Annotated in this window: 67 protein-coding genes (2 of these 67 only partly in view); 10 read left to right on the forward strand and 57 right to left on the reverse strand. The window is 73.0% G+C overall.

Features of this window, described 5'->3' with window-relative positions; translation table 11 throughout:
- The 11 genes from ptsP to N0B34_RS02405 form a co-directional block, all read right to left on the reverse strand.
- Positions 1-805, reverse strand: the beginning of a protein-coding gene (gene ptsP, locus N0B34_RS02355; protein WP_263729619.1) for a phosphoenolpyruvate--protein phosphotransferase. The gene continues 911 nt to the left of window position 1, outside the view; the window shows 805 of its 1,716 coding nt (coding positions 1-805); it begins with the start codon at positions 803-805; the stop codon falls past the left edge of the window.
- Complete coding sequence (locus N0B34_RS02360; protein ID WP_263729620.1) at positions 802-1,083, reverse strand: HPr family phosphocarrier protein; 282 nt, start codon at positions 1,081-1,083, stop codon at positions 802-804. The genes ptsP and N0B34_RS02360 overlap by 4 nt, the downstream gene beginning before the upstream one ends.
- A gap of 60 nt (positions 1,084-1,143) precedes the next feature.
- Positions 1,144-2,694: a PTS fructose transporter subunit IIC gene (locus N0B34_RS02365; RefSeq protein WP_263729621.1), complete on the reverse strand. Its 1,551-nt coding sequence runs from the start codon at positions 2,692-2,694 to the stop codon at positions 1,144-1,146.
- Positions 2,691-3,146: a PTS sugar transporter subunit IIA gene (locus tag N0B34_RS02370; protein WP_263729622.1), complete on the reverse strand. Its 456-nt coding sequence runs from the start codon at positions 3,144-3,146 to the stop codon at positions 2,691-2,693. Before N0B34_RS02370 ends, N0B34_RS02365 begins: the two co-directional genes overlap by 4 nt.
- Position 3,147: 1 nt before the next feature.
- Positions 3,148-4,095 carry a 1-phosphofructokinase gene (gene pfkB / locus N0B34_RS02375; protein ID WP_263729624.1) on the reverse strand — a complete coding sequence of 316 codons (948 nt, stop codon included), beginning with the start codon at positions 4,093-4,095 and terminating at the stop codon, positions 3,148-3,150.
- Positions 4,092-4,853, reverse strand: coding sequence for a DeoR/GlpR family DNA-binding transcription regulator (locus N0B34_RS02380; RefSeq protein WP_263729625.1), 762 nt, complete (start codon positions 4,851-4,853; stop codon positions 4,092-4,094). The genes pfkB and N0B34_RS02380 overlap by 4 nt, the downstream gene beginning before the upstream one ends.
- Positions 4,854-5,353: 500 nt before the next feature.
- Complete coding sequence (locus tag N0B34_RS02385; RefSeq protein WP_263729627.1) at positions 5,354-5,794, reverse strand: PTS sugar transporter subunit IIA; 441 nt, start codon at positions 5,792-5,794, stop codon at positions 5,354-5,356.
- A complete protein-coding gene (locus N0B34_RS02390) occupies positions 5,791-7,386 on the reverse strand; it encodes a PTS mannitol transporter subunit IICB (protein ID WP_263729628.1) in 1,596 nt (531 codons plus the stop codon). Before N0B34_RS02390 ends, N0B34_RS02385 begins: the two co-directional genes overlap by 4 nt.
- 155 nt (positions 7,387-7,541) lie before the next feature.
- Positions 7,542-8,582, reverse strand: a complete 1,041-nt coding sequence (locus N0B34_RS02395; RefSeq protein ID WP_263729630.1) for a zinc-dependent dehydrogenase — start codon at positions 8,580-8,582, stop codon at positions 7,542-7,544.
- 61 nt (positions 8,583-8,643) lie between these two features.
- Complete coding sequence (locus N0B34_RS02400) at positions 8,644-9,405, reverse strand: DeoR/GlpR family DNA-binding transcription regulator (RefSeq protein WP_263729631.1); 762 nt, start codon at positions 9,403-9,405, stop codon at positions 8,644-8,646.
- Positions 9,406-9,733: 328 nt separating this feature from the next.
- Positions 9,734-10,855: a GuaB3 family IMP dehydrogenase-related protein gene (locus N0B34_RS02405; RefSeq protein WP_263729632.1), complete on the reverse strand. Its 1,122-nt coding sequence runs from the start codon at positions 10,853-10,855 to the stop codon at positions 9,734-9,736.
- A gap of 109 nt (positions 10,856-10,964) precedes the next feature.
- Between N0B34_RS02405 and N0B34_RS02410 the strand changes: the two genes are divergently transcribed.
- The gene (locus N0B34_RS02410; RefSeq protein WP_263729633.1) at positions 10,965-11,690 is read left to right on the forward strand and encodes an exonuclease domain-containing protein; all 726 of its coding nucleotides are present in this window, start codon (positions 10,965-10,967) and stop codon (positions 11,688-11,690) included.
- Between the two features lie 113 nt (positions 11,691-11,803).
- Here the strand turns inward: N0B34_RS02410 and guaB are convergent, their stop codons facing one another.
- The 3 genes from guaB to N0B34_RS02425 all read right to left on the reverse strand — a co-directional run bounded on the left by guaB (position 11,804) and on the right by N0B34_RS02425 (position 15,233).
- Entirely contained in the window at positions 11,804-13,315 is a 1,512-nt protein-coding gene (guaB, locus tag N0B34_RS02415; RefSeq protein WP_263729634.1) for an IMP dehydrogenase, read from the reverse strand.
- 89 nt (positions 13,316-13,404) lie between these two features.
- Positions 13,405-14,097, reverse strand: a complete 693-nt coding sequence (locus N0B34_RS02420) for a response regulator transcription factor (RefSeq protein ID WP_263729635.1) — start codon at positions 14,095-14,097, stop codon at positions 13,405-13,407.
- A 176-nt stretch (positions 14,098-14,273) separates the two neighbouring features.
- Positions 14,274-15,233: a MerR family transcriptional regulator gene (locus N0B34_RS02425; protein WP_263729636.1), complete on the reverse strand. Its 960-nt coding sequence runs from the start codon at positions 15,231-15,233 to the stop codon at positions 14,274-14,276.
- Positions 15,234-15,508: 275 nt separating this feature from the next.
- On the opposite strand from N0B34_RS02425, the gene N0B34_RS02430 reads away from it, so the two are divergent.
- Positions 15,509-15,805 carry a WhiB family transcriptional regulator gene (locus tag N0B34_RS02430; protein WP_263729638.1) on the forward strand — a complete coding sequence of 99 codons (297 nt, stop codon included), beginning with the start codon at positions 15,509-15,511 and terminating at the stop codon, positions 15,803-15,805.
- A gap of 89 nt (positions 15,806-15,894) precedes the next feature.
- Here N0B34_RS02430 and groES read toward each other — a convergent pair whose 3' ends face one another.
- Positions 15,895-16,188: a co-chaperone GroES gene (gene groES, locus N0B34_RS02435; RefSeq protein WP_263729639.1), complete on the reverse strand. Its 294-nt coding sequence runs from the start codon at positions 16,186-16,188 to the stop codon at positions 15,895-15,897.
- Positions 16,189-16,394: 206 nt separating this feature from the next.
- On the opposite strand from groES, the gene N0B34_RS02440 reads away from it, so the two are divergent.
- A complete protein-coding gene (locus N0B34_RS02440) occupies positions 16,395-17,651 on the forward strand; it encodes a class I SAM-dependent methyltransferase (protein ID WP_263729641.1) in 1,257 nt (418 codons plus the stop codon).
- Complete coding sequence (locus N0B34_RS02445) at positions 17,651-18,799, forward strand: glutamate--cysteine ligase (protein ID WP_263729642.1); 1,149 nt, start codon at positions 17,651-17,653, stop codon at positions 18,797-18,799. Before N0B34_RS02440 ends, N0B34_RS02445 begins: the two co-directional genes overlap by 1 nt.
- Before the next feature lie 49 nt (positions 18,800-18,848).
- On the opposite strand, the gene tsaD is transcribed toward N0B34_RS02445, so the two are convergent.
- Entirely contained in the window at positions 18,849-19,904 is a 1,056-nt protein-coding gene (tsaD, locus tag N0B34_RS02450) for a tRNA (adenosine(37)-N6)-threonylcarbamoyltransferase complex transferase subunit TsaD (RefSeq protein ID WP_412175685.1), read from the reverse strand.
- Positions 19,905-20,001: 97 nt separating this feature from the next.
- Here tsaD and N0B34_RS02455 point away from each other — a divergent pair, with 97 nt between their 5' ends.
- Positions 20,002-20,652, forward strand: coding sequence for a malonic semialdehyde reductase (locus N0B34_RS02455; RefSeq protein ID WP_263729643.1), 651 nt, complete (start codon positions 20,002-20,004; stop codon positions 20,650-20,652).
- 75 nt (positions 20,653-20,727) lie between these two features.
- On the opposite strand, the gene N0B34_RS02460 is transcribed toward N0B34_RS02455, so the two are convergent.
- The 7 genes from N0B34_RS02460 to N0B34_RS02490 are packed head-to-tail and all read right to left on the reverse strand — an operon-like array spanning position 20,728 to position 26,811.
- Entirely contained in the window at positions 20,728-21,576 is an 849-nt protein-coding gene (locus N0B34_RS02460; RefSeq protein ID WP_263729644.1) for a sulfurtransferase, read from the reverse strand.
- Complete coding sequence (gene rimI, locus N0B34_RS02465; RefSeq protein WP_263729645.1) at positions 21,573-22,058, reverse strand: ribosomal protein S18-alanine N-acetyltransferase; 486 nt, start codon at positions 22,056-22,058, stop codon at positions 21,573-21,575. The genes N0B34_RS02460 and rimI overlap by 4 nt, the downstream gene beginning before the upstream one ends.
- Positions 22,055-22,750 carry a tRNA (adenosine(37)-N6)-threonylcarbamoyltransferase complex dimerization subunit type 1 TsaB gene (gene tsaB, locus N0B34_RS02470; protein WP_263729646.1) on the reverse strand — a complete coding sequence of 232 codons (696 nt, stop codon included), beginning with the start codon at positions 22,748-22,750 and terminating at the stop codon, positions 22,055-22,057. The genes rimI and tsaB overlap by 4 nt, the downstream gene beginning before the upstream one ends.
- Positions 22,751-22,755: 5 nt before the next feature.
- Complete coding sequence (gene tsaE / locus N0B34_RS02475) at positions 22,756-23,346, reverse strand: tRNA (adenosine(37)-N6)-threonylcarbamoyltransferase complex ATPase subunit type 1 TsaE (RefSeq protein ID WP_263729647.1); 591 nt, start codon at positions 23,344-23,346, stop codon at positions 22,756-22,758.
- The gene (gene alr, locus N0B34_RS02480; RefSeq protein ID WP_412175686.1) at positions 23,343-24,539 is read right to left on the reverse strand and encodes an alanine racemase; all 1,197 of its coding nucleotides are present in this window, start codon (positions 24,537-24,539) and stop codon (positions 23,343-23,345) included. Before alr ends, tsaE begins: the two co-directional genes overlap by 4 nt.
- A 47-nt stretch (positions 24,540-24,586) precedes the next feature.
- Positions 24,587-25,270 (reverse strand): nucleoside/nucleotide kinase family protein, encoded by a 684-nt coding sequence (locus N0B34_RS02485; RefSeq protein WP_263729649.1) that lies wholly within the window; start codon positions 25,268-25,270, stop codon positions 24,587-24,589.
- Positions 25,267-26,811, reverse strand: a complete 1,545-nt coding sequence (locus tag N0B34_RS02490) for an NAD(P)H-hydrate epimerase (RefSeq protein WP_263729650.1) — start codon at positions 26,809-26,811, stop codon at positions 25,267-25,269. The genes N0B34_RS02485 and N0B34_RS02490 overlap by 4 nt, the downstream gene beginning before the upstream one ends.
- 30 nt (positions 26,812-26,841) lie before the next feature.
- On the opposite strand from N0B34_RS02490, the gene N0B34_RS02495 reads away from it, so the two are divergent.
- On the forward strand, positions 26,842-27,828 hold the full coding sequence (locus N0B34_RS02495) for an LLM class F420-dependent oxidoreductase (protein WP_263729651.1): 987 nt from the start codon (positions 26,842-26,844) through the stop codon (positions 27,826-27,828).
- A gap of 10 nt (positions 27,829-27,838) precedes the next feature.
- Here the strand turns inward: N0B34_RS02495 and N0B34_RS02500 are convergent, their stop codons facing one another.
- Positions 27,839-28,192: a holo-ACP synthase gene (locus N0B34_RS02500; protein WP_263729652.1), complete on the reverse strand. Its 354-nt coding sequence runs from the start codon at positions 28,190-28,192 to the stop codon at positions 27,839-27,841.
- A gap of 7 nt (positions 28,193-28,199) precedes the next feature.
- A complete protein-coding gene (gene glmS / locus N0B34_RS02505) occupies positions 28,200-30,056 on the reverse strand; it encodes a glutamine--fructose-6-phosphate transaminase (isomerizing) (protein ID WP_263729653.1) in 1,857 nt (618 codons plus the stop codon).
- An 81-nt stretch (positions 30,057-30,137) separates the two neighbouring features.
- Between glmS and coaA the strand changes: the two genes are divergently transcribed.
- Positions 30,138-31,088, forward strand: a complete 951-nt coding sequence (gene coaA, locus N0B34_RS02510) for a type I pantothenate kinase (RefSeq protein WP_263729654.1) — start codon at positions 30,138-30,140, stop codon at positions 31,086-31,088.
- Positions 31,089-31,112: 24 nt separating this feature from the next.
- Here coaA and N0B34_RS02515 read toward each other — a convergent pair whose 3' ends face one another.
- The 7 genes from N0B34_RS02515 to N0B34_RS02545 form a co-directional block, all read right to left on the reverse strand.
- The gene (locus N0B34_RS02515) at positions 31,113-31,769 is read right to left on the reverse strand and encodes a hypothetical protein (protein WP_263729656.1); all 657 of its coding nucleotides are present in this window, start codon (positions 31,767-31,769) and stop codon (positions 31,113-31,115) included.
- 136 nt (positions 31,770-31,905) lie between these two features.
- A complete protein-coding gene (locus tag N0B34_RS02520; protein WP_263729657.1) occupies positions 31,906-32,556 on the reverse strand; it encodes a DedA family protein in 651 nt (216 codons plus the stop codon).
- Positions 32,557-32,625: 69 nt separating this feature from the next.
- A complete protein-coding gene (locus N0B34_RS02525) occupies positions 32,626-33,297 on the reverse strand; it encodes a peptide deformylase (protein WP_263729658.1) in 672 nt (223 codons plus the stop codon).
- On the reverse strand, positions 33,294-34,643 hold the full coding sequence (gene glmM, locus N0B34_RS02530) for a phosphoglucosamine mutase (RefSeq protein ID WP_263729659.1): 1,350 nt from the start codon (positions 34,641-34,643) through the stop codon (positions 33,294-33,296). The genes N0B34_RS02525 and glmM overlap by 4 nt, the downstream gene beginning before the upstream one ends.
- A 190-nt stretch (positions 34,644-34,833) precedes the next feature.
- Complete coding sequence (rpsI, locus tag N0B34_RS02535; RefSeq protein WP_263729660.1) at positions 34,834-35,322, reverse strand: 30S ribosomal protein S9; 489 nt, start codon at positions 35,320-35,322, stop codon at positions 34,834-34,836.
- A 37-nt stretch (positions 35,323-35,359) separates the two neighbouring features.
- Positions 35,360-35,809 (reverse strand): 50S ribosomal protein L13, encoded by a 450-nt coding sequence (gene rplM, locus N0B34_RS02540; RefSeq protein WP_263729661.1) that lies wholly within the window; start codon positions 35,807-35,809, stop codon positions 35,360-35,362.
- A 228-nt stretch (positions 35,810-36,037) separates the two neighbouring features.
- A complete protein-coding gene (locus N0B34_RS02545; protein ID WP_263729662.1) occupies positions 36,038-36,958 on the reverse strand; it encodes a LysR family transcriptional regulator ArgP in 921 nt (306 codons plus the stop codon).
- Between the two features lie 70 nt (positions 36,959-37,028).
- On the opposite strand from N0B34_RS02545, the gene N0B34_RS02550 reads away from it, so the two are divergent.
- Positions 37,029-37,622, forward strand: coding sequence for a LysE/ArgO family amino acid transporter (locus N0B34_RS02550; RefSeq protein WP_263729663.1), 594 nt, complete (start codon positions 37,029-37,031; stop codon positions 37,620-37,622).
- Positions 37,623-37,734: 112 nt separating this feature from the next.
- Positions 37,735-38,184 carry a DUF5709 domain-containing protein gene (locus N0B34_RS02555; RefSeq protein ID WP_263729664.1) on the forward strand — a complete coding sequence of 150 codons (450 nt, stop codon included), beginning with the start codon at positions 37,735-37,737 and terminating at the stop codon, positions 38,182-38,184.
- Between the two features lie 106 nt (positions 38,185-38,290).
- Here the strand turns inward: N0B34_RS02555 and truA are convergent, their stop codons facing one another.
- Entirely contained in the window at positions 38,291-39,205 is a 915-nt protein-coding gene (gene truA / locus N0B34_RS02560; protein ID WP_263729665.1) for a tRNA pseudouridine(38-40) synthase TruA, read from the reverse strand.
- A 42-nt stretch (positions 39,206-39,247) separates the two neighbouring features.
- Between truA and N0B34_RS02565 the strand changes: the two genes are divergently transcribed.
- On the forward strand, positions 39,248-40,012 hold the full coding sequence (locus N0B34_RS02565; RefSeq protein ID WP_263729666.1) for an ROK family protein: 765 nt from the start codon (positions 39,248-39,250) through the stop codon (positions 40,010-40,012).
- Here N0B34_RS02565 and N0B34_RS02570 read toward each other — a convergent pair.
- The 24 genes from N0B34_RS02570 to rplP form a co-directional block, all read right to left on the reverse strand.
- Positions 39,914-40,810, reverse strand: a complete 897-nt coding sequence (locus N0B34_RS02570; protein WP_263729668.1) for an alpha/beta fold hydrolase — start codon at positions 40,808-40,810, stop codon at positions 39,914-39,916. The genes N0B34_RS02565 and N0B34_RS02570 overlap by 99 nt on opposite strands.
- Positions 40,811-40,930: 120 nt before the next feature.
- Complete coding sequence (rplQ, locus tag N0B34_RS02575) at positions 40,931-41,494, reverse strand: 50S ribosomal protein L17 (protein WP_263729669.1); 564 nt, start codon at positions 41,492-41,494, stop codon at positions 40,931-40,933.
- A 76-nt stretch (positions 41,495-41,570) separates the two neighbouring features.
- Entirely contained in the window at positions 41,571-42,584 is a 1,014-nt protein-coding gene (locus N0B34_RS02580; protein ID WP_263729670.1) for a DNA-directed RNA polymerase subunit alpha, read from the reverse strand.
- Between the two features lie 134 nt (positions 42,585-42,718).
- Positions 42,719-43,123 (reverse strand): 30S ribosomal protein S11, encoded by a 405-nt coding sequence (gene rpsK, locus N0B34_RS02585; RefSeq protein ID WP_263729671.1) that lies wholly within the window; start codon positions 43,121-43,123, stop codon positions 42,719-42,721.
- Between the two features lie 45 nt (positions 43,124-43,168).
- Positions 43,169-43,549: a 30S ribosomal protein S13 gene (gene rpsM, locus N0B34_RS02590; protein WP_263729672.1), complete on the reverse strand. Its 381-nt coding sequence runs from the start codon at positions 43,547-43,549 to the stop codon at positions 43,169-43,171.
- A gap of 179 nt (positions 43,550-43,728) precedes the next feature.
- On the reverse strand, positions 43,729-43,842 hold the full coding sequence (gene rpmJ / locus N0B34_RS02595; RefSeq protein ID WP_088289657.1) for a 50S ribosomal protein L36: 114 nt from the start codon (positions 43,840-43,842) through the stop codon (positions 43,729-43,731).
- Between the two features lie 55 nt (positions 43,843-43,897).
- The gene (infA, locus tag N0B34_RS02600; RefSeq protein ID WP_029290613.1) at positions 43,898-44,119 is read right to left on the reverse strand and encodes a translation initiation factor IF-1; all 222 of its coding nucleotides are present in this window, start codon (positions 44,117-44,119) and stop codon (positions 43,898-43,900) included.
- 413 nt (positions 44,120-44,532) lie between these two features.
- On the reverse strand, positions 44,533-45,465 hold the full coding sequence (locus N0B34_RS02605; protein ID WP_263729673.1) for a hypothetical protein: 933 nt from the start codon (positions 45,463-45,465) through the stop codon (positions 44,533-44,535).
- A 290-nt stretch (positions 45,466-45,755) separates the two neighbouring features.
- A complete protein-coding gene (gene map / locus N0B34_RS02610) occupies positions 45,756-46,577 on the reverse strand; it encodes a type I methionyl aminopeptidase (RefSeq protein ID WP_263729674.1) in 822 nt (273 codons plus the stop codon).
- Positions 46,578-46,582: 5 nt separating this feature from the next.
- Entirely contained in the window at positions 46,583-47,164 is a 582-nt protein-coding gene (locus N0B34_RS02615; protein WP_263729675.1) for an adenylate kinase, read from the reverse strand.
- Complete coding sequence (gene secY / locus N0B34_RS02620) at positions 47,161-48,456, reverse strand: preprotein translocase subunit SecY (RefSeq protein ID WP_263729676.1); 1,296 nt, start codon at positions 48,454-48,456, stop codon at positions 47,161-47,163. Before secY ends, N0B34_RS02615 begins: the two co-directional genes overlap by 4 nt.
- A 167-nt stretch (positions 48,457-48,623) precedes the next feature.
- Entirely contained in the window at positions 48,624-49,334 is a 711-nt protein-coding gene (gene rplO / locus N0B34_RS02625; RefSeq protein ID WP_263729885.1) for a 50S ribosomal protein L15, read from the reverse strand.
- Between the two features lie 2 nt (positions 49,335-49,336).
- On the reverse strand, positions 49,337-49,519 hold the full coding sequence (gene rpmD, locus N0B34_RS02630) for a 50S ribosomal protein L30 (RefSeq protein ID WP_263729677.1): 183 nt from the start codon (positions 49,517-49,519) through the stop codon (positions 49,337-49,339).
- Positions 49,519-50,166 (reverse strand): 30S ribosomal protein S5, encoded by a 648-nt coding sequence (gene rpsE, locus N0B34_RS02635; RefSeq protein WP_263729679.1) that lies wholly within the window; start codon positions 50,164-50,166, stop codon positions 49,519-49,521. The genes rpmD and rpsE overlap by 1 nt, the downstream gene beginning before the upstream one ends.
- A gap of 37 nt (positions 50,167-50,203) precedes the next feature.
- Positions 50,204-50,575 (reverse strand): 50S ribosomal protein L18, encoded by a 372-nt coding sequence (gene rplR, locus N0B34_RS02640; protein ID WP_263729681.1) that lies wholly within the window; start codon positions 50,573-50,575, stop codon positions 50,204-50,206.
- A gap of 3 nt (positions 50,576-50,578) precedes the next feature.
- Positions 50,579-51,118, reverse strand: a complete 540-nt coding sequence (gene rplF, locus N0B34_RS02645; protein WP_263729682.1) for a 50S ribosomal protein L6 — start codon at positions 51,116-51,118, stop codon at positions 50,579-50,581.
- A 25-nt stretch (positions 51,119-51,143) separates the two neighbouring features.
- Positions 51,144-51,542: a 30S ribosomal protein S8 gene (gene rpsH, locus N0B34_RS02650; RefSeq protein ID WP_263729683.1), complete on the reverse strand. Its 399-nt coding sequence runs from the start codon at positions 51,540-51,542 to the stop codon at positions 51,144-51,146.
- Between the two features lie 86 nt (positions 51,543-51,628).
- Positions 51,629-51,814 carry a type Z 30S ribosomal protein S14 gene (locus N0B34_RS02655; RefSeq protein ID WP_263729684.1) on the reverse strand — a complete coding sequence of 62 codons (186 nt, stop codon included), beginning with the start codon at positions 51,812-51,814 and terminating at the stop codon, positions 51,629-51,631.
- 1 nt (position 51,815) lies between these two features.
- Positions 51,816-52,388, reverse strand: coding sequence for a 50S ribosomal protein L5 (gene rplE, locus N0B34_RS02660; protein WP_263729685.1), 573 nt, complete (start codon positions 52,386-52,388; stop codon positions 51,816-51,818).
- On the reverse strand, positions 52,388-52,729 hold the full coding sequence (rplX, locus tag N0B34_RS02665; RefSeq protein ID WP_263729687.1) for a 50S ribosomal protein L24: 342 nt from the start codon (positions 52,727-52,729) through the stop codon (positions 52,388-52,390). The genes rplE and rplX overlap by 1 nt, the downstream gene beginning before the upstream one ends.
- 2 nt (positions 52,730-52,731) lie before the next feature.
- Complete coding sequence (rplN, locus tag N0B34_RS02670; RefSeq protein ID WP_263729688.1) at positions 52,732-53,100, reverse strand: 50S ribosomal protein L14; 369 nt, start codon at positions 53,098-53,100, stop codon at positions 52,732-52,734.
- A 130-nt stretch (positions 53,101-53,230) separates the two neighbouring features.
- Positions 53,231-53,521, reverse strand: a complete 291-nt coding sequence (gene rpsQ, locus N0B34_RS02675; protein WP_263729689.1) for a 30S ribosomal protein S17 — start codon at positions 53,519-53,521, stop codon at positions 53,231-53,233.
- 7 nt (positions 53,522-53,528) lie between these two features.
- Positions 53,529-53,768: a 50S ribosomal protein L29 gene (gene rpmC, locus N0B34_RS02680; protein ID WP_263729690.1), complete on the reverse strand. Its 240-nt coding sequence runs from the start codon at positions 53,766-53,768 to the stop codon at positions 53,529-53,531.
- Positions 53,768-53,935, reverse strand: the end of a protein-coding gene (rplP, locus tag N0B34_RS02685) for a 50S ribosomal protein L16 (RefSeq protein WP_263729691.1). 252 nt of this gene lie beyond the right edge of the window; 168 of the gene's 420 nt are visible here — the last part of the coding sequence; the start codon falls outside the window, past its right edge — the gene reads right to left on this strand; its stop codon occupies positions 53,768-53,770. Before rplP ends, rpmC begins: the two co-directional genes overlap by 1 nt.

A 53,935-nucleotide genomic window follows, 5' to 3' on the forward strand; every position in this document is an offset into this window, starting at 1 on the left:
CGTCCGCCGTGGCGCCCGGTGCGGTGTCCTCCTCGAACACGCGCTCGGTCGCCGCCCGCCGCGCCAGCGCCGCCCGCAGCTCGTCGTCCGGGTCGACGGTCACGGTGGACGTCGCCGAGTCGACGGCGACCTCGACGCCCTCGGGCAGGTCGGTCGCACCCGTGACGCGGACCAGGCACGGCAGGCCCAGCTGGCCCGCGATGATCGCGGTGTGGCCCGTCGGGCCGCCCAGCTCGGTGACGATGGCCAGCACGTTGGCCAGGTCGAGCGCCGCCGTGTCCGCCGGTGCGAGGTCGCGCGCGACCACCACGGACGGCCTGGTCAGCTCGGGGACGCCGGGTGCCGGCAGCCCCAACGCGCGGGCCACCACCCGGTCACGCACGGACCGCAGGTCGGTGACGCGCTCGGCCAGGTACCCGCCCGCCTGCTCGAACATCGCGGCGAACTTGTCCACCACGGCGTCGATCGCCGCGACCGGCGGCTCGCCGGCGTCGAGCCGGGCGAGCACACCCGTGCGCAGCGCCGGGTCGGCCGCCATCTGCGCGGTCGCGGCCAGCACCTCCTTGACGGTGCCGGAGGAGCGGTCGGACTGCGCCTGCAGGCCCTCCGCGACGTCCGTGAACGCCTGCCCCACCGCGGCGCGCACCTGCTCCGGTCCGGCCGGTGCACCGTCCACCAGCAGCGGCGCGTCGGCGGCGGGGGCCGGTGCCGGGCGCACCTGCACGACGGGGCCGACGGCGGTCCGACGGCCGACGCCGACGCCGTGCAGCACGGCACCGGACGCGGCCCCCACCGCCGCGGTCACGACGTCGCCTCGGGTGCGTCCAGGTCGCGGGAGAGCAGGTCGACGAGGCCGTCGAGCACCTCGTCCGCCTTCGGTCCCTCGGCTGCGAGGGTCACCTGGGCACCGCACGGCACGCCGAGCGACATCACCAGCAGGATGCTCGACGCGTCCACCGGCAGCCCGCCCTCGGTGGCGATGGTGACCGGAGTGCCGCCGGCGGCCACCGCCTGCGTGAAGAGCATCGCGGGACGGGCGTGCAGCCCCACCCGGGACGCCACGGTGACAGTTCGTTCTGCCATGTCGTCAATCGCCTTTCGTCAGGTCGTCCAACGTCGCGGTCAACAGCTGCTGGGTGCCGGTCAGGCGGCCCGGGCCACGGCCGGCCGCGCCACGGGCTCGTCGGCGAGCTCCGCGTCAGAGCCCTGTCCGAGCCGCTTCATCGCCAGCACCGCCAGGGCGGACACCACGGTGCCGACCACCAGCGCCAGCAGGAACAGCAGCGGCTTGCTGATCAGGGCCAGCACCCAGATGCCGCCGTGCGGGGCCAGCTGGCCGCTGCCGAAGGCCATCACCAGGCCACCGGTCACGGCGCCGCCGAGCATGAACGACGGGATCATCCGCAGCGGATCCGCCGCGGCGAACGGGATGGCGCCCTCGGAGATGAAGGAGAGGCCGAGCAGCCACGCGGACTTGCCGGACTCCCGCTCGTTCTCCGTCCACAGTGCCGGACGGACGACGGTGGCCAGCGCGACGGCCAGCGGCGGGACCATGCCCGCGGCCATCACGGCCGCCATCACCTTGGCCGGGGCGGCCGACGTGCTGGCCGCGTTGGCCAGGCCGGTGGTGGCGAAGACGTAGGCCACCTTGTTCAGCGGTCCGCCGAGGTCGAAGCACATCATCAGGCCCAGGATCACCCCGAGCAGCACCGCGCTGCCGCCGGACAGGCTGGACAGCCAGCTCGAGAGCCCGTCGTTCAGCGCCTTCATCGGCGGGCCGATCACCAGGGCGGTCAGCACACCGACCACGGCGACGGACAGCAGCGGGATCACCACCACGGGCATCACGCCGCGCACGCCCTTGGGCACCTTCCAGCGGGAGATCCACAGGGCCAGGAAGCCGCCGAGGAAGCCGGTGACGATGCCGCCCAGGAACCCGGCGCCGACCAGACCGGCCGCGAAGCCGCCCACCATGCCGGGCACGATGCCCGGACGGTCGGCGATGCCGTAGGCGATGTACGCCGACAGGGCCGGGACCAGGAAGGCGAACGCCCACTTGCCGATCCAGAACAGCAGCACGGCCCAGGCCTGCGCGGAACCGACGGAGAACCCGTCGGCGATCCACTTGGCGAACGCCGCACCGTCGGTGCCGTTCACCACCTTGGTCACCTCGATGGCGCCGTTGGAGGGCCACGCCACGGTCGCGATCAGGAAGCCGATCGCGATGAGGATGCCGCCGGCGGCGACGAACGGGATCATGTAGGAGACACCGGTCATCAGGTACTGCCGGATGCGGTGCCCCACGCCGACGGTCCGCGCGGGCGCGGCCGCGACGGGCACCGGTGCGGCGGCGGCCCCGGCGGCCGGGACCGTCCCCGCTGCACGGGCGGCCTCCACCGCGGCGACCGCCTGGGCGATCACCCCGGGGGCGTCGTGCACGGCCTTCTTCACGCCGACGTCCGTGATGGGCTTGCCGGCGAACCGCTCCTTGCCCTGCACGTCCAGGTCGGCGGCGTAGATCACGCCGTCCGCCTCGGCGATGAGCGCGGGGTCCAGCGGGACGGACCCCGCGGCACCCTGCGTCTCGACGTGGACCTCGTGGCCGGCCGCCTTGCCGGCCTGCTCGAGGGCCTCAGCTGCCATGTAGGTGTGCGCGATGCCCGTGGGGCATGACGACACGGCGACGAACTTCATGCGGGAACCACCTCTCGGGTGATGATCTCGGCAACGGTGGCGGCGTCCGGCGCGTCGGTCAGCGACTGCCGGAACTCCGGGTGCACCAGGCGGCGCGCGAGCGCCGCCAGGATCTTCAGGTGGTCGGCGTCACCGGAGGCGGGCGCCGCGATGAGGAAGACCAGGGTCGCGGGCCCGTCGGGGGCACCGAAGTCCACGCCGCCCGGCACCTTGCCCAGCGCCAGGCTGGGGGTGGTGACGTACTCGGACCGGGCGTGCGGCAGGCCGATGCCGCCGGGCATGCCGGTGGCCATCTGCGCCTCGCGCGCCTTGACGTCGGCGGCGAAGCCGTCGGCGTCGGTCACACGGCCCGCCGCCACCAGCTTGTCGATGAGCTGGCGGACGACGTCGTCCCGGTCGGTGGCGACCACGTCGACGGCGACGAGGTCGGGGGTGATCAACGAGGTGCTCACGTCACAGCTCCTTCAGTGCGAGGCGGGGATCGGGGTTCTCGATGACGTGGACGGCCTCCACGTCGACGTCGGCGGGGTCCGGGACCGCGGTGCCCGGCATCATCACGGCGGCCCGTCCCCACGCCACGGCGGCACGCAGCCGCTCGGCCGGGGTGCCGGTGGCGCCCAGGTAGCCGGCGAGGGTGGTGTCGCCCGCGCCGACGGTGGACAGCGGCACCAGGGCGGGCCCACCGGCCCACCACGTGCCGTCCGCCAGCACCAGCAGCGCACCGTGGGCGCCGAGGCTGACCAGCACGGCCTTGGTGCCCACGGACATCACCTCGTGCGCCGCCTCGACGACGTCGCCGACCGTGCTCAGCTCGCGGCCGACCAGGTCGGCCAGCTCCTCGTCGTTCGGCTTGACCAGGCACAGGCCGCCGGCCCGCACGGCCCTGGTGAACGGGGTGCCGGAGGTGTCGAGCACCAGCGGCACGCTGTACCGGGCGGCCAGGCCCGCCAGCCGGACGAAGAACGACTCCCCCGCACCGGCCGGCAGGCTCCCGGCGGCGACCAGGGCGGCCGGTCGGCTGACCAGCTGCGCCTCGACCGCCGCGAGCAGCGCGTCGACCTCGGCGGCGGACAGCTGGGGACCCGGTGCGTTGACCTTCGTGGTGGTGCCGCGCGAGTCGACCAGCGTCAGGTTGGTGCGGGTGTCCCCCGCGATCGGCACCGGCACGGCCGGCACCTGGTGCTCGTGCAGCAGACGCACCAGGTAGTCGCCGTCGGCGCCGCCCACCGGCAGCACCGCGCGCGTCTCCACACCCTGCCGGGCGAGCACCCGGGACACGTTGATGCCCTTGCCGCCGGGGTGCACGTGCGCGGCGTGCGCCCGGTTGACCTCGCCGACCTCGAGCCGGTCGACGTCGAGGGCCCGGTCCAGGCTCGGGTTCGGGGTCAGCGTGACGATCATGCGCGCACCACCCTCAGTCCGGCCGACTCCAGCTCCTCGGCGAGCTCGGCGTCCACGCCGGCGTCCGTGATCAGCGTGTCGACGGCGCCGATCGGGGCGACGTGGACGAAGTCGGCCCGGCCCACCTTGGTGTGGTCGGCCAGCACCACCGTCCGTCGCGCGGCGGCCACCAGCGCCCGCTTGACCGACGCCTCGGCCAGGTCCGGGGTGGTCAGCCCGTGCTCGACGCTGATCCCGTTGGTGCCGAGGAAGGCGACGTCGGCGTGGATGTCGCCCAGGTCCCGCAGCGCCCACGTGCCGACGGCCGCGAGCGTGCGACCCCGCACCGTGCCGCCGACCAGGTGCAACGTGATGCCCTGCCGGGTGGCGAGCACCGTGGCGACCGGCAGCGCGTGGGTCACCACCGTCAGCTCCCGGTCGCTCGGCAGCAGCTCGGCCAGCCGCACCGTGGTGGTGCCGGCGTCGAGGATGATCGCGCCCCCGTCGGGCAGCTCGTCGAGCGCCGCCTTGGCGATGCGCTCCTTCTCTCCGGACAGGACGCCCTCGCGGTCGGCGATGCCGGGCTCGAAGCCGAGGCGCTCGACCGGGATCGCGCCGCCGTGCACCCGGCGCACCAGGCCGTGCCGCTCGAGCGCGGTCAGGTCGCGGCGCACGGTCTCGGGCGTGACGTCGAGCTCGACCGCCAGCGAGGCGACGTCGACCCGCCCCTCGCTGCGCGCCCGCGCCAGGATCTGCTGGTGCCGCTCCGGTGCGTACACGGTGACTCCGTCGTCCTCAGACCGGACGGGCCCTGCGCCGCGTCCGTGGCAGTGAGACTCTCGCCCGCGACGCCGGATGTCAACCCTAAGCAAGCACACTCGGACATAGCCGGGTCCGATCGGGCACCGGTTGGCCCGGAAACGGGACCTTGGTCCCATTCGGTCGCGCTGATCGGACATCGCCTACCGCCCCCGATGTCCGGGGCTGTGGGATCGCATCCACGCCGTGCGTCCGCGCACGTCCCGGCACACGCCGAGCGTCCCGCGCGGGCGGCGCTCGCGCCAGACGAGCGGGCCACCGGTTCCGGACGTGCCGCCACCGGTTCGGGACGTGCCGCCACCGCTTCCGGACGTGCCGCCACCGGGAGCGGGCACGACGAAGGGCGCCGCGGGCGCGGTGCGGGGACCTTCTGGAGTGATCCCCGCACCACGGCCGCGACGCCCTTCGACAGCGGCTCCCGGGCCGCGTCACCAGCCCGGGAGCCGACCGCCGAGGCCCGTCAGGCCTCGTTCACCGAGGAGATGAGCTGGTACAGCTCGTCGGCGTCCTTCACCTCGAGCACGCGTGCCGCCTGCTCGGGGTCGGCGAACACCAGCGCGATCTTCGACAGGATCGACAGGTGCTCGTCGCCGACGCCGGCGATGCCCACCACGACCCGGACGGGCTTGTCCGGGCCCCACTCGATCGGCTCGTCGTACCGGACCAGGCACAGGGCCGACCGGACGATCTGCCCCTTGCTCTCGTCCGTTCCGTGCGGGATGGCCAGGAAGCTGCCCATGTACGTCGACATGGACCGCTCCCGCTCGGCCATCGCCTCCACGTAGGCCGGTGTGACGGCTCCGGCGCGGACCAGGAGCTCACCGGCCTCCCGGATGGCCTCGTCCTTGGTCCGGGCCGTGCCCGGCACCACCACGAGGTCCCGGGTCAGGACGTCCGTCACGAGGCGCTCCTGTCGCCGGCCGGTGTCGCCGCCGACTTCGCCTCCGCCACGACCTGGTCGTAGACCGGGCTGGCCAGGAAGTTGTCGACGGACAGGTGCCGCGAGCTCGGCGCGTGCCGCCGGGCGCGGTCGGTCAGCTCGCTCTGGCTGATCACGATGTCCGCCCCGTCCTCGAGGTTCGCCACCGCCTTGTTGACCACCGAGATGTCCGACAGCCCCGCCTTGCGCAGCTTGTCGCGCAGGATGCTGGCGCCCATCGCGCTCGAGCCCATGCCCGCGTCGCAGGCGAAGACGATCGAGTGGATCGGACCGGCGGCGACCGGCGCAGCGGCGGATCCCGCAGCGGCACCCGACAGCGAGCCGAGCGCGCTGCTCGACTTGCCCTTGTTGGCCTCGGTCTGGGCGATCGCGGCCGACAGGTCGCCGGACTCGCCGAGCTCGAGGTCACGACGGCGCTGCGCCCGCAGGATCACCGCGGCGACGACGAACGACACGGCGGCCGACAGCACCACGGACAGGATGACGCCGACGTAGCTGCCCCTCGGGGTCGCCGCGAGCACGGCGATGATCGAGCCAGGGGCGGCCGGACCACGCAGACCGGAGCCGAACACCACGTTGGTCGCCACACCGGTCGCACCGCCGAGGATCGCGGCGATGATCAGCGCCGGCTTCATCAGCACGAACGGGAAGTACACCTCGTGGATGCCGCCGAAGAACTGGATGATGATCGCGCCGGGGGCGGAGCTCTTGGCGACGCCGACACCCAGCAGCGCGTAGGCCAGCAGGATGCCGAAGCCCGGACCGGGGTTCGCCTCGACCAGGAACAGCAGCGACTGACCGTGCTGGGTGACCTGCTGCGCACCGAGCGGCACCAGCACGCCGTTGCCGATCGCGTTGTTGAGGAACAGCACCTTGGCGGGCTCGACGATCAGGCTCATCAGCGGGAGCAGCTGGTGGGACGCCATCGCGTCGACGACGTGGCCCAGGGCCTTGCTGACCGAGGTGATCACCGGCGCGAACAGGAAGAACGCACCGACGGCCATGGCCGCGCCGGCGATGCCGGCGGAGAACATGTCGACGAGCATCTCGAAGCCGGGACGGATCTTGCCGGCCCAGATGGAGTCGATCTTCTTCATCACCCAGGCGGAGGCCGGGCCGACGATCATGGCGCCGAGGAACATCGGCACGGTGGAGCCCACGATCATGCCGACGGCGACGATCGAGGCGACCACGGCCCCGCGGTCCTTGTAGACGATCCGGCCGCCCGCGTTCGCGATGAGCAGCGGGAGCAGGTACGTGATCATCGGGCCGACCAGGCCGACGTACTGGTGGAAGGTCGTGCCGTCCTTGGCCTGCGCGAGCGCCGTGGCGGCACCCTGCCAGCTCATCGCGTCGGCGTTGCCGAACCCGCCGAGGATGCCGTTGGGCGTCCAGCCGGCGGCGATGAACAGGGTGGTGATCAGGCCCCAGGCGAGGAACGCCGGGAGGTTCGGCATGATCATGGACGTCAGGAAGGCCCCGAACCGCTGGACCCTGACCTGTGCGCTCTTGCCCCGGCGCACGGTGGGGACGGCTGCCGCACTAGCGGACATCCCGCTCACTCTCCGTTCGGTGTGACGGTCGGTCGGGCTCTCGCCCGGGTCCGGCACTGAGGGATCTTCATTGATCGCGTCCTGCTCCCCGGGGCACCTGCACCCCCGGGACTGGTGCCGGGCGGCCGTCGCCGACCGCCCGGCGGTCACGCCCCTTACGGCTCGATCGTGACCTTGATGCCCGTCCCGTTCCGGACGACGTCGAGGCCGTCGCGGATCTGGTCCAGCGGCAGCCGGTGGGTGATGAGGTCCGCCACCGGCACGCTGCCGTCGGCGATGTGGGCGAGGGCCTGCTTGTTGTGCGCAGGGCTCGACCCGTTGGCGCCCCAGATCGTCAGCTCGCGGTAGTGCACGAGGTTGGAGTCCAGGGTGATCGTCGGCTTGTCCTTGGGGAGGCCGCCGAACAGGCTGATCCGGCCGCGCGGGGCCAGCATGCGCAGGCCCTGCTCCTGCGCCGCGCCGGAGGCGGCGGCCGTGATGACGAGGCTCGCGCCCTTGCCGTCCGTCAGGTCGAGGACGGCCTGCACGGGGTCGACCTCGGCGGAGCAGATGGCCGCGTCCGGCTTGACGATCTCGGCGGCGAGGTCGAGACGCTCGCGGCTGAGCTCGACGAGGAACACCTTCGCCGCACCACGGGCCCGGGCCAGCCGCACGTGCAGGCAGCCGATGGGACCGGAGCCGACGACGACGACCACGTCGCCCTCGTGCGTGTCCGCGAGCTCCTGCGCGTTGATCGCGCAGGCGAAGGGCTCGCTGACGGACGCCTCGGCGAACGAGACGCCGTCGGGGATGCGGTTGAGGCCGTCCACCGCCAGCACCTGCGGCGGCACGATCATGTACGGCGCGAACCCGCCGTCGAAGTCGTAGCCCATCGACAGCTGGTTGGGGCAGATGGTCATCAGGCCGGCGGTGCAGAACTCGCACTTCCCACAGGGGATGGCGGCGATGACCTGCACGCGGTCCCCCGCCGCCCAGCCGGTCACACCCTCGCCGACCTCGACGACCTCGCCGGCGATCTCGTGGCCCATGACGCGCGGCGGCTGCATCCGCTGGTGACCCGCGGAGGCGATCTTCACGTCCGTGCCGCACATGGAGCAGGCGCGCACGCGGATCTTCACCTCGCCGGCAGCGACCTGCGGCTCCGGGGACTCCTCGATGCGCACGTCGCCCGGGGCGTAGAAGCGGAAGACCTTCATCGTTCTCCTTCGTTCGTGGTGCCCACGCTCCGGGCGGGGTGCGGGCGGACGGGCAGCGCGGTCATGCGCGCACCACCCGAGGTCCGGCAGCCTCGATCTCGTCCACCAGCTCGGGTGCCGCGTCGGTGTCCGTGACGAGCACGTCCACCGCGGACAGCGGAGCGACCAGGGCGAAGTCGGAGACGCCGAGCTTGGTGTGGTCCGCGAGGACCACGACGCGTCGGGCGGCGGCCACGAGCGCACGCTTGACCTGGGCCTCCGCCAGGTCCGGCGTGGTCAGGCCGCGCTCGACGGTCACGCCGTTGGCGCCGAGGAACACGACGTCGGCGTGGATCTGGGTGAGGGCCGCCAGCGCCCACGAGCCGACCGCCGCCAGCGTGCGGCCGCGGACGGTGCCGCCCACCAGGTGCAACGTGATGTTGGGCCGCCCGGCCAGCATGGTGACGATCGGCAGCCCGTGGGTCACCACCGTCAGATCGCGGTCGGTGGGCAGCATCGACGCGAGGCGGATGGTGGTGGTGCCGGCGTCGAGGATGATGGCGCCGCCGTCGGGCAGCTCGTCGAGCGCGGCCTTGGCGATCCGCTCCTTCTGGGCGGACATCACGCGCTCACGGTCGGCGATGCCCGGCTCGATCCCGAGCCGCTCGACCGCCACCGCACCACCGTGCACGCGACGCAGCAGACCGAGGCGCTCGATCGCGGTCAGGTCGCGGCGGACCGTCTCCGGCGTGACGTCCAGCTCGACCGCCAGCGACGCGACGTCGACCCGACCCTCGGTCCGCGCACGGGTGAGGATCTGCTGGTGACGTTCGGGTGCGTACATCGGTCTCCGTCGACTCGACCGGGCTGCAGTGCCCGCGACGTCAGAGCATGATGTCCACTCGGACAGATGTCAAGCACATCCGGACTCAACCGGCGGCATCACCACATCGGTTTACGTGTGAAACGGGCATCCGAACGGTCATGTTCGCAGGTGAGCCCGCTGTTCCCACCCAACCGGGCACACCCCGTCCGGGCGGTTCGACCAGCCAGGACGGGCGCTCGGGCCGGCACGACGGAGCCCGGTGCGCGACGATGGCGCACCGGGCTCCGGTGGTCGTGCGATGCCGTGCCAGGCCGTGCCCCGCCCTCCGGGGCGGAGCCGGACCGGCTCAGCGGGGCTGGTACGGGGAGACGACGACCTCCACGCGCTGGAACTCCTTGAGGTCCGAGTAGCCGGTGGTCGCCATCGCCCGGCGCAGGGCGCCGATCAGGTTCAGCGTGCCGTCGGCCGTCCGGCCCGGGCCGAACAGGATCTGCTCGAGGGTGCCGGCGGTGCCGACCTCGACGCGCTCGCCGCGCGGCAGGTCCGGGTGGTGCGCCTCCGGCCCCCAGTGCCAGCCACGGCCGGGCGCCTGCGTGGCGCGGGCGAGCGCCGCTCCGAGCATCACCGCGTCCGCACCGCACGCGATCGCCTTCACCAGGTCGCCGGAGCGACCCACACCGCCGTCGGCGATCACGTGCACGTACCGGCCACCGGACTCGTCCAGGTAGTCGCGCCGGGCGGCGGCGACGTCCGCCACCGCCGTCGCCATCGGGGCGTGGATGCCCAGCGACACACGGGTGGTGTGCGCCGCTCCCCCGCCGAAGCCGACCAGCACGCCCGCGGCACCCGTGCGCATCAGGTGCAACGCCGCCGTGTACGTCGACGCCCCGCCGACGATGACGGGCACGTCGAGCTCGTAGATGAAGCGCTTGAGGTTGAGCGGCTCCGCGCGGCCGGAGACGTGCTCGGCCGAGACCGTCGTGCCGCGGATGACGAACAGGTCGACCCCCGCGTCCACCACGGTGCGCCAGTGCTCCTGGGTCCGCTGCGGGGACAGCGCGCCGGCCACCGTGACCCCGGCGGCGCGCACCTCCTGGAGGCGGGCGGTGATGAGCTCGGGCTTGATGGGCTGGGAGTAGATCTCCTGCATGCGCTCGGTCGCCCGGGACGGATCCAGGGTGGCGATCTCGGCGAGCAGCGGCTCGGGGTCGTCGTAGCGCGTCCACAGGCCCTCGAGGTCGAGCACGCCGAGGCCGCCGAGGCGGCCCAGCTCGACGGCCGTGGCAGGGCTCATCACCGAGTCCATCGGTGCGGCGAGCACCGGCAGGTCGACGTGGTAGGCGTCGATCTGCCAGCCGACGTTGACCTCCTCCGGGTCGCGGGTGCGCCGGGACGGCACCACCGCGACGTCGTCGAAGGAGTACGCGCGGCGACCGCGCTTGCCACGTCCGATCTCGACCTCGCTCACCGGCCCAGGCTACCGGCGTGCCGAGCACGGCCGTGTCGGTGCCCGGTGCCATCCTGGCGCCGCAGCGGGGGTACGACGAGGTCGGCGCAGCACCGGCAGTGAGGGCACGATGACGACGAGCTGGAGCGAGGGGCCGCTGCTCGGCTTCGACACCGAGACCACCGGTGTTGACGTGGACAGCGACCGCATCGTCACCGCGGCCCTGGTCCGCCGGGACGCGACCGGCACCAGCATCACCACGTGGCTGATCGACCCCGGCGTCCCGATCCCCGCCGAGGCCGCCGCGATCCACGGCATCACTACCGAGCACGCCCGTGAGCACGGCAGGCCGCCGCGGGAGGCGCTGGAGGAGATCGCCGTCGAGCTAGCAGAGGCGTTCCGCGCCGGTGTCCCCGTGGTGGCGTACAACGCGTCGTTCGACCTGCGGCTCCTGGACGCGGAGCTGCGCCGGCACCGCCTGCCGACGCTGCCGGACCGGCTCTACCAGGCCGCCCGCCCGGTGATCGACCCCCTGGTGCTGGACCGCGCGGAGGACCGGTTCCGGCGGGGCAAGCGCAAGCTGGTGGACCTGTGCGGCTTCTACCGCGTGATCGAGTCCGGCTCGCTGCACAGCGCCGACGTGGACGTCGTCGCCACCCTGGACGTGCTCGAGCGGATCCTCGGCCGGTTCCCGCACCTGGCGGAGCTCGACCTGGACACGCTGCACGAGTACCAGGTGTCCGCCCACCGGGCCTGGGCCGAGGGGTTCAACGCCTGGCGCGCCGAGCAGGGCCTCGACGGCCCCGGTGCCGAGCTCGTCTGGCCGACACGCGAACCGGCCGGCACCCTCTGGTAGGGGCGCCGGCCGGTCCGGGTCGAGCGGGTCAGTGCGTCGAGCTGGTCAGTGCGTCGAGCTGGTCAGTGCGTCGAGCTGGTCAGTGCGTCGAGCTGGTCAGTGCGTCGAGCAGGTCAGTGCGAGGTGTAGTTCGGGGCCTCGACCGTCATCTGGATGTCGTGCGGGTGCGACTCCTTCAGCCCCGCCGGCGTGATCCGGATGAACTTCCCGCGCTCCTGCAGCTCCGGGATCGTGTGGGCACCGACGTAGAACATCGACTGGTGCAACCCGCCCACCAGCTGGTGCGCGACGGCCCCGAGGGGTCCGCGGTAGGGCACCTGGCCCTCGATGCCCTCCGGGACGATCTTCTCGTCGGACGGCACGTCGGCCTGGAAGTACCGGTCCTTGGAGTAGCTGACCCGGCCGCGGGAGGCCATCGCGCCGAGCGAGCCCATGCCGCGGTAGTGCTTGTACTGCTTGCCGTTGACGAACACGAGGTCGCCCGGCGACTCGTCGCAACCGGCGAGCAGCGAGCCCAGCATCACGGTGTCCGCACCGGCGACCAGCGCCTTGGCGATGTCGCCCGAGTACTGCAGGCCGCCGTCGCCGATCACCGGCACCCCGGCCGGCTTGCACGCCCGTGCCGCGTCGTAGATCGCGGTGATCTGCGGCACGCCGACGCCCGCCACCACGCGCGTGGTGCAGATCGACCCCGGGCCCACGCCGACCTTGACCGCGTCCGCACCGGCGTCGACCAGGGCCTTCGCACCCTCGTACGTCGCGATGTTGCCGCCGATCACCTGCACGTGCGCCGTCGCCGGGTCCGCCTTGAGCCGTCGGACCATGTCGAGCATCAGCCGGGCGTGCCCGTTCGCGGTGTCCACCACCAGCACGTCGACCCCGGCGTCGACCAGGGCCAGCGCGCGCTCCCACGCGTCGCCGAAGAACCCGATGGCCGCACCGACCACCAGGCGCCCCTCGGCGTCCTTGGTCGCGTCCGGGTACTGCTCGGACTTCACGAAGTCCTTGACGGTGATCAGGCCCTGCAGCACGCCGTGCTCGTCGACCAGCGGCAGCTTCTCCACCTTGTGCTTGGCCAGCAGCGCGGCGGCGTCCTCGCGGGCGATCCCCACCGGCGCGGTGACCAGCGGCATCGAGGTCATGGTCTCGCGCACGCGGCGCTGCTCGAACTCGGCGGCGGGGACGAACCGCAGGTCGCGGTTGGTGATGATGCCCAGCAGGTGCCGCTGGTCGTCCACCACCGGCAGACCGGACACCCGGTACGTGGCGCACAACCGGTCGAGCTCGGCGAGCGTGGCGTCCGGCCCCACCGTCACGGGGTCGGAGACCATGCCCGACTCGGAGCGCTTGACCAGGTCCACCTGGTGCGCCTGGTCGGCGATCGAGAGGTTGCGGTGCAGCACCCCGATGCCGCCCTGCCGTGCCATGGCCACGGCCATCCGCGACTCGGTGACGGTGTCCATCGCGGCGGACAGCAAGGGGACGCGCACGGAGATCTGGCGCGTGAGACGCGAGGTCGTGTCGACCTCGCTGGGGATGACGTCGGTCTCCCCGGGCAGCAGCAGGACGTCGTCGTACGTCAGTCCTGTGCGGCCGAACGGGTCGTGCTCCTCTGTCCGGCTCATCGGTCCATGGTACGGGGCCGGGACGGGCGTCCCGGCAGCGGTCGGGGGCGCCGGGAGGGTCCGACGGTCGGCCGGGGACCTCGGACCGGTCAGCGGATGATGCCGCGGCGCAGCCCGATGGCGACGGCCTGGGCCCGGTCCCGGGCGCCGAGCTTGCGGAACAGCCGCCGGGCGTGGGTCTTGACCGTGTCCTCCGAGAGGAACAGCTCCGCGCCGATCTGTGCGTTCGACTGGCCGTTGCTCATCCCGACCAGCACCTGCACCTCGCGTCGGGTCAGCTCGAGGTCGCCGGAGGAGCGTGCGCCGACCGACGCCAACGCCTCCGGGGTCAGCGGCAGCGAGCGCACGTCGTGCACCGACTCGACCTGGCTCGCGGAGACCGGCTGCGGCACCGTGACGGACCGGCCGGCACCGACGAGACCCGCCTGCACGTGCGCCGCGACCGCTGCGAGCTCGGCGCGACCGACCTCCGGCGCGAGGAAGCCACGGGCGCCCAGCGCCAGCGCGCGGTCCAGGGCCACGCCGTCGTCCGGCCCGGCGAGCAGCACCACCGCTGTGGTGGGGGCGACGCCCCGGAGCCGCCGGACGACCTCGACGGTGCCCGCACCGGGCAGGTGCGCGTCGATCAGCGCGATCGAGGGCGGCACCCGGCGGGCGAGCGCCAGCAGCTCCTCCGCGGTGGCGGCGGCGCGGACCGGCGCAAGCACGGGCACGCCGATCGACGCGACGACGAGGCGCTCGCGCACCGACGCCGACGCATGGCACACCACCACGCCAGCCACTCGGGTAACCCTCCCCTGCAACGGACACCCATCTGGGCGTTTACCGATACATCGGCCCGCTGGACAAGGACGTTAGCGGCACCGGAGGAACTGCTTGACGACGCGGTGCCGAATTGCCCCGTGGAGGGCGGTCGACCGGAATTGTCCGTGACCCGTTCGGGTGGATCAGAGCCGTATCACCCGAGAAATCGCCCCCCGTGACTCGAGGCTCCCACGGATTCGCCGAGCGCCGCCAGCACCTCGTGCAGCAGCCCGGTGAAGGTCCGCGCTCGGTGCACGGAGCGACCCAGCGGGAGCAGCTCGGCCGCCGGGTCGGGGACCATCACGAAGTGCGGCACCTCGGGCCGGTCCTCGGCGAGCCGCGCGACGGGCGCCAGGTCCGGCGCCTGCTGCTGGGACACGGTGACCAGCGCACCGGCCCGTGTCATCGCGACCAGCTCCACGGCGTGCCGACCCGACAAGGGGCCGCCCACCACGCGAGCGTCCACGCCGTGCTGCACCAGCGCCGCCGCGAGCGCGTGCGCCAGCAGCGGCCGCGGGGCACCGGACGGCACCAGGACGAGAACGACGGGCTGCCCCGTCGTCTCCTGGTCCGGCGTCACGTCCCGGAGGGCGCCCAGGGCGGCCGACCGCAGCACCGTCTCGGCGTCGGCGCCGGGGCGGTCGATCACGGTCCGGCGGCTCAGCGCCTCGAGCGCCGGCTCGACCAGGGCGGTCCACCAGCCGACCACGTCACCGCCGACGCCGATCCGCAGCAGTGCCGCGCACCCGTCGCCGTCACCGGCGAGAGCGGCGTCCACCACCGGACCCGGTGTCCGGGACGCGCTCGGCACCGGCACGGCGACCCGGTCGGGCACCGCGTCCAGGAGCGAACCGCCGGAGACCTCGGTGGCGAGCGCGATGCGCGCCGCCTCGCCGGGTGCGACGCCGTCGATGGTCAGCCGCCGCATCACCAGCAGCCGCGCGAGGTCCTCGGCGCCGTACCGACGGTGGGAGCCGGCGGGGTGCTCGGACGGCCCGAGGCCGTAGCGACGGTCCCACGTCCGCAGCGTCGCCGGTGCGACGCCGAGGCGACGGGCGACCGCGGCGACCGTGAGCGCCGGCGCCAGGTGCGCGGCCTGCTCGTCTTCGGCCATGACGCGATTGTGCCAGCCCGGAGAAGCCTGAGCACTGCAGTGGTCGCGCTCCCGCGCGTGGCGCCGTGGCCTGCACCGACACCTGGACCAGATCTGGGCAGGCGTCCATATCGTTTCACCGGGGCCGAACTTCCGACCGGGTCTTGAACAACCTGTGGCGCGGTTGCTACGGTGGCGACGCACCACTTGATCGACCCGCACCGCCGCTCGTCGTGGCGCCGGGACGGTCCGCTCGCAGCGGCCGACAAGGCCGAGGACATGAGGAGGACGACCAGATGGCCGAGATCTCGCGCTTGCCCGGTCCGGTGATGGACCTGTGGGAGTGGCAGTTCCAGGGAGCGTGCCGCGACGCCGACGAGAACCTCTTCTTCCACCCTGAGGGCGAGCGCGGCGCCGCCCGCCGCCGGCGTGCCGAGGCGGCCAAGGCGATCTGCGCCACGTGCCCGGTGATCAAGGAGTGCCGCGAGCAGTCGCTCGCCGTGCGCGAGCCCTACGGCGTGTGGGGCGGCCTGTCCGAGGACGAGCGTGCCGCCGTCCTGGCCGAGCGGTCGGGCCACCGGCACGTCGGCTGACGACGAGAGCCGCGTCCGGCGGACCCGAACGACGAGGGCCCCTCTCCCGCACCGGGAGAGGGGCCCTCGTTCATGACGGGGGGCTCGGATCAGCCCACGACCGCCAGCACGTCACGCGCGGACAGGATGAGGAACTCCTCGCCCGCGTACTTCACCTCGGTGCCGCCGTACTTGGAGTAGATGACCTTGTCACCCACCGCGACGTCGAGCGGCACGCGGTTGCCCTTGTCGTCGATGCGACCCGGGCCGACGGCGAGGACCTCGCCCTCCTGCGGCTTCTCCTTGGCGCTGTCCGGGATGACCAGACCGGACGCGGTCGTGGTCTCGGCCTCGAGGGCCTTCACCACGATCCGGTCCTCGAGGGGCTTGATGGAGACCGACACAGCGGACCTCCCCTTCGCATGTGAGTAGTTCAGCAGGTCAGTGCCGCACCGTCAGCCGCCGTCGTCGCGGTGCCGGGACCTGGGTGCGGTTGGCACACTCACCGGGAGAGTGCCAGCTCCTCACTCTAGGAACGCCTTAGCACTCGGTCAAGGCGAGTGCCAGCGCCGGGCGGCGTCGCCGCCGGTCGCCGTGCGAGGATCGCCGCATGGACGCCGCCAGCCTCTCGCTCCTGCTCAGCGAGCAGGGCTGGGCGTTGCTCAGCGCCCTGCCACCGTACGACGAGCAGCGCGTGATGGCCGTGTCCGCCCGGCTGCAGGCGGAGGGCCTGGACCCGGCACTCGTCGCCGCTGCACTGACCCAGTCGCGGCTGCGCGCGCGGGCGCGCACGAAGTTCGGGGACTTCGCGGACGGGATGCTGTTCACGCCGGCCGGTCTGGAGCAGGCGACCCGCCTGCCGGTGGCGGCGCACCACGCGCGGCGCTACCTCGCCGCCGGGCTGACCCGGGTGGCGGACCTGACGACGGGGATCGGCGCCGACGCGATGGCGCTGGCGGGCGTCGGGATCCAGGTGCTGGCGGTGGACGTCGACGAGGTGACCGCGGCGGTCGCGACGGTCAACCTGCGGCACTTCCCCGAGGCGCAGGTGCGCCACGGCGACGGTCTGCAGCTGGACCTCGCGGCCGAGGGCGTCGACGGCGTCTACGCCGACCCGGCACGGCGCAGCGCCGCCGGACGGCGCAGCTGGGAGCCGTCGGACTGGACCCCGCCGCTGGACGCGCTGCTGGCGCTGCGCGACCGCGTGCCCGCCGTCGGTCTCAAGCTCGGGCCAGGACTCCCCCACCGGCTCGTGCCCGACGGCGCTCTCGCCCAGTGGGTGTCCGTCGACGGTGACGTCGTCGAGGTGGGTCTGTGGTTCGGCCCCCTGTCACCCGAGGGCTCCGGACGGTCGGCACTGGTGCTGCGCGACGGCCGCGCGCACACGCTCACCGCCACCACGGGCGACGACGAGCGGCCGCCGGTCGGTGCCGTCGGCACCTACCTGTTCGAGCCGGACGGCGCGGTGATCCGCGCCGGACTGGTCGGCACCGTCGCGCACGACCTGCACGGCCGGCTGCTGGACCCCAGCATCGCGTACGTGACCGCCGACCGGCTGGTGCCCAGCGACGTCGCCACCGCGTACCGCGTCCTGGACGACCTGCCCTTCGGCGTGAAGCGGCTGCGCACCTACCTGCGCGAGCGCGGGGTGGGTCGCCTGACCGTCAAGAAGCGCGGCACCGCCGTCACCCCCGAGCAGCTGCGCGGCCAGCTCGACCTGCACGGCGACGCCGAGGCCACCGTGGTGCTCACCCGTGTCGGTGGCTCGCAGCGGGTGCTGCTCGTCGAGCCGGTGACGGGCGCGACGGCGCCGGCCGCCGGCCGGTCCGACCCTGCCGCCTCCGGCGGCGAGCCCGAGGAGCCCTGATGGCGGCACCCGTGCCCCTGCCGTTCGCCGTGTCCGAGCGGTCGACCATCGGCATCGAGTGGGAGGTCGCCCTGGTCGACGCCGACTCCGGCGACCTGCGGCAGGCGGCCCAGACCATCCTCCAGGCGGTGCGGGTCGAGGACGGCAGCGACCACCCGAACATCAGCCAGGAGCTCCTGCTCAACACGATCGAGGTGCAGAGCGGCAAGTGCCGGACCGTCGCGGAGGCCGCCGCGGACCTCCAGGTCGCGCTGGACCAGGTGCGCCACGTCGCCGAGCCCCTGCGGATCGACCTGATGGGGAGCGGTACCCACCCCTTCGCCCACTGGGCCACCCAGAAGGTCACCGACAAGCAGCGGTACGCCACGCTGATCGACCGCACCCAGTGGTGGGGCCGGCAGATGCTGATCTACGGCGTGCACGTGCACGTCGGCATCGAGGACCGCGCCAAGGTGCTGCCGCTCTCCCGCGCCATGCTCACGGTGTTCGGCACCATCCAGTCGCTGTCCGCGTCGTCGCCGTTCTGGGCCGGGGCCGACACCGGCTACGCCTCGAACCGCGCGCTGATCTTCCAGCAGCTGCCGACGGCCGGCCTGCCGCCGCAGTTCGACCGGTGGTCGCAGCTCGAGCAGTACGTCGGCGACATGGTGCACACCGGGGTGATCGACCAGGTCGATGAGGTGCGCTGGGACATCCGCCCCTCCCCGCGGTTCGGCACGCTCGAGATGCGCATCGCGGACGGTGCCGCGAACCTCCTCGAGGTCACCGCGATCTCCGCGCTGACCCACTGCTTCGTCGAGCACTTCTCCGAGCAGCTCGACCGGGGTGAGCCCCTGCCCACCCTGCAGCCGTGGTTCGTGCAGGAGAACAAGTGGCGCTCGGCGCGCTACGGCATGGACGCGATCCTCATCACGGATGCGGCGGGTGACGAGGAGCTGGTGACCGACTCGGTCACCCGGTGGCTGGAGGTCCTCGCGCCCGTCGCCGAGCGGCTCGGCTGCGGCGCCGAGCTGGAGCAGGTCCGTACCATCCTGCGCCGCGGAGCGTCGTACCAGCGGCAGCGTGCCGTGGCCCGGCGCAACGCGGGCGACCTGGGAGCGGTGGTCCGGGCGCTGGTCGAGGAGTTCAAGGCCGGTCGGCCGCTGTAGCGGCAGGGCCGACCGGCAGCTGCAGCGGCATGGACGCGTCGCCGTCGAGCTAGACGAGCACCTGGGTCAGCGGCATGGACGAGTCGACCGGCAGGTCCAGGGACGACGCCGGCCGTCCGCGGCGCAGCAGGGCCGAGCCGAGGGCCGCGATCATCGCGCCGTTGTCCGTGCAGTACCGGATCGGCGGGATGCGCAGCGTGATGCCGGCCTCCTCGCAGCGCAGCGCCGCCATGTCGCGCAGCTGCGAGTTCGCCGAGAAGCCGCCACCGACCACCAGGGTGTCCACACCGTGGGCCTTGCAGGCGGCGATCGCCTTGGCGGTCAGCACGTCGGCGACCGCGGCGGCGAACGACGCGGCGACGTCGCGCAGCGGGATCTCGAGCCCGGCGTCCTCACGGGCCTCCACCCAGCGCGCGACGGCCGTCTTCAGGCCGGAGAACGAGAAGTCCGTGGCGTGCGCCGCCTGGTCCTTGGCCGCGGTCAGACCGCGGGGGAAGCGGATCGCGTCGGGGTCGCCCTCGCGCGCGAGTCGGTCGATGTGCGGGCCGCCCGGGTACGGCAGGCCCAGCAGCCGGCCGACCTTGTCGAAGGCCTCCCCCGCGGCGTCGTCGAGCGTGGAGCCCAGCTCGGTCACCTCGACGGTGTCGTCGATGCGCAGCAGGGAGGAGTGCCCGCCGGAGACGACGAGGGCCAGCACGCGCTCCGGGAACTGACCGTCCACCAGCTCGTCGACCACGGCGTGGCCGATCACGTGGTTGACCCCGTACAGCGGACGGTCGAGCGCCACGGCGAGGGCCTTGGCGGCGGAGGCGCCGATGGTCAGCGGGCCGACGAGACCCGGTCCGGCGGTGACGGCGATCGCGTCGACCTGCTCGAGGCCCACGCCGGCAGTGGCCAGCGCGCGGCGCACGGTGGGCACCATCGCCTCGAGGTGGGCACGCGAGGCGATCTCCGGGATGATCCCGCCGAAGCGTGCGTGCTCGTCCATCGAGCTGGCGACGGAGTCCACCAGCAGCTCGTACCCGCTGACGAGGGCCACGCCCGTCTCGTCGCAGGACGTCTCGATGCCGAGGACGAGCGGGTCGGTGGATCCAGGCAGCGGCACGAGGACAGGATAGGCGAGCGGCCGCGGTCCGCCCGGCTGTGGCGCAGGTCACAGCGGGGCCGGGAAGCGACTCCAACAATTGAATGTTCAACGAGTTGTGAGCACCGACACCACACCTCTGGACACCTCGGACCTCGACGCCGAGCTCGACTCCGCCGGTCTCCTCGACGGAGCCACCGCCGACCTGCTGTTCCGGGAGGCCCGGACCGCCGGCGCCTTCACCGCCGACGAGGTCACGGACGCGCAGCTGCGGGCTGCCTACGACCTGGCCAAGTGGGGTCCGACGGCGATGAACGTCACCCCGCTGCGGATGCTCGTCGTCCGCACGCCCGAGGCCCGCGCCCGTCTCGCGGCGCACATGAACGAGGGCAACCGGCAGCGCGTGCTCGACGCGCCCGTCACGCTGCTGCTTGCCGCCGACACCCGCTTCCACCAGCACCTGCCGCTGCTCGCGCCGCACCGCGCCGAGATGGTGGACAGGTTCGAGGCGATGCCGCAGGTGCGCGAGCAGATGGCCCGCAACAACGCGTGGCTGCAGGCGGGCTACCTGATCGTCGCGCTGCGTGCCGCGGGGCTGGCCGCCGGTCCGATGGGCGGGATGGACGCCGCCGCGATCGACGCGGACCTGCTCGCCGGCACGGGGTGGGTCTCGTTGTTCGTCGTGAACGTCGGCCAGGCCGAGGGTGCGCAGTACCCGTTCCCGCGCGCCGCGCGACTGGACTGGGACCAGGCGACCCGAACGCTCTGACGCACCGCTGCCGCGGACCGCGGCACCGCACGCGCCTGACCGGGCCGACGTGAGCGGTCGGCCCGGTGAGGCGCGTCAGGCGGTCGTCTCCCCGGAAGACGTGGCCACCGGTCGCGACGGGTCGGACGACCACTGCGACCACGAGCCCGGGTACAGGGCCGCCTCGATCCCGACCGCCGCGAGCGCCGCCACCTCGTGGGCCGCCGTCACGCCCGACCCGCAGTACACGGCCACCGGCCCGGTCGCGCCGACCCCGGCGAACCGAGCACGCAGCGCGTCGTCGTCGAGGAACCGGCCGTCCCGGGTCAGGTTGTCCGCCGTCGGTGCGCTGCGGGCGCCGGGGATGTGGCCCGCTCGCGGGTCGACCGGCTCCACGAGGCCGGCGTAGCGCTCCGCCGCGCGGGCGTCGAGCAGCGTGCCCGTCTCGGACCACGCTGCCGCGCCGTCCGCGTCGATCGTCGGCAGACCGCCCGCGTGCAGCACCACGTCCCCCGGTTCGGGGAGCACCTCACCGGCCTCCAGCGACAGGCCCGCCTCAGTCCAGGCGGACAGGCCCCCGTCGAGCAGCCGGACCTGGGCCACGCCGGCCCAGCGCAGCAGCCACCACGCCCGCGCTGCCGCGGTGCCCCCCGTGGCGTCGTAGACCACGACCGCCGCTCCGTCGCGCAGCCCCCAGCGCCGCGCCGCGGCCTCCAGGTCAGCCAACGGCGGGAGCGGGTGCCGGCCGGCGGCCGCGCTCGGCGGCGCGGCGAGCTCGACGTCCAGGTCGACGAAGACGGCGCCCGGCAGATGGGCCGCGAGGTACTGCTCGTGCCCGTCCGACCGGCCCAGGGCCCAGCGGACGTCCAGCAGCACCGGCGGCTCCTCGTCGGCGAGCGCCGCCGCCAGCGCCTCGGCGGAGACCAGCACGTCGGCCCTGCTCATCGGGCGTCCTCGGCCCGCACCAGCGGGAGCAGCATGGTCCAGGCGTCGATGTTGCCCGGCTGGTAGTAGGCCCGGCGGCGGCCCAGCCGCTGGAAGCCGGTCGACTCGTAGAGGTGGATCGCCGGGTCGTTGTCCACCCGCACCTCCAGCAGCACCCGCTGGGCGCCGAGCTGCCGGGCGTGGTCCACCAGCTGGTTCAGCATGGTCCGGGCGATGCCGCGGTCCTGGTGCTGGGAGTCCACCGCGATCGTCATCACCTGGGCGTCCTCGCCGTCGAACCACAGACCCGCGTACCCGACCAGCAGGCCGGTGGTCGGCGTGACGGCGCCGATGTACCACCGGCCCTCCGTGACCAGCTCCTCCGCCAGCGATGCCGGCGACCACGCGGCCGCGCCGAACAGGTCACGTTCGAGCACCTCGAGCCGCGGCAGGTCGCTCGCGGCCAGCTCCCGCACGACGACGTCGGGCGGGACTGCGCTCACGTGAGGACCCGCTTGCGCACGACGGACGGCTCGGCATCCGGTCGGCGGAGGTAGAGCGGGGTTGTCGCGAGCGGCTGACCGGCGGCGTGGCGCGCCAGCGCCAGCCGGCCCAGCTCGGCGGGGTCGGGGTCGAGCAGCGCGGGGTCGTCCGGCTGCTCGTCCGTCAGCCCGAGAGCCTCGTGGTGCAGCCACGCTCCGCGCCCGACGACCAGGGCGTCGGTGGTGCGGCCGTGCTCCACGAGCGTGGTCGGGACGGCGATGTCCGGGCCGCCGATCGGCTCCGCCGCACGGTCGGCGTCGACGCGGTACTCCGCCCAGTACACCTCCCGGCGGCGTGCGTCCGTGACCACCAGCACGCGGGCCCCGGGCTCCGCCGTCCGTGCGGCGGTCGCGGCCAGGGCGTCGACCGACGGCACCCCCCACGCCGGGACGTCGAGCGCCAGCGCCATCGTCCGGGCCGTCACCAGCCCGACGCGCAGCCCGGTGAACGGCGCAGGGCCGGTGCCGGCCACGACGGCGGTCAGCTGCGTCCGGTCGACGCCGGCATCGGCCAGCACGTGCTGCACCATCGGCGCGAGCAGCTCGGCATGGTGCCGCTGCTCGGAGTCGGACCGGGTGGCCAGCACCGTGCCGTCGTCGGCCAGCAGCGCGACGGCGACGGCGGAGGACGTGTCCAGGGCGAGGATCGGCACGGCGATCAGCCTGCCACGCCGGTCAGCACGCCGACGCGCGGCAGCGCGACACCGGCCCAGCGCGGCCCCACGGCGCGGACCGTCAGCACCCGCTCGCCGGCGTCCGCCGGCTCGTCCGCCGTCGGGTCCACCGCCCCGCGCGGACGCCGCAGGCTCAGCTCGAGCCGGTCCTCCGCCAGCGGCTCGACCCAGCCCTCGCCCCACTCCACCACCGTCACGGACTCGTCCAGGCTCGAGTCGAGGTCCAGCGCCTCGACCTCGTCGAGCGACCGCAGCCGGTACGCGTCCACGTGCACCAGCGCGGGCCCGACGGAGCCGTCGGGCTGCGGGACCGGCGGGTGCTCCCGGGCGATGATGAACGTCGGCGAGGCCACCTGGCCGCGGACGTGCAGGCCGGCTCCGATGCCCTGCGTCAGCGTCGTCTTGCCCGCGCCGAGGTCACCGGTGAGCACCACCAGATCACCCGCGCGCAGCACCGCCGCGAGCTCCAACCCGTACGCCCTGGTCGCCTCGGCGTCCGGCAGCCGCACGGCGCCGGTCAGTGCCTCACCACCCGAGGCCGGCGCCCCGGGCGCACCCTCCGGCTCGCCGCTCATCGGACGACCGCCTCGTCGCACGCCGGCACACCGGCCCGCGCCACGGAGTCCACGTGCTCACGCGGCACGCGCACGCCCAGCCGCGTGGTGATCTCGTAGCTGATCGTGCCGGCGGCCTGCGCCCAGTCCTCCGCCGTCGGACCGCCGTCCGCACCCGTCCCGAACAGCACCACCCGGTCCCCCGCTCTCTGCGTCGCCTCCGGTCCGAGGTCGATCACGAACTGGTCCATGCACACGCGCCCCGCCACCCCGAGCGTGCGGCGCCCGACCTGCACCGGCCCGCCGAGCCGCGCCCCGGACCCGGACGCGTGCCGGGGTATGCCGTCGGCGTACCCGAGCGGCACCACGCCGAGCGTCGTCTCGCGGTCCGTGACGTACTGGTGCCCGTAGCTGACGCCCTGCCCCGCGGGCACCCGCTTCACCGTGGCCAGCTCGGCCTCGAGGGTCATCGCCGGCACCAGCCCGAACTCGGTCGGGCCGCCGAGCTGGGGCACCGGGGACAGCCCGTACACCGCCAGCCCGGGGCGGACCAGGTCGTAGTGCACGGCCGGCCGCGTCAACGTCGCCGCCGAGTTGGCGATGTGCCGCACCTCGAGCCGCGCGCCGGCGGCCTCGACCGTGCGCACCGCGTCGGCGAACACCTGCTCCTGGGCCCGGACGGTCGGGTGGTCGGGCTCGTCGGCGAACGCGAAGTGGGACCACACGCCCACCACGCGGACGGCGCCCTCCGCCTCGGCACGCAGCGCTGCGGCCGTCAGCTCCGGCAGCTGGTCCGGCAGCACGCCGTTGCGGCCCAGCCCGGTGTCGACCTTCAGGTGCACGCGGGCGGTGCGGCCGGTGGCGCGGGCGGCACGCAGCACCTCGTCGAGCGCCCACGGGGCGGCGACCGACACGTCGACGTCCGCCTCGATCGCCTCGCCCAGCGGGGCTCCCGGGGCGTAAAGCCAGGTCAGCACGCGGGGCGCGGTGACGCCCGCTGCGCGCAGCGCGAGCGCCTCGGACACCTGCGCGGTGCCGAGCCAGGTCGCGCCGGCCTCGACGGCGGCCGTCGCGACGGGCAGCAGCCCGTGGCCGTAGGCGTCGGCCTTGACCACGGCCATCACCTGCGCCGTGGGGGCGTGCTGGGCCAGGGCCCGGACGTTGCCGCGAATCGCGGCCAGGTCGACGACGGCACGGGCGGGGAAGCGGCTCACGGCCGTCAGTGTCTCACCGGGCCCGCGGAGGGGCCCGAGGCTGCCCGTCAGCCGGGGTCGACCACCAGGTCGGCACGGTCGGCCGTCGCGGCGATCAGCCGCGCGTTGGCCTCGTCGGGACCCAGCGACCACGTCCGTGCGGCGTCCGGCGCCTTGCCGAACCGCACGTGCCGGGCGATCAGGCGCTCGAGCCGCACCTCGTCGTCCACCGTGACGTACCAGGTCTCGTCCAGCAGCCCGGCCACCGGCCCGAACCCGTGCTCGCGTACCAGCAGGTAGTTGCCCTCGACCACCACCAGCGGGACGTCGGCCGGGACGGCCAGCGCACCGGCGATCGCGTTGTGCGCCTCGCGCCGGTACTCCGGCGCCCACACCGTCTCGCCGTCGACGGGCCGGCGCAGCCGCCGCAGCAGCGCGACGAAGCCGGCCGCGTCGAACGTGTCGGGCGCTCCCTTGCGGTCCGCCCGCCCCAACCGCTCGAGCGTCGTCTGCGCGAGGTGGAAGCCGTCCATCGGCACGACGACGCAGTCCGCGCCGAACGCCTCGGCCAACCGCGCGGACACCGTGGACTTGCCGGCTCCTGGTGCACCCGTGATGCCGAGGAGCCGCCGGTGCGCGGCACCGTCGGACGGTTCGGTGCCGTCGCCGGATCGTCTGGGCGGGCGGTCCAGCAGCGCGCGGACCCGGTCGACCAGGGCGGACGGCAGCGGGGACGTCTCCGGGATGGTCATGCGTCCTGCGCCGCCGTCTGCTCCGTCGCCACCAGCCCCGCCACCACCCCGGGGAGCGCCTGCGCCACCGCCAGGGCCGCCACCGGTCCGCCGGGGTTCGCCGCCCGTGCCGCGCGACCGTGCACCGAGGCGGCGGCGGCTGCGAGCGCTGCGACCAGGGTCGGGTCGGCGCGGACGTCGTCCGAACGCCCGGCCAGCAGGGCGCCGAGCAGTCCGGTCAGCACGTCGCCCGCTCCGGCGGTGGCCAGCCACGCGGGCGCCTCGGCCTGCGCGTACAGGGCGCCGTGCGGCCCCGCCACCACCGTCACGGCACCCTTGAGCAGCACCGTGGCGCCGGTCAGCTGCTGCGCCCGCACCGCCCAGCGCAGCGGCTCGCGCTCGACGTCCGCACGCTCGACCGGTTCGCCTCGCACGCCCAGCAGGGTCGCCAGCTCCCCGGCGTGCGGCGTCAGCACCGTCAGCGGGGTGGACCGGTTCGGCAGCAGTCCGAGCGCACCCGCGTCTACGACGACCGGGAGGTCGTCGGCCGCCGCCGCACCGAGCGCGTCCCGCACCCGTGCGGCTGCCACCTCGTCGTCGGGGTCGATGCCGGGACCGACCGCCCAGGCCTGCACCCTCCCGGTCCCGACGACCACCTCGGGACGCGCGGCGAGCACGGCGTCGCCGACCTCCCCGCCGTACCGGACCATCCCGACCCCGGCCAGCACCGCGGCGCTGCTCACCAGGACCGCTGCTCCCGGGTACCGCGGCGTCCCGGCCACCACGCCGAGCACCCCGCGGGTGTACTTGTGCGCCGCTCCGCCGGGTACGGGCCACAGAGCCGCGAGGTCGTCGGCCTCGAGCCGCACCACGGCCGGCGTGCCGGAGCTCCGCAGGCCGATGTCCACCACGTCGACCCGCCCCGCCAGAGCCGCCGCGGGCGGCAGCAGCAGCCCCGGCTTGGCACAGCCGAACGTCACCGTGCGGTCAGCGGTCAGCACGGGACCGGGGACGCTGCCGTCGTCCACCCCGATGCCGGAGGGCACGTCGACCGCCACCACCAGGGGCGGCCGGTCCACCGCCGCGAAGGCCTCCTGCAGCGCCGTCACCAGGGCCTCGCCCGTGCCGCGCAGGCCGCCCCGCGCCCCGATGCCGAGGATCCCGTCGAGCACCACGTCGGCCTGCGCCGCGAGAGCCGCCGCCGCTCGGACGGACGAGCCGTCGGACGACCCGTCCAGCGACCGCAGCCGGCCCCCCGCCTCCTCGAACGCCGCCGAGCCCTCGGGATGGACCCGGTCGGACACGAGCAGCGCCGTGACCGCGGCCCCCCGCCGCAGCAGCCGGACGCCCGCCCACAACGTGTCCCCGCCGTTGTTGCCGCCACCGACCAGCAGGACCACCGTCGCGCCACCGACCCGGCCACGTCGTTCCCGCAGGCCGGCCGCGACCACCGTGGCCAGCGCGAAGGCGGCGCGGTCCATCAGCGGCACCCCCGCCGCCAGCAGCGGCTCCTCCGCGGCCCGTACGTCGTCCGACCCCCACGCCAGCAGCACGTCGCCCATCCTCGCGGGTCCCCAGGTAGCGTGCGAACCATGCGCTTCGGACTCTTCATCCCCCAGGGCTGGCGGCAGGACCTCACGGGCATCGACCCCCGCGAGCACTGGTCCGTGATGCACGGCCTCGCCCAGCACGCCGACGACGGCGACACCTGGGAGTCGATCTGGGTCTACGACCACTTCCACTCGGTGCCCGAGCCCAACGGCGAGGCCGTGCACGAGGCGTGGAGCCTGATGAGCGCGTTCGCCGCCAGCACCTCACGCGTCCGCCTCGGCCAGATGTGCACGTGCATGGCGTACCGGAACCCGGCCTACCTGGCGAAGGTGGCCGCCACCGCGGACGTGATCAGCGGCGGCCGCGTGGAGATGGGCATCGGCGCCGGCTGGTACGAGCACGAGTGGAAGGCGTACGGCTACGGCTTCCCGTCCGCCGGCAACCGCCTCGGCATGCTCGACGAGGGGGTGCAGATCTTCAAGCAGCTGTGGAGCACCGGCACCGCGACGCTGGACGGGAAGCACTACCAGGTCGACGGCGCGATGCTCGCCCCGCTCCCCCTGCAGCTGGACGGCCCGCCGCTGTGGATCGCGGGCGGCGGCGAGAAGGTGACGCTCCGCATCGCGGCCGAGCACGCCTCGTACACCAACTTCGACGGGGCACCGGCCGGGTTCGCGCAGAAGTCGCAGATCCTGCGCGGCCACTGCGAGGCGATCGGCCGCCCGTTCGACGAGATCACGCGCTCCGCCAACTACAACGTGGTGATCGGGTCGACGCAGGCCGAGGTGGACGACCGGATCGCCTGGATCGAGGAGCACTACGCGCTGACGGTGCCGGCCAAGGCGGCCGACGAGGCCGAGTCGTGGCGCCGGGGCCCGCTGGTCGGCACGCCCGAGCAGATCGTCGACAAGCTGCGCGAGCTCGAGAGCCTGGGCATGACGTACGCCATCTGCTACTTCGCCGAGGCTGCCTACGACCGCTCGGGCATCGAGCTGTTCGAGCGCGAGGTCGTGCCGGCGCTGCGCTGAACGGCGGGTCTCAGTCGCGCTCGGCGACGACGACGGCGGCTGCGATCCCGGCGTCGTGCGAGATCGACACGTGGAACCGGGTGATCCCCAGCTCGGCGGCCCGCGCCGCCACGGTCCCGGTCACCTCGATCACGGGCTGAGCGCCCGCCACCCGGCGCACCACCGCGTCGTGCCAGTGCAGCCCCGCGGGTGCGCCCAGCGCCTTGGCGAGGGCCTCCTTGGTGGCGAACCGCGCCGCCAGGGAGGTCTCCGGCATCGACCGCTCGTCGGCGACGAACAGCCGCTCGCGCAGCCGCGGTGAGCGGTGCAGCGCCTCAACGAGACGCTGCACGTCCACCACGTCGATGCCGACGCCGACGATCACCGTCCGGTCACTCGACCGTGACGGACTTGGCCAGGTTCCGCGGCTGGTCCACGTCCAGCCCCTTCGCGGTGGCCAGCTCGCAGGCGAAGATCTGCAGCGGCACGACCGTCAGCAGGGGCGCGAGCAGCGTCGGGCACTGCGGGACCGAGAACACCTCGTCCGCGAACGGCAGCACGGCCTCGTCGCCGTCCTCGGCGATCACCAGGGTGCGGGCGCCGCGTGCCCGGATCTCCTGGATGTTGGAGACGACCTTCGAGTGCAGCGAGTGCCGGCTGCGCGGGCTCGGCACGATGACGAACACGGGCTGACCGGGCTCGATCAGCGCGATCGGTCCGTGCTTGAGCTCGCCGGCAGCGAACCCCTCGGCGTGGATGTACGCGATCTCCTTGAGCTTGAGCGCACCCTCGAGGGCCACCGGGAAGCCGACGTGCCGCCCGAGGAACAGCACGCTCTGCGTGTCGGCCATCCACCGCGCCACCTGCCGCACCCGGTCGGCCCGGTCGAGCACCTGCTGGATCTTGTCCGGCATCGCCCGCAGCTCGGCGAGGATCGTGCCGACCTCGTCGGGGAACATGTTGCCGCGCAGCTGGGCCAGGTACAGGCCGAGCAGGTAGACGGCGGTGATCTGCGCGAGGAACGCCTTGGTCGAGGCGACGGCGATCTCCGGACCGGCATGCGTGTACAGCACCGCGTCCGACTCGCGCGGGATGGTCGAGCCGTGCGTGTTCACCACGGCGAGCACGCGGGAACCCTGCTCACGGGCGTGCCGCACCGCCATGAGCGTGTCCATCGTCTCGCCGGACTGCGAGATCGCCACGACCAGCGTGCGCTCGTCGACCACCGGGTCCCGGTAGCGGAACTCGTGGGCGAGCTCGACCTCGACCGGGATCCGGCACCAGTGCTCGACGGCGTACTTGGCGACGTGGCCGGCGTACGCCGCCGTGCCGCACGCCACCACGACGATCTTGTCGACCTGCCGCAGCACCGCCTCGTCGATGTGCATCTCGTCCAGGACGAGCCGGCCCTGCACGTCGGTGCGGCCGAGGAGCGTGTCGGCCACGGCGTGCGGCTGGTCGTGGATCTCCTTGTCCATGAAGGACCGGAACCCGCCCTTCTCGGCGGCGGCGGCGTCCCAGTCCACGACGTAGCGGCGCGCCTGCGCCGGCCGGCCGTCGAACCCGGTCACCTCGACGGACTCGGGCGTGATGGTCACCACCTGGTCCTGACCGAGCTCGAGGGCCTCCCGGGTGTGCGCGATGAAGGCGGCGACGTCGGAGCCCAGGAAGTTCTCGCCCTGGCCGAGCCCGACGACGAGCGGCGAGTCGTGCCGCGCACCCACGACGAGGTCGGGACGGTCGGCGTGCACGGCGAGCAGCGTGAAGGTGCCGTCCAGGCGCAGGGCGACCGACTGCATCGCCGTGGTCAGGTCACCCGTGCGATCGAAGGCGCCCGCCAGCAGGTGGGCGACGACCTCGGTGTCCGTCTCGGACGCGAACTGCACGCCCTGCTCGACCAGCTCGGCCTTCAGGGTCGCGAAGTTCTCCACGATGCCGTTGTGGATCACGGCGAGCCGGCCCGAGACGTGCGGGTGGGCGTTCTGGTCGGTCGGTCCGCCGTGCGTCGCCCAGCGGGTGTGGCCGATCGCGGCCGTCGCGGCGGGGAGCGGACGGGCGTCGAGCTCCTCGACGAGGTTGGCCAGCTTGCCCGCCTTCTTGCGCGTGTCCAGCTCGCCCTCGGCGGTCAGGACGGCGACCCCGGCCGAGTCGTAGCCGCGGTACTCGAGACGCCGCAGCCCCTCGATCACCACCTCGAGCGGAACGGCGCTCGGGGTGCGGCTGCCGACGTAACCCACGATTCCACACATGGCGTCGATGGTAACGGCCGGGCCACGACGGTCCGGCGCCGGCGTCCTCGCGGGCCTCCGGCGGCGTGCGAGGATCGGGCCGTGCCGCTCACCGCCGCGTCGTCCACGCCGTACGTCGACCTGGACCGGTCGGCCTGGGTGCGCCTGTCGGAGTCGACCCCGCTGCCCCTGACCGGCGCCGACGTGCAGCGGCTGCGCGGCCTCGGGGACCCGATCGACCTCGCGGAGGTCGATGCGATCTACCGCCCGATCTCCCGCCTGCTGGACCTGCACATCGAGGCGACCCGGCACCTGCACCGGGCGACCAGCACGTTCCTGCACGAGGACGCCGGGCTGACGCCCTTCGTCATCGGCGTCGCCGGCTCGGTCGCCGTCGGCAAGTCCACCACCGCCCGGCTGCTGCGCGAGCTGATGGCGCGCTGGCCCGCCACGCCGCGCGTCGAGCTGGTCACCACCGACGGCTTCCTCTACCCGAACGCGGAGCTCGAGCGCCGTCGGCTGCTGGACCGCAAGGGCTTCCCGGAGTCGTACGACCGCCGTGCGCTGCTGCGGTTCGTCGCCGCCGTCAAGGCCGGGCGGCCCGAGGTCAGCGCGCCGGTGTACGACCACCTGACCTACGACATCGTGCCGGGCGCCCGGACGGTGGTGCGGCGGCCGGACGTGCTGATCGTCGAGGGCCTGAACGTGCTCCAGCCGGCCCGCACCCCGCTGGGCGGTCGCTCGAACCTCGCGGTCAGCGACTTCTTCGACTTCTCCATCTACGTGGACGCGCGGACCGCGGACGTGCGCAAGTGGTACATCGACCGGTTCCTGCGGCTGCGCGAGACGTCGTTCACCCAGCCGAGCTCGTACTTCCACCGGTTCGCCGCTCTGTCCGACGACGAGGCGACGGACATGGCCAAGGGCATCTGGGACGCGATCAACGCGCCCAACCTCGAGGACAACATCCTGCCGACCCGCAGCCGGGCGACCCTGGTGCTGACCAAGGGTGCCGACCACAGCGTCCAGCGGGTGCGGCTGCGCAAGCTCTGACCGCGTCGGCAGCCGTCGTCCGGTTCAGCGAGCCGTCGGTGCGGGGGTCGCCGGCGCGACCAGCGTGACCGGCGCATCGGACTGGTCCGTCACCGTCAGGGCGTCCAGAGCGTGCCGCACGGCCTCGGTCGGGCGTCCGCAGCCGTCGGTCGGCGTCTGCGGGCGCACCGCCTGACCCATCGAGTCCACCAGCCACAGCTCCACCCGGTCGGCCGGGCTCGTCGAGCAGGTGGGCGGCCTCCCGCTCGGCGCCACCGGTGCCGGGGCACCCTCCAGGGCGGCCTGCAGCGCGGCGATCTCGGTCGCGGTGCCCTCCCTCGTGGTCGCCGTGACCACCGACCAGGTGCCGGACCCGTCGCGCAGCGTGCCCCCGGCCTGGCACACCACCACGCCGACCGGGCTGAAGGAGCTCGGGACCCGCCCGGCCGCCGGCGCCGGCTCGTGGGCCCCCGCCGTGGCGAGAACCGCGTCGAGCCGCAGCCCGAACGCGTCGAGCACCTCGGGGGCGAGGCAGTCGGCAGCCGGCACGACCTCGGCCGACCGCGCGCTGCGCAGCACGTCGTCGTCGGACCGCTGACCCATGACCACGAGCAGCAGCACGGTGCCGATGCCGAGGCCCGCACCGATCAGGGCCACCGGACGCGCGGCACCGCGCTGCGCGCGCCCTCGTCCTCGGTCCACGTCCTGCCCCTGCCCACGTCCTGCGGCCGGCAGGACCGCCGCGGACGACGTGCGGTGCCGGAGGCCCAGCCGCGGCGCCGACCCGGATCGAGGGTAGGTGGGTCATCCGGTCGATTGACGCAGTGAGACCGGATCGTTAGCCGGTGGCGCCGGATCGTGACCTCGAGCCGCCGGACCGGCGGGTCCACGCGCTGAGCACCCAGTCCACCAGGGCCCCGATCACCAGGCCGCCGACCACCCCCACGACCAGGCCGATCATCGGATGGTTCTTCAGCACCACGCCGGACGCGATGCCGATCACGGAGGAGTAGGTCGCCCAGGTGACCGCCGCGAGCGCGGTGATGCCGACGAACCGGCGACGGCGGTAGCGGAGCGCGCCGGCCGTCATGTTGACGGCCACCCGGCCGACGGGGATGTAGCGCGCGGCGATGATGAACGACGCACCACGGGTCGCGAGCGACCGCTCGGCCCAGTCCAGCGCCTGCTGCGCCTTGGGCCGCGCGAAGATGCGCAGGCTGCGGACCTTCACGCGGGTGCCGATCGTGTAGGCGATCTGGTCACCCATGAACGCACCGAGGGCCGCGACCAGGATCACGGGCAGCAGCGGTGGGCTCCCCCGCGACGCCCACAGCGAGGCGAGGGCGATCACCACGGTCTCGCTGGGGATGGGCGGGAAGAAGCCGTCCACGGTGGCGAACGCGTAGAGCGCGGCGAACACCCACGGCGACCCGACCAGGGCCAACGCCCACTCCTGCACGCCTGACGTCCCCTCGCCGACGGTCGGCACCACCCGTGCCTCGGGGCGGGCGTGCCGCCGCCTTCACGCTACAGGCCGGGGCGCCGGCTCCGGGAGCGTTCAGCCCAGCGGGAAGCCGAGCGTGCGGGACGCGGTGACCGGCCGCGGCTCCGCCGCCCACCGGGCCCCGAGCTCGTCCGTGGCGGAGAGGGAGCGCAGCTCGGCGCGGTCCAGGTACAACGTGCCGGCCAGGTGGTCGGTCTCGTGCTGGACGATGCGCGCCGTCCAGCCGTCGACCACCTCGTCGAGCGGTTCGCCGTGCTCGTCCTGACCGGTCAGCCGCACGGAGCGGTGCCGCGCCACGACGGCCTGGTAGCCGACCACCGACAGGCACCCCTCGTAGAAGGAGGCCCGCTGGTCGTCGACCGCCGCGTACCGCGGGTTGACCAGCACGCGAGGAGCCAGCGGCTGCCGTTCGCGCACCGCGGCGACCTCGGGGCTGCCGACGCCGGGGTCCTCGAGCACGGCGAGGGCGAGCGGAAGACCGACCTGGGGCGCCGCGAGACCCACGCCCGGGGCGGCCCGCATCGTGCGGCGCATCAACGACAGGAGAGCCGCGAGCTCGGTAGACGACAGCTGACCGTCGAAGGGGACCGCCACGGCCCGCAGGGCCGGGTGACCGGCACGGACGATCGGAGCCAGCCCGTCCGGGCGCGCCGCAGCCGCCTCGACCAGTCGCAGGGCGTGGTCGCGCAGCGCGTGGTCGCGTGCGGTCTGGTCAGAACCCGTCACAGCGCGAGTCGCTCCCGCACCACGTCGGCCAGCTCGCCGGCGACGCGGTCGGCCTCGGCCTGCGTGGCGGCCTCCACCATCACCCGGACCAGCGGCTCGGTGCCGGACGGCCGCAGCAGCACCCGGCCGGTGCTGCCCAGCAGCTTCTCGGCACGGGCGACGGCCTCTCCGAGCGGGCCGTCACCGGCTGCCCGCGTCCGGTCGACGCCCGAGACGTTCACCAGCGTCTGCGGGAGCCGCTGCACCACGGACGCGAGGTCGGCCAGGGGCCGGCCCGAGGCGGCGACGCGCGACGCCAGCTGCAGGGCGGTGAGGATGCCGTCCCCGGTGGTGGCGTGCTCCGCCAGGATGATGTGCCCCGACTGCTCGCCGCCGAGGCTGAACCCACCGGCCCGCATCGCCTCGAGCACGTACCGGTCCCCCACGGCGGTGTCCACCGTGGTGACGCCCGCCTCGGTCATCGCCAGCCGCAGGCCCAGGTTGCTCATCACCGTGATGACCAGGGTGTCGTGCGCGAGGCGGCCCTGGTCCCGCAGGGCCAGCGCGATGACCGCCATGATCTGGTCGCCGTCCACCAGGGTGCCGTTCGCGTCGACCGCCAGGCAGCGGTCGGCGTCCCCGTCGAACGCGACGCCGAGGTCGGCACCGGAGGCGACGACGAACGCCTGCAGCTGTTCCGGGTGCGTGGAGCCGCAGCGGTCGTTGATGTTCAGCCCGTCGGGCGCGGCGTTGATCACCAGCACCTCCGCGCCGGCTGCCCGCAGCGCCGCCGGACCGACCTCGCTGGCCGCGCCGTTCGCGCAGTCCACGGCGATCCGCAGCCCGGTCAACGGGGTCGTGATGGTGCTGACCAGGTGCTCCACGTACAGCTCGCCGGCGCGTCCCGTGTCCACCCGGATGCGTCCGACCTCCGCACCGACCGGTCGGTCCCAGGGCTCGCCGAGCCGGGTCTCGATCGCGTCCTCGAGCTCGTCGTCCAGCTTGTGGCCACCGCGGGCGAGGAACTTGATCCCGTTGTCCGGCATCGGGTTGTGGGAGGCGGACAGGACGACACCGAGGTCGACGCCCGTCGCCGCCGTCAGGAAGGCGACCGCGGGCGTGGGCAGCAGGCCGACGTCGTCCACGTCCACGCCGGCGGAGGCGAGCCCCGCCGAGACGGCCGCGGCGAGGAACTCGCCCGACGCCCGCGAGTCCCGGCCGACGACCGCGCGCGGGCGGTGCCCGGCGAACGCACCCTTGGTGCCGAGCACGTGCGCGGCCGCCACGGAGACGTCCAGCGCCACCTCGGCCGTCACGTCGCGGTTGGCCAGCCCCCGCACACCGTCGGTCCCGAACAGTCGGCCCATCAGCGGACCCCCTCGTCGTCGTCCCCCACGTGCCGGGACCCCGAGGTCTGCCGGCCTGTCATCTGCTTGTGGACGGTACCGGTCGCGATCGTGCCGCGGGCCGGAACGTCGGCCGGACCCCTCCGGGGCCCGGCATGCCGACGGCCCCGCGCACCGAGGTGCAGCGGGGCCGTCGTGACGGAGCGCCCGATCAGCGCTTCGAGTACTGCGGAGCCTTGCGGGCCTTCTTCAGACCGGCCTTCTTCCGCTCCACGACGCGCGCGTCGCGGGTCAGGAAGCCGGCCTTCTTCAGCGCCGGGCGGTTGTGCTCCGCGTCGATCGCGTTCAGCGCACGGGCGATGCCGAGGCGCAGGGCGCCGGCCTGGCCGGTGACGCCGCCGCCGCTGACCCGGGCGATGATGTCGAAGCGACCCTCGACGTCCACCACCTTCAGCGGGGAGCTGACCAGCTGCTGGTGCAGCTTGTTCGGGAAGTAGTCCTCGAGCGTCCGGCCGTTGATCGTCCAGGTGCCGGTGCCGGGCACCAGGCGGACACGGGCGATGGCCTCCTTGCGGCGGCCGAGCGCCTGGCCCGGTGCCGTCAGGGACTGGCCGCGCCCCGTGGGGGCCGCCGTCTCAGAGGTGTAGCTGGTGGGCGTGTCGTCGCCCTCGGTGTCGTAGTCGACTGTGGTCTCCGCCACGGGGATCCTCGCGTTCCGTCGTTCGTCGCAGCGGGCCTCAGCCCTGCTGCGCCACCTGGATGAGCTCGAAGGGCTTCGGCTGCTGCGCGGCGTGCGGGTGCTCCGGACCCGTGTACACCTTGAGCTTGCCCAGCTGCTGGCGGCCGAGCGTTGTCTTGGGCAGCATGCCCCGCACGGCCTTCTCGATCGCGCGCTCCGGGTGCGTGGCCAGGAGCTCGGTGTAACCGGTGGCCGTCAGACCGCCCGGGAAACCGGAGTGCCGGTAGGCGACCTTGGTCTCCCGCTTGGTGCCGGTGAGAGCGACCTTCTCGGCGTTGATGACGATGACGAAGTCACCGCCGTCGACGTGAGGGGCGAACGTCGGCTTGTGCTTGCCACGCAGCAGCGTGGCCACATGGGTGGCCAGGCGGCCCAGGACGACATCGGTCGCGTCGATGACGTACCAGGTCCGCTCGACGTCGCCGGGCTTCGGGGTGTACGTGCGCACGGGTGTGAGCCTTCTGGTCAGTGATGCATGTCGAGGCCGCGGACGACTCGCAGAGCGAGCAGCCCGTGACGGGTATGTCGAGGCATCCCGATCCGGCGAGTGGGATCACCGGGTGCAGCCACCGGTGCCAGGTGGTGAGAAGCCACCGGCGCACGACAGGGGACGCGCAACGACACACCAGGGTAACTGAGAGCGGCACCACGGCAAAACCCGTCCGTCGGCACCCCGTCAGACCGTGGCGGGAGCCTGCCGGAGCGCACCGCGGGCGACCTCGACGACCCGGTCGGAGAGCTCGTCGAGCGCCCGCGTCCGGATGGCCCAGCGCTGCCACCACAGCGGCACGTCCAACCACGAGCCGGGGGCGAGGTCGACGAGCACGCCGGCCGGCGCGAGCTGGTCGGCCTCCTGCTCGGACACCATCCCCCAGCCCAGACCGGCGGCGACCACCGAGACGTACGCCGAGCTGGACGGGACGTGGTGCACCCGGCGCAGCCCGGTGCCGCCGCCGAGCATCGTGACGAACCGGTGCTGCAACGCGTCCTCCGGGGTGAACGCGACGGCCGGCGCCGTGGCGAGCGCCCGGGCCAGACGACGCCGGTCTGCCGAACCGCCCAGCGGCACGTCGGCCAGGTGACGTGCGACGAAGGACGCGGACGCCATCGCGCGGTAGCGGGCCGACCCGAGCGGCACGGAGCGGCAGCCCTGCACGGCCCGTCCGTCACCGGTCACCGCGGCCATCACGGTGCCGTCCCGGAGCAGCTGGGCGGTCCGGTCCTGGTCCTCCCGGTGGACCTCGACGGTGACGTCGTCGCCGACGCTCGAGAGGACCCGGACGAACCAGGTGGCGAGCGAGTCGGCGTTGACGGCCACGGGCAGCCGGTCGGCGGGTCCGCCCAGCTGCCCCAGCGCATGCCGCGCCTCGGTCTCCAGAGCGGCGCGCTGGCCGGCGAGCCGCACCAGCACCTCCCCGGCCGCCGTCGGGCGGCACGGCCTCGTCCTGAGCACCAGCACCTGGCCCGCGTGCTGCTCGAGCGCTCGGACGCGCTGGCTGACCGCGCTCGGCGTCACGTGCAGCGTCTGCGCGGCGGCGTCGAACGTGCCCTCGGCGACGACCGCGGCGAGAGTCGTCAGCTGCTCGGCGTCGTACACATGAGCGATGCTACAGATGCTGCAGAAACCTGAACTTCCCTGCGGGAGCGCAGCCGCCTACCGTCCCTCCATGATCGCGCTCCGCGGCCTGCTCAGCGGCCTGTCCCTCATCGTCGCCATCGGCGCGCAGAACGCGTTCGTGCTGCGGCAGGGCCTGCGCCGTGAGCACATCGGCGCCGTCGTCGTCCTCTGCGTCCTGGCCGACGCCGCGCTGATCGCCCTGGGTACCGCCGGGCTCGGCGCCGTCGTGCAGGCCCACCCGACCGCGCTGACCGCCGTCCGGGTCGGAGGCGCGGCCTTCCTGGTGTGGCTGGCCGCCGGTGGGGTGCGACGTGCCGTCCGGCCGGGCGTCCTCGACCCGGCCGCCGCCGGGCCCGCGGGCCTGCGCCCGGTGCTCGTCACCAGCGCCGCGCTGACGTTCCTCAACCCGCACGTCTACCTCGACACCGTGCTGCTGCTCGGCGCGCTCGCCCAGCAGGCGGGAGCCGCCCGGTGGCAGTTCGCCGCCGGCGCCGCAGTCGCCAGCGTCGTCTGGTTCACCGCCCTGGGCTTCGGGGCCGTGCGGCTGCGGCCGCTGTTCGCCCGTCCCGCCGCCTGGCGCGTCCTCGACCTGGTGGTCGCCGCCGTCATGGCGACGATCGCCGCGCGACTCGTCCTCGACTGAACCCGTGGCTCACCACGCCCCCGACCCCACCACGCCGCGTCGTCGCGTCCGCCGGACAGGCTGGTGCGCCGCACCCGTGGCGCCGCCGGCCGACGGATGCCACGGTGGAGCCATGACCGAGGAGACCCCAGCCACCAGCACCGACGCCGCACTCGGTTCCGAGGGGGACGCCGACCAGCTGCCGCGCGAGGACATGCTGCTCGAGCGCGGCGTCGAGGACCTGCTCGACGAGGGCTACTCCCCGCCCGAGCGCGGCCGCAGCACCCACTACGGCGAGACGGCGTGGGAGGAGGAGCACCGCGAGACGATCGACCAGCGGGTACGGCAGGAGGAACCCGAGGTCTGGGAGATGCCGGAGGAGCCGAGCGGTGACCGCGAGGAGTACCGGGCCGGCCGCCTCGAGGCCGACGACGACGCGGTGGAGGCCGGCGTCACCGACACCTTCGCGCACGACGTCGGCGTGGCGGGCGGCGCGGCGAGCGCCGAGGAGGCCGCGGTGCACGTCATCCCCGACCCCGACCAGCAGGAACCGTTGTACCGGGCGGACGACGAGCACGAGTGAGCAGGGCCGTCGCCCCACGCTCCGCTCGGGCGCGGCAGCGGCCCGTCGGGTCCTGGTACCGCGCGCTGCGGGAGTGCTCGACTGACGGCGCGCCGCCCTGGTGCGGTCAGTCGCACTCGCAGCCGGCGGGGCCGGCGGCCTCCTCCGGCCGGCGCCGCGCCCGGGTCTGCACCGCACGCTCCGCCAGTTCGGCGTCCGGCGGGTAGCCGACCTCCTCCAGCGTGAGGCCGTGCGGCGGTACGACCGCCGCGGCCCCGTCCCGCCGACGTCCGGCGAGCAGCTCGGCCGCCCAGCCGGCGGGGCGTCGTCCCTCGCCGATGACCAGGCTCGCTCCGACGAGGGCCCGCACCATCGAGTGGCAGAACGCGTCCGCCTGAACCTGGGCGACGACGAGCCCTTCGTCCGGACCGCTGGCGACGCGGACCCACTCGAAGCGCTCCAGCGTGCGGATGGTGGTGGCCTCCGGCCGTGGCTTGCAGAACGCGGCGAAGTCGTGGCGTCCGACGAGCGGGCTCGCCGCTGCCGCCATCGCGTCGGCGTCGAGCGCCCGCCGGTGCCACAGCACGTGACCGCGGCGCAACGGGTCGCGGAGCGCCGCGTCGTCGCAGACGCGGTAGACGTAGCGACGCCGAAGCGCGGAGAACCGAGCGTCGAACCCGCTCGGCGCCACGGTCACGCGATGCACGACGAGGTCGCCGGGCAGCACGCCGGCGAGCCGGGCGACGAGCGCCGTCGGCCCGTCGCGGTCCGACCGCCCCCGCGTCGCGAGCAGCGCCGCAACACCCACGTCGACGTGCGCCACCTGCCCTCGGGCGTGCACCCCTGCGTCCGTCCGACCGGCCACCGTCACCCGCGGCGGGGCCTCGCCACGAGGTGCCGCGCGCAGGACCGTCGCGAGGGCGTCCTCCAGCACGCCCTGCACCGTCCGGAGCGCAGGCTGCCGCGCCCAGCCGGCGAAACCCGCGCCGTCGTAGGCCAGGTCGAGGCGCAGCCGGACGACCGGGTCCGAGGCGGTGGTCACGGCGCACACCGTAGCCGCACGCGGCCCGGCTACCGTGGTCCGGTGGCGAACCCGTCGGACCCGTTCACCCTCGCCGTGGACTGCGGCGGCGGCGGCATCAAGGCGTCGGTGCTCGACGGCGCCGGCACGCTCCACGCGCCTCCGGTGCGGGTGCCGACGCCCTACCCGCTGCCACCGGACCGGCTGGTGCAGACGGTGGCGGAGCTCGGTGCCGCCCTCCCCCCGTTCAACCGTGCGACCGTCGGCATGCCCGGCATGATCCGGCACGGCGTCGTCGTGGCCACGCCGCACTACGTCACCCGCTCGGGTCCGCGCACCACCGTGCTGCCCCAGCTCGTCGACGCCTGGGCGGGCTGCGACATCCGCGCCCTGATCGAGGACCGCCTCGGCGTGCCGGCGCTGGTGCTGAACGACGCGGAGGTGCACGGCGCGGGCGTGGTGTCCGGCACCGGTGTGGAGCTCGTGCTCACGCTGGGCACCGGCCTCGGCTCCGCGCTGTTCGACGGCGGAAGGCTGGCGCCCCACCTCGAGCTGTCCCATGCGCCGCTGCGCCGCAGCACCACCTACGACTCGTACATCGGCCAGCCGGAACGGGCCCGGCTCGGTGACGCGCTGTGGTCGCGCCGCGTGCGGCACGTCGTCGAGGGCCTCCGGCCGGTCTTCTGGTGGGACCGGCTGTACCTCGGTGGCGGCAACTCCCGCCACATCTCACCGCAGGTGCTGGACCGGCTCGGCGACGACGTCGTCGTGGTGCCCAACCAGGCCGGCATCGTCGGCGGCGTCCGCGCCTGGTCGCTGACGCTCTGACGTCGGTCCGGCGCCGAGCGGCGCCGCTCCGTCGACGACGCCCTCCACCTCGGCGGCCGCCTCGAGCAGCACGCGGGTGAACCGCGTCGGACGCACCAGGCTGACCAGGTGCGTCGCACCGGGGACGACGATCAGCCGCCCGTGCCGGCACGCGCGCAGGAAGGCGCGCTCCTCACCGCGGAAGTGGTCGAACCGTCCGTTCACCAGCCACACGGGCGCCTCGACCCGAGCCAGGTCCTCGAGCGGCCGCGCCGACCGCATCGCGTGCAGCACGTCGCCCATCACCTCGAGGGCGAACCCGCCGGCGCCCGAGTCGGCCGCACCCGCAGGCGGCAGCATCCGCTCGACGAGGACCTGATTCAGGCGCGCACCCTCGTCCGGGAGCCGGGCGATCACGCTCGTCGCGGCCGCCCAGCCGTCCACGAGCGGCGGCCACGGGCGCGTGCAGCAGGACGCGGCGACCAGGCCGACCACCTGGTCCGGGTGTCGAGCGGCGTGCGCGATCGCCACGTAGCCGCCGAGCGACAGCCCGACGACGAGCGCCCGGCCCCCGACGTCGTCGACGGCGCGCACCAGCGTCTCGTCTGCCGCCTCGAGGCTGAACCGCTCCCCGCGCCGCCCGCCGTGGCCGGGCAGGTCGACCGCCACCGCCGTGCGACCCGACCGCTCCAAGGCCTCGACCTGGGCGCGCCACATGGTGCGCGACGTGCGCAGCCCGTGCACCAGCACGACCGGCACCGTCGACCGCCGCCGCACGGGCCCTGCCGACGCCGGCTGCTCACGGTCCCACTCGGTCACGGCTCGACGCTAGGCCGTCCACCACGCCGGCGCCCAGGTCCAGTCGGCGGACGCACGAGGGCCCGGGACATCCCCTCTGCGGATGTCCCGGGCCCTCGTGTGGTGCTGCGATGCTGCGGATCAGGCCTTGTCGGCGTCGCCCTCGGGGGCCTCGTCGGCGGCCGTCTCGGCGGCAGGCTCGGTCGCGGTCTCCTCGGCGACCGCCGCAGACTCCTCGACCGGGGTCTCGCTCGACTCGACCGGAGCGGCGGCGACCGGGGCGGCCGCGGGGGCCGCCTTGGCGGTCGCACGCGTCGCCTCCTTCACGACGGCCTGCTTCGGCGAGAGCGGCTCGAGCACCAGCTCGATGACCGCCATCGGCGCGTTGTCACCCTTGCGGGCGCCGATCTTGGTGATGCGCGTGTAGCCACCCTGACGCTCGGCGACCGCGGGTGCGATCTCCGTGAACAGGACGTGCACGACACCCTTGTCCTTGACGACCGTCATCACCCGACGACGGGCGTGCAGGTCGCCGCGCTTGGCGAACGTGATGAGGCGCTCGGCGAGGGGGCGCAGGCGCTTCGCCTTGGCCTCCGTCGTCGTGACACGCTGGTGCTCGAACAGCTGCGTCGCGAGGTTCGCGAGGATCAGCCGCTCGTGAGCCGGTCCGCCACCGAGCCGGGGTCCCTTGGTGGGCGTGGGCATGGTCTCTACTCCTTGAGTTCTGGTGATGGTCGACGCGTGCGGCCCGTCGAGCGACGGACCGGCGCGTTACCCGGCGTCAGTACTGCTCGTCCTCGCTGAAGTCGACCTCGTCGTCGGCGTAGTAGCCGGCACCGGCCGTCGCGTCGAAGTCGATCGGGCTGTCCTTCAGGCTCAGTCCCAGCTCGGCCAGCTTCTCCTTGACCTCGGTGATGGACTTCGCACCGAAGTTGCGGATGTCGAGCAGGTCGGCCTCGGACCGTGCGACGAGCTCGCCCACCGTGTGGATGCCCTCGCGCTTGAGGCAGTTGTACGACCGGATCGTCAGCTGCAGGTCCTCGATCGGCAGCGCCAGGTCGGCGGCGAGCGCGGCGTCCGTCGGGGACGGACCGATCTCGATGCCCTCGGCCTCGACGTTGAGCTCGCGGGCCAGCCCGAACAGCTCGACCAGCGTCTTGCCGGCGGAGGCCAGTGCGTCACGCGGGCTGATCGCCGGCTTCGTCTCGACGTCGACGATCAGCTTGTCGAAGTCGGTGCGCTGCTCGACGCGGGTCGCCTCGACCTTGTAGGTCACCTTGAGCACCGGCGAGTAGATCGAGTCGACCGGGATCCGGCCGATCTCGGTGTCGAACGACTTGTTCTGGCTGGCGGAGACGTAGCCACGGCCGCGCTCGACGGTCAGCTCGATCTCGAGCTTGCCCTTGTCGTTCAGCGTCGCCAGGTGCAGGTCGGGGTTGTGCACCTCGACACCGGCCGGCGGGACGATGTCCGCCGCGGTCACCTGACCGGCACCCTGCTTGCGCAGGTACATGACCACCGGCTCGTCGTTCTCGGAGGAGACGACCAGGTTCTTGATGTTGAGGATCAGCTCGGTGACGTCCTCCTTGACCCCAGGCACGGTGGAGAACTCGTGCAGCACGCCGTCGATGCGGATGCTGGTGACGGCCGCACCCGGGATGGACGACAGGAGCGTCCGGCGCAGGGAGTTGCCGAGCGTGTAGCCGAAGCCCGGCTCCAGCGGCTCGATGGAGAACCGCGAGCGGTGCTCCGAGATGACCTCTTCGGTCAGGGTGGGGCGCTGTGCGATCAGCACGGTGGGGTTCCTCTCAGCGGGCGTCCGCCATATGACGCTCCGCAGTGACGTGCAATGACCGCGCTCGGTCTCGGTCCACCGGCGCGGTCGACGCACCGGTCCGTGCGGCGGGGCACGGACCGGTGCGATCGAGCTCAGACGCGACGGCGCTTCGGCGGACGGCAGCCGTTGTGGGCCTGCGGCGTCACGTCCTGGATCGAGCCGACCTCGAGGCCCGCCGACTGCAGCGAGCGGATCGCGGTCTCACGGCCGGAGCCGGGGCCCTTGACGAAGACGTCGACCTTGCGCATGCCGTGCTCCTGCGCCTTGCGCGCGGCGGCCTCGGCCGCCAGGCCCGCGGCGAACGGGGTCGACTTGCGCGAGCCCTTGAAGCCGACGTCGCCGCCCGACGCCCAGGCGATCACGGCGCCGGACGGGTCGGTGATGGAGACGATCGTGTTGTTGAAGGTGCTCTTGATGTGCGCCTGGCCGTGGGAGACGTTCTTCTTCTCCTTGCGGCGCGGCTTGCGCACGGAGGTGGTGCGGGTCTTGGGGGGCATCTGCTTCTTCTCTCGGGGTCTGCGGGTCGTCCGGCGACGGGCGGGCTACTTGCGCCCGGCCTTCTTCTTGCCGGCGACGGTGCGCTTGGGGCCCTTGCGGGTGCGGGCGTTGGTCTTGGTGCGCTGACCACGCACCGGCAGGCCGCGGCGGTGGCGCAGCCCCTGGTAGCAGCCGATCTCGACCTTGCGGCGGATGTCGGCGGCGACCTCGCGCCGCAGGTCACCCTCGAGCTTGTAGTTGCCCTCGAGGTAGTCGCGCAGGGCGACGAGCTCGGCGTCCCCGAGGTCCTTGACGCGGACGTCCGGGCTGATCCCGGTCGCCTTCAGGGTCTCGGTCGCACGCGTGCGGCCGACCCCGTAGATGTAGGTGAGCGCAACCTCGAGCCGCTTCTCGCGGGGGAGGTCGACGCCGATGAGACGTGCCATGTGCCTGGTGGCTCCTGCAACTTCGTCGGAGGTCTGCCGCACCGTCCTCCCGCGAGCCTGCGGGCCCCGGCCTCCGAGCCGGGGGTGTCACCGGCGCCGACGTCTGGACGACGGCGACCGGTGCGGCGGTGCGCTGGTCGGGTCCCGTCACCGGGACCCGGGGTGGTGCTGGTGGCTGCTCAGCCCTGGCGCTGCTTGTGGCGCTGGTTCTCGCAGATCACCATGACGCGACCGTGCCGGCGGATCACCTTGCACTTGTCGCAGATCTTCTTGACGCTCGGCTTGACCTTCATGGTTCCCTCCGCCGCCGGGCGCCCTCGCGGGCGAGACGGCGTGGTCGAGTGGTGATTACTTGTAGCGGTAGACGATGCGCCCGCGGGACAGGTCGTACGGGCTCAGCTCCACCACGACGCGGTCCTCGGGGAGGATCCGGATGTAGTGCTGACGCATCTTGCCCGAGATGTGGGCGAGAACCTTGTGCCCGTTGCTCAGCTCTACGCGGAACATCGCGTTCGGCAGAGCCTCGACCACCGAGCCCTCGATCTCGATGACACCGTCCTTCTTTGCCATGTCCTCCGCTGCCTGTCGGTCCGTACGTGTCGACCCACGACACGCGACCCGCCAGAGCTGACGCCCGGGCGACTCGTGCCATCGTGGAGGGTGCTGCCGGTCATCCCCGTCCACAGGGCGGGAGATGACGACCTTGCCCGCCCACGCCGCAGCGCAGGATGACGCACACCCAACGGGCGATCCTACGCCATCGGCCGCACCCCGGGAAACCAGCCCGTTGAGAGCCCCGGCACACCCGTCGCGCGGCATCCGGTGACGGGTACGCCGGGGCGCGCCGTGCCGTCCGGCACGGGCTGCCGCAGGGTCCCGGGCACGACGGTGCCCCCGGGGAGGAGGGTCCCCAGGGGCACTGTCGGGCACGGACCGGTGGCGAGCCGCCCACCCCGGTCAGGAGAGGTGCAGCGCCGCCGGACTCATCGCATCGCGCCGCGGCGACGCAGCACCAGCAGAAGCACCCCGGCCGCCACGAGCAGGACGGCTGCGACGGCGACGCCGATCGGCGCCGCACCGGTCTGGGCCAACGAACCCTTCCGGTCCTCGGCTGCCAGCACGGCGCTGACGACCTGTGGGCTGGCGCTCTGGGTGGAGTCCGGTGCGGACAGCACGACGTCGACGACGTCCTGCGAGGGAGAGACGCTCGGCTTCGGCGTCGCGACCGGTGCGGCTGTGGCACTCGGGGTCGCCGCAGGCGCGACCGTCGCGGCCGGGGAGGCCGTGGGCGACGTCGTGGCCGCACGGCTCGGGCCGGTGGAGGGAGTCGTCTGGACCGGCGACGGGGTCTCGGTCGGGACGACGACGGGAGCAGCGGGCACCTTCGGCGTGGCGGTCGGCGTCGGCGTGGGGGTCGGGACGGCCGTGGCCGCGGCGCACGCGGGGACCTGGACGAGCTTGTCCAGGGTCCAGTGCTGCGCGGCGAAGATCGGCGGCCAGCCGATGGTCGCCTTCGGGTAGCTCGGCGCGGGGGTGCCGGTGAACAGCGACTGCGTCCCGTATGCCTGGTCCTCCTGCACGCCCCAGCCGGAGCCGCACAGCTCGATCCCCTCTGCGGCCAGTGCGGTGCGCACCTGGTCAAGGCTCAACGGGCGGTACTCGGCACCGGACCAGGTCGCCACCAGGTACTGCTGCGTCGAGTTGTCCCAGGACGCCGGTCGGCTGGCGTCGCGCTTGCGGTACACGTACGCACCGGTCGCGGTCGCGGGTGCGACGTGCGAACCACCACGCTGGGGGAACGGATGCGCGGGGACTCCCTGGGACTCGTCCTGCCCACCACCGCCCGCATCCACGCAGCTGGCCGCGGCCGACGCACCCGTGGCGAGGCCGATCATCATCACCGTCCCGGTGAGCACGGCCGCTGCTGCCCTGAGGCCGCGGCGCGAGACGGAGCTTCCATGACGAGAACTGCGCAGCATGGTCCACCCATCGATGCGGGCAGGCGTCAGCGCTCAGGCACCTGCCAGGGAACGCGAGCACCAGTGCCGCCGCGTGCGTACCGCACGCGCTCGCGCCCCCTGGCCCGTGGCGGGATCCTTCCCGCGCGAGCGACCATATCGGACATAACGGACCGATGTGGGCAATTCACAGCCGTGACCTGCATCGACGGGAACGCCACCCGATCAGGTGATCCGACCGGGCGTTCTCAGACCAGCGCCGCGGTCCGTACTCCCCGCTCGCCGAGACGAGCCGCGCCGCCGTCCTCGGCCGTGAGCACCCAGAGGCCGCCCTCCAGCACCGCGACGGTGTGCTCCCAGTGCGCTGCCCGGGACCCGTCGTCCGTCACCACCGTCCACCCGTCCGCGAGCTCGTGCGTGTCACCCGAGCCGCGGGTCAACATCGGCTCGACGGCCAGCACCATGCCGGACCTGAGCCGGTGCCCTCTGGGTCGCAACCGGTAGTTCGGAACGTCGGGTGGCTGGTGCATCGCGGTGCCGATGCCGTGCCCGACGTAGTCCTCCACGATCCCGTAGCGCACCGGGCCGGAGTCGACCAGGTCCTCCACGGCTTCCCCGACCACGGCGATGCGGTCCCCGCCGGCCAGAGCGGCGATGCCTGCCCACATCGCCGCCTCGGTCGTCGCGACCAGCGCCTCGTCGGCGGGATCTCCGTCGCCGACGACCGCGCTGAAGGCACTGTCCCCGTGCCATCCGTCCACGATCGCGCCGCAGTCGACGGACACGACGTCGCCGGAGCGGACCACCCGTTCCCCCGGGATGCCGTGGACCACCTCGTCGTTCACCGAGACGCAGATGGTCGCCGGGTACCCCTCGTACCCGAGGAACGACGGCGTCGCACCCGACGCGGCGATCACCCGTGCCGCCACCGCGTCGAGCTGGCCGGTGGTCGCACCGGGTACGAGCGCGGCCCGTACCTCCGCCAGCGCCGCGGCGACGACGAGCCCCGCGCGCCTCATGGCGCGCACGTCGTCGAGCGACTTGAGCTCGATCCGCTCCCGGCCGGCCACGCCGGTCAGTGACGCAGGGCCGGCTCGATCGCCGCGAGCAGGCGGTCGGTCACCTCGTCGATCTCGCCCAGCCCGTCGACGCGCACCAGGAGCCCACGGTCGGCGTACACGCCCGAGAGCGGAGCCGTCTGGTCGGCGTAGACGTCGAGCCTGTGCCGGATCACGTCCTCCGTGTCGTCCACCCGGCCCTCGATCTGAGCGCGCTTCAGCAGACGCTCGACGACGACGTCGGCATCGGCGGTGATCTCCACGACAACGTCGAGAGCGCGCCCGGCGTCGGCCAGGATCGCGTCGAGCGCGTCCACCTGGGCCAGGTTCCGCGGGTAGCCGTCGAGCAGGAACCCGTCGGCCGCGTCGGGCTCCGCGAGGCGGGAACGGACCAGCTCGTCGGTCAGCTCGTCCGGGACGAGCGCACCCACGGAGGTGTACTCCACGACCCGTCGCCCGAGCTCGGTCCCGCCCTTGATGTTGCTGCGGAAGATGTCGCCCGTGGAGATCGCCGGGACGCCGAGCTTGTCGCAGATACGTGCGGCCTGGGTGCCCTTGCCAGCACCGGGAGGACCGAACAGGACCAGGCGGACGCTCACCGCAGGAACCCTTCGTAGTGCCGCTGCTGCAGCTGGGACTCGATCTGCTTCACCGTCTCCAGGCCGACACCCACGATGATCAGGATCGACGAGCCACCGAACGGGATGTTGCCCCCGACCTTCATCAGGGCGAACGCCACGGTCGGGACCAGCGCGACGAATGCCAGGTAGATCGAGCCCGGAGCCGTGATGCGGGTGATGACGTAGTCGAGGTACTCAGCCGTCGGACGTCCGGCACGGATGCCGGGGATGAAGCCGCCGTACTTCTTCATGTTGTCCGCGACCTCGTCCGGGTTGAACGTGATCGCCGTGTAGAAGTAGCAGAAGAAGATGATCAGCAGCGTGTAGATCACCATGTGCAACGGGGCGCTTGAGCTGGCGAGGTACTTGCCGACCCACTTCACCCAGCCGGTCGTCTGGTTGCCGAACTGGGCCAGGAGCACCGGCACCTGCAGCAGCGACGACGCGAAGATGATCGGGATCACACCGGACATGTTGATCTTGATCGGGATGTACGTGCTGGAGCCGCCGTACATCTTCCGGCCGACCATCCGCTTGGCGTACTGCACCGGGATGCGCCGCTGGGACTGCTCGACGAAGACGACGAGCGCGATGACCAGCACGATGATCGCGAGCACCACGATGAACTTGCTCACGCCACCGTTGCCGCCGGCGATCGACCACATGTTCGAGGGGAACCGCGCGGCGATCGAGGTGAAGATCAGCAGGGACATGCCGTTGCCGACGCCCCGCTCCGTGATCAGCTCGCCGAGCCACATGATCAGGCCGGTGCCGGCGGTCATCGTGATGACCATGACGAGCATGGTCACCCAGCTGCTGTTGGGGATCACGCTCTGCGTGCAGCCCTGGAACAGGTTGCCGGACCGGGCGACCGCGATGATCGTCGTCGACTGCAGGATCGCCAGGCCGATGGTGAGGTACCGGGTGTACTGGGTGAGCCGCGACTGACCCGCCTGGCCCTCTTGGTACAGCTCCTCGAACTTGGGGATCACCACGCGCAGCAGCTGCACGATGATGCTCGCGGTGATGTAGGGCATGATCCCGAGCGAGAACACCGACAGCTGGAGCAGCGCTCCGCCGCTGAACAGGTTGACGATGCCGAGCAGGTCGTTGCTGGCCGTCTGCTTGATGCAGGCCTGGACGTTGGGGTACGACACCCCGGGCGTCGGGAGGAACGACCCGATCCGGAACACCACCATGATCGCGATGGTGAAGAGCAGCTTGCGCCGCAGGTCGGGCGTACGGAACGCCCGCACGAATGCGCTGAGCACCTGTCCTCCTGGCACCGCCCGTCGGCGGCATCTCGTCCGGCCGGAGCACTCCGGCCGGGCCGCCTGCGACGCGTCGCAGGCACCTGGGGAACCCTAACGGATGGCCCAGGGTGCCGGAACGGGGCCGGTGAGCGAGGGTCTCGCCACCGGCCCCGTTCCGGGTCGAATCAGTCCTGCGCGACGCTCCCGCCGGCAGCGACGATCTTGTCCTTCGCCGACGCGGACAGGGCGTCCACGGCCACGGAGACCTTCACCGTCAGCTCGCCGTCGCCAAGCACCTTGACCGGCTTGCCCTTGCGGACAGCACCCTTGGCCACCAGGTCCGCGACGGTGACGTCGCCCCCGTCCGGGTAGAGCTCCGAGAGGCGGTCGAGGTTGACCACCTGGTACTCGACGCGGAACGGGTTGGTGAACCCGCGCAGCTTGGGCAGGCGCATGTGCATCGGCATCTGGCCGCCCTCGAACCGCTCGGGCACCTGGTAGCGGGCCTTCGTGCCCTTGGTGCCACGACCGGCGGACTTGCCCTTGGACGCCTCACCACGACCCACACGCGTCTTGGCCGTCTTGGCGCCCGGGGCCGGCCGCAGGTGGTGCACGCGCAGCGTGCCACCGGCACCCGGGACGGCGGCGGCCTCAGCGGCCTCCTTCGCCGCGGCCGAGACCACGGGAGTCGCCTTGGCCTTCGCCGGAGCCTTGGCGACCTTCTCGGTCTTCTCGGTCTTCTCGGCCTTGGCGGCCTTGGCCGCTGCGGGCTTCTCGGCGGCAGGCTTCTCAGCCGCTGCCTTCGACGCCTTGGCAGGGGCGGCCTTCGCCGCCGCAGCCTTCTTCGCCGGGGCCTTCGCCTCGGTCGTCTCGTCGGCCTTCTTCTCGTCGGCCATGGTCACTCGACCTCCTCGACCGCGACGAGGTGCGTCACCGTACGGACCATGCCGCGGATCTCGGGACGGTCCTCCTTGACGACCACGTCACCGATCCGCTTCAGGCCCAGGGTGCGCAGCGTGTCGCGCTGGTTCTGCTTGCCGCCGATGGCGGACCTGGTCTGGGTCACCTTGAGTCGTGCCATCACGCACCGACCTTCGCGGCCGTCGCAGCGGCACGACCGGCGGCCTGCGCCCGCAGGAGCGGGGCCGGCACGACGTGCTCGAGGGCGAGCCCGCGGCGCGCTGCCACGGCGGCCGGCTCCTCGAGGCCGCGCAGGGCGGCGACGGTCGCGTGCACGATGTTGATGGAGTTGGACGACCCGAGCGACTTGCTCAGCACGTCGTGGATGCCGGCGCACTCGAGCACCGCGCGCACCGGACCACCGGCGATCACACCGGTACCCGGAGAAGCGGGACGCAGGAAGACGACACCGGCAGCGGCCTCACCCTGGACGGGGTGCGGGATGGTGCCCTGGATGCGCGGGACGCGGAAGAAGTTCTTCTTCGCCTCCTCGACGCCCTTGGCGATCGCCGCGGGCACCTCCTTGGCCTTGCCGTAGCCGACGCCGACGGTGCCGTCGCCGTCGCCCACCACGACCAGCGCGGTGAAGCTGAAGCGACGACCGCCCTTGACGACCTTGGCGACACGGTTGATCGTCACGACGCGCTCGACGAACGCGCTCTTCTCAGCGGCGTCCTGCCGACGGCCGCCGTCCCGGCGGCCACCATCGCGGCGGTCGCCGCCGGCGCCACCCTGGGCACCGGTGTTGCTGCGTGCAGGTGCAGCCATCAGTGGATCCTCTTCTTCGTCTGGACGTGCGTCGTGGTCACAGCGTCAGGCCTCCCTCGCGGGCACCGTCGGCGACCGCGGCCACGCGACCGTGGTACTTGTTGCCGCCGCGGTCGAACACGACCGCCTCGATGCCGGCGGCCTTCGCACGCTCGGCGATGAGCTCGCCGACCTTGCGGGCCTTGGCCGACTTGTCGCCCTCGGCGCCGCGGAGGTCGACCTCGAGGGTCGACGCGGAGACGAGCGTCCGGCCCACGGCGTCGTCCACGACCTGGGCCGTGATGTGACGCGTGGAGCGGGTGACGACGAGGCGCGGACGTGCGGCCGTGCCGACGACCTTCTTGCGCAGGCGCAGGTGACGGCGCTTGCGCGCGATCGCCTTGCCCTTGCCCTTGATGCTGATCGCCATGGCTTACTTCCCAGCCTTTCCGACCTTGCGCCGCACGACCTCGTCCGCGTACTTGACGCCCTTGCCCTTGTACGGCTCGGGCTTGCGGATCTTGCGGATGTTCGCGGCGACCTCGCCCACCTGCTGCTTGTCGATGCCCGTCACCGTGAACTTGGTGGGGGTCTCGACCGAGAAGGTGATGCCATCCGGAGGCTCGACCGTGACCGGGTGGCTGAAGCCCAGGGCGAACTCGAGGTTCGAGCCCTTGGCCTGCACGCGGTAACCGGTACCGACGATCTCGAGCTTCTTGCTGTAGCCGTCCGTCACGCCGACGACCATGTTGGCCAGGAGCGTGCGGGTGAGGCCGTGCAGCGAGCGCGAGGCGCGCTCGTCGTCAGGCCGGGACACCACGAGGGCGCCGGCGTCGTCGCGCGCCACCTGGATGGGCGCCGCGACGGTGTGGACCAGCGAACCCTTGGGACCGTTGACGGTCACCACGGCGCCGTCGATGTCGACCTGGACGCCGGCCGGGACCGGGACGGGGATCCTGCCGATACGAGACATGGGCTTCTCCTCTCCGTCTCTGTCGTTACCAGACGTAGGCGAGGACTTCCCCACCCACGCCCTTCTTGGCGGCCTGCTTGTCCGTCAGCAGCCCGGACGACGTGGACAGGATCGCCACGCCCAGGCCGCCGAGCACCTTCGGCAGGTTGGTCGACTTGGCGTACACGCGCAGGCCCGGCTTGGACACGCGCTTGACGCCGGCCAGCGCACGCTCGCGGTGCGGGCCGTACTTCAGGGTCACGACGAGGTTCTTGCCCACCTCGGCGTCCTCGACGGTCCAGCCGGCGATGTAGCCCTCGGCCTGCAGGATCTCGGCGATGTGCGACTTCAGCTTCGAGAACGGGATGCTCACCGAGTCGTGGTGCGCGGAGTTGGCGTTGCGCAGCCGCGTCAGGAAGTCGGCGATCGGGTCGGTCATGGTCATGGGGCGTCGCCCCTCTCTCGCCGGGGTATCCCGGTCCCGCCGTTGCGGGACCGGGACCTACCGACGTCTGTCTCCTACAGGGTTCGTTACCAGCTGCTCTTGGTGACGCCGGGCAGCTCGCCGCGGTGCGCCATCTCGCGCACGCAGATCCGGCACAGGCCGAACTTGCGGTACACCGAGCGGGGGCGGCCGCAGCGCTGGCAGCGGTTGTAGCCACGCACACCGAACTTCGGCGTGGCGTTCGCCTTGTTGACGAGGGCGGTCTTCGCCATGTCAGTCCTCCTTGAACGGGAAGCCGAGGGCCTTGAGGAACGCGCGTCCCTCGTCGTCCGTGGTGGCCGTGGTGACGACCGTGATGTCCATGCCGCGCACGCGGTCGATGTTGTCCTGGTCGATCTCGTGGAACACCGACTGCTCGGTCAGCCCGAACGTGTAGTTGCCGTGACCGTCGAACTGCTTGGCCGACAGCCCGCGGAAGTCGCGGATGCGCGGCAGCGCGATCGACAGCAGGCGGTCGAGGAACTCCCAGGCCCGGTCGCCGCGCAGCGTGACGTGCGCGCCGATCGGCATGCCCTCACGCAGCTTGAACTGCGCGATCGAGGTGCGCGACTTGGTCACCTGGGGCTTCTGGCCGGTGATGGCGGTGAGGTCGCGGACGGCTCCGTCGATCAGCTTGGAGTCCCGCGCGGCCTCGCCGACGCCCATGTTCACGACGACCTTGACGAGGCGCGCGACCTGGTTGACGTTCTCGTGGCCGAACTGCTTGAGCAGCGCGTCACGGATCTCGGCGTTGTAGCGCGCCTTCAGCCGCGGCTGTGCCGGCGCGTCGATGGTGGTCTGCGTCATCAGATGTCCTTACCGGAGCGCTTGGCCACGCGGACGCGGACCGTACGGGTGCGACCGTCACGCTCGACCTGCTCGGTGCGGTAGCCCACCCGGGTGCCCTTCTTGGTCTCCGGGTCGACCAGCATCACGTTGCTGATGTGGATGGGAGCCTCGACGGTCTCGATGCCACCCGTCCGGGTGCCGCGCTGGGTCTGGCCGGCCTTGACGTGCTTTGTCACCCGCTGCACGCCCTCGACGACCACACGCTGCGTCTCGACGAGAACCTCGAGGACCCGACCCTGCTGGCCCTTGTCCCGGCCCGAGATGACGACGACGAGGTCGCCCTTCTTGATCTTGGCCATGGTCAGAGCACCTCCGGCGCCAGCGAGATGATCTTCATGAACTTCTTGTCGCGGAGCTCGCGACCGACCGGACCGAAGATGCGGGTGCCGCGGGGCTCCCCGTCGTTCTTCAGGATCACCGCCGCGTTCTCGTCGAACTTGATGTACGAGCCGTCGGCGCGACGGCGCTCCTTGCGGGTGCGGACGACGACCGCCTTGACGACGTCGCCCTTCTTCACGTTCCCGCCCGGGATCGCGTCCTTCACCGTGGCGACGATGACGTCACCGATGCCGGCGTACCGGCGACCGGACCCGCCGAGCACACGGATGCACAAGATCTCCTTGGCACCCGTGTTGTCGGCGACGCGCAGCCGCGTCTCCTGCTGGATCATCTACCTGCTCCTGTCGTCTGGCGGGTTCTCGCCGCCCGGTCTCCCGGACGGACGAGCCTGGCCGAACGGATAGTTGCCGTGGTGCACACGTCGCGGACCGGGGTCCGCCCGTGGGCAACTGCCTGTCTGCTTACTTGGCCTTCTCGAGGACCTCGACCACGCGCCACCGCTTGGTGGCCGACAGCGGACGCGTCTCCATGATGAGCACGAGGTCGCCGATGCCCGCCGAGCTGAGCTCGTCGTGCGCCTTCACCTTGCTCGTACGCCGCATGACCTTGCCGTAGAGCGGGTGCTTGACCCGGTCCTCGACCTCGACCACGACGGTCTTCTCCATCTTGTCGCTGACGACGTAGCCCCGGCGCGTCTTGCGGTACGCGCGGTGCTCGGACGTCGCCGTCGTCGACTCGTTCTTGGTGCTCATGCGATCCTCACTCGCTCGGGCTCGGGGCGGTCCGGATGCCGAGCTCGCGCTCGCGCAGGATCGTGTAGATCCGCGCGATGTCGCGGCGGACGGCCTTGAGCCGACCGTGGCTCTCCAGCTGGCCCGTGGCCGACTGGAAGCGGAGGTTGAACAGCTCCTCCTTGGCCTTCTTCAGCTCGGCGACGAGACGCTCGTCGTCGTAGCCGTCCAGCTCGCTCGGCGCGAGGTCCTTGGTTCCGACGGCCATCAGCTGGCACCTCCCTCGCGGACCAGGAAACGGGTCTTCATCGGGAGCTTGTGCTGCGCGCGGCGCATGGCCTCACGAGCGAGCTCCTCGGGGACCCCGGCCAGCTCGAAGAGCACGCGGCCGGGCTTGACGTTGGCGATCCACCACTCCGGCGAGCCCTTGCCGGA

This window comes from Cellulomonas sp. SG140 (assembly GCF_025770785.1).
Lineage (GTDB): Bacteria > Actinomycetota > Actinomycetes > Actinomycetales > Cellulomonadaceae > Cellulomonas.

Coding starts and splice junctions, on each gene's coding strand:
- N0B34_RS02360 (WP_263729620.1), bottom strand. CDS start 1,083: ATGGCAGAACGAACTGTCACCGTGGCGTCCCGGGTGGGGCTGCACGCC.
- N0B34_RS02365 (WP_263729621.1), bottom strand. CDS start 2,694: ATGAAGTTCGTCGCCGTGTCGTCATGCCCCACGGGCATCGCGCACACC.
- pfkB (WP_263729624.1), bottom strand. CDS start 4,095: ATGATCGTCACGCTGACCCCGAACCCGAGCCTGGACCGGGCCCTCGAC.
- N0B34_RS02390 (WP_263729628.1), bottom strand. CDS start 7,386: ATGTCCGCTAGTGCGGCAGCCGTCCCCACCGTGCGCCGGGGCAAGAGC.
- N0B34_RS02395 (WP_263729630.1), bottom strand. CDS start 8,582: ATGAAGGTCTTCCGCTTCTACGCCCCGGGCGACGTGCGCATCGAGGAG.
- N0B34_RS02400 (WP_263729631.1), bottom strand. CDS start 9,405: ATGTACGCACCCGAACGTCACCAGCAGATCCTCACCCGTGCGCGGACC.
- N0B34_RS02410 (WP_263729633.1), top strand. CDS start 10,965: ATGACGACGAGCTGGAGCGAGGGGCCGCTGCTCGGCTTCGACACCGAG.
- guaB (WP_263729634.1), bottom strand. CDS start 13,315: ATGAGCCGGACAGAGGAGCACGACCCGTTCGGCCGCACAGGACTGACG.
- N0B34_RS02425 (WP_263729636.1), bottom strand. CDS start 15,233: ATGGCCGAAGACGAGCAGGCCGCGCACCTGGCGCCGGCGCTCACGGTC.
- N0B34_RS02430 (WP_263729638.1), top strand. CDS start 15,509: ATGGCCGAGATCTCGCGCTTGCCCGGTCCGGTGATGGACCTGTGGGAG.
- N0B34_RS02440 (WP_263729641.1), top strand. CDS start 16,395: ATGGACGCCGCCAGCCTCTCGCTCCTGCTCAGCGAGCAGGGCTGGGCG.
- N0B34_RS02445 (WP_263729642.1), top strand. CDS start 17,651: ATGGCGGCACCCGTGCCCCTGCCGTTCGCCGTGTCCGAGCGGTCGACC.
- N0B34_RS02460 (WP_263729644.1), bottom strand. CDS start 21,576: ATGAGCAGGGCCGACGTGCTGGTCTCCGCCGAGGCGCTGGCGGCGGCG.
- tsaE (WP_263729647.1), bottom strand. CDS start 23,346: ATGAGCGGCGAGCCGGAGGGTGCGCCCGGGGCGCCGGCCTCGGGTGGT.
- N0B34_RS02485 (WP_263729649.1), bottom strand. CDS start 25,270: ATGACCATCCCGGAGACGTCCCCGCTGCCGTCCGCCCTGGTCGACCGG.
- N0B34_RS02490 (WP_263729650.1), bottom strand. CDS start 26,811: ATGGGCGACGTGCTGCTGGCGTGGGGGTCGGACGACGTACGGGCCGCG.
- N0B34_RS02495 (WP_263729651.1), top strand. CDS start 26,842: ATGCGCTTCGGACTCTTCATCCCCCAGGGCTGGCGGCAGGACCTCACG.
- glmS (WP_263729653.1), bottom strand. CDS start 30,056: ATGTGTGGAATCGTGGGTTACGTCGGCAGCCGCACCCCGAGCGCCGTT.
- glmM (WP_263729659.1), bottom strand. CDS start 34,643: ATGGGCCGACTGTTCGGGACCGACGGTGTGCGGGGGCTGGCCAACCGC.
- N0B34_RS02550 (WP_263729663.1), top strand. CDS start 37,029: ATGATCGCGCTCCGCGGCCTGCTCAGCGGCCTGTCCCTCATCGTCGCC.
- N0B34_RS02555 (WP_263729664.1), top strand. CDS start 37,735: ATGACCGAGGAGACCCCAGCCACCAGCACCGACGCCGCACTCGGTTCC.
- rplQ (WP_263729669.1), bottom strand. CDS start 41,494: ATGCCCACGCCCACCAAGGGACCCCGGCTCGGTGGCGGACCGGCTCAC.
- rpsK (WP_263729671.1), bottom strand. CDS start 43,123: ATGCCCCCCAAGACCCGCACCACCTCCGTGCGCAAGCCGCGCCGCAAG.
- rpsM (WP_263729672.1), bottom strand. CDS start 43,549: ATGGCACGTCTCATCGGCGTCGACCTCCCCCGCGAGAAGCGGCTCGAG.
- rpmJ (WP_088289657.1), bottom strand. CDS start 43,842: ATGAAGGTCAAGCCGAGCGTCAAGAAGATCTGCGACAAGTGCAAGGTG.
- infA (WP_029290613.1), bottom strand. CDS start 44,119: ATGGCAAAGAAGGACGGTGTCATCGAGATCGAGGGCTCGGTGGTCGAG.
- rplO (WP_263729885.1), bottom strand. CDS start 49,334: ATGGCCGACGAGAAGAAGGCCGACGAGACGACCGAGGCGAAGGCCCCG.
- rpmD (WP_263729677.1), bottom strand. CDS start 49,519: ATGGCACGACTCAAGGTGACCCAGACCAGGTCCGCCATCGGCGGCAAG.
- rpsE (WP_263729679.1), bottom strand. CDS start 50,166: ATGGCTGCACCTGCACGCAGCAACACCGGTGCCCAGGGTGGCGCCGGC.
- rplR (WP_263729681.1), bottom strand. CDS start 50,575: ATGGCGATCAGCATCAAGGGCAAGGGCAAGGCGATCGCGCGCAAGCGC.
- rplF (WP_263729682.1), bottom strand. CDS start 51,118: ATGTCTCGTATCGGCAGGATCCCCGTCCCGGTCCCGGCCGGCGTCCAG.
- rpsH (WP_263729683.1), bottom strand. CDS start 51,542: ATGACCATGACCGACCCGATCGCCGACTTCCTGACGCGGCTGCGCAAC.
- N0B34_RS02655 (WP_263729684.1), bottom strand. CDS start 51,814: ATGGCGAAGACCGCCCTCGTCAACAAGGCGAACGCCACGCCGAAGTTC.
- rplE (WP_263729685.1), bottom strand. CDS start 52,388: ATGACGCAGACCACCATCGACGCGCCGGCACAGCCGCGGCTGAAGGCG.
- rplX (WP_263729687.1), bottom strand. CDS start 52,729: ATGGCCAAGATCAAGAAGGGCGACCTCGTCGTCGTCATCTCGGGCCGG.
- rplN (WP_263729688.1), bottom strand. CDS start 53,100: ATGATCCAGCAGGAGACGCGGCTGCGCGTCGCCGACAACACGGGTGCC.
- rpsQ (WP_263729689.1), bottom strand. CDS start 53,521: ATGAGCACCAAGAACGAGTCGACGACGGCGACGTCCGAGCACCGCGCG.
- rpmC (WP_263729690.1), bottom strand. CDS start 53,768: ATGGCCGTCGGAACCAAGGACCTCGCGCCGAGCGAGCTGGACGGCTAC.